Genomic DNA, 57,671 nt, shown 5'->3' with positions numbered 1-57,671 from the left:
GCAATTATTTTAGTAGGTTGCAAAAGTAGTTCCTCTACAATTTCAAAAAAAGACTGGAAATTGATATGGGAAGATAATTTTGATAAAGAAGAAATTGATACTGCAAAGTGGACGAAGATTCCTAAAAATAATGCAGATTGGGGAAATTATATGACAAGCGATTCAGAATGTTATGAAATTTCTGATGGTAAACTATATTTAAAAGGAATTGTAAATACAGATACCATAGCAGATTCTAGGCCTTTTTTAACAGGAGGCATTTACACAAAAGGTAAGTTTGCTTTTCAGTATGGTAAAGTTGAAATCCACGCTAAATTAGAAAGTGCTCAAGGTGCTTGGCCAGCAATTTGGATGTTAGCGGAAGAAAAAAAATACGGAAACTATCCAAAAAATGGAGAAATTGATATTATGGAACATTTAAATTATGATGATATCATTTATCAAACTACACATTCGTATTATACTTTAGAATTAAAACAAAAAACGAATCCACCGTATTCCAGCACAGCAAAATTTAATAAAGAAGTTTTTAATATATTTGGTTTAGAATGGTTTCCAGATAAATTGGTTTTTACACTAAATGGAGAAGAAACGTTTACATACCCAAGGTTAAAAGATGTTGATCCATCTCAATGGCCTTACGATCAGCCGTTTTATTTGTTAATAGATCAGCAATTAGAAGGCGCTTGGGTTGGAAAAGCAGATCCGGAAGATTTACCAGTACAAATGATTATAGATTGGGTAAAAGTTTACCAGTAACGCCTATGAAAATTGATAGCCATCAACATTTTTGGAAATTTAATCCTATTAGAGATAGTTGGATTGATGATGCGATGGCTATTATTAGAAAAGATTTTTTACCAAAAGATTTAAAGCCAATTTTAAAATTTAATAATATTGATGGTTGTATTGCAGTACAAGCAGATCAATCGGAAGAAGAAACACTTTTTTTACTAAATTTAGCTTCCGAAAATTCATTTATTAAAGGAGTAGTAGGTTGGGTAGATTTAGCTTCCGATTTGGTTGAAACTAGGCTGAACTATTTTTCTGAGTTTCAAAAATTTTGTGGAGTTCGACATATTATACAAGCTGAACCAAAAGGTTTTTTGTTGAATGAAAATTTTCAAAACGGAATTAAATTATTAGAAAAATACAATTTAACGTACGATGTTTTGGTGTATCATAACCAACTTGAGGAAGTGATTGAGTTTGTACAAAAATTTCCAAATCAGAAATTTGTATTAGATCATATTGGAAAACCTGCAATAAAAACAAAAGAGATTCAAGATTGGAAAGTAAAAATTCAGAAATTAGCATTATTTCCAAATGTATATTGTAAAGTTTCTGGATTGGTAACCGAAACGGATTTTAATAAATGGAATTATTCAGATTTTGTTCCGTATTTGGAGGTGATTTTTAATTCATTTGGAGTTGAAAAGGTTATGTTTGGTTCAGATTGGCCTGTGTGTTTAGTAGCAGGAAATTACGAAAAAGTACTAGCCATTGTTGAACGTTATATTGCTGATTTTTCAGAAGATGAAAAAGCTTTAATTATGGGTAAGAACGCGCTAAATTTTTATAATTTATAAATTAAAATAGTATCAAATGGATCTAAAACTAAAAAATAAATTAATTATAGTTACTGGTGGTTCAAAAGGAATTGGTTTAGGAATTACACAAGCTTTACTAAATGAAAATGCTATTCCAGTAATTATTAGCAGAAATGAAGAGAGTGTTTTAGAGGTTTTAGCTGAAATTGAGAAAATGGGAGGAACTGCATATTATGAAATTGCTGAACTTTCAGATCCAAAACAATGTGAAAATGCTGTAAAAAACATTATAAATAAATATGGTCGCATAGATGGTTTAGTTAATAATGCTGGTGTTAATGATAATGTTGGTCTAGAAAACGGAAGCTATAAAAATTTTATAGCATCCATTAATAAAAATCTTACACATTATTATTTAATGGCTCATTATGCACTTCCTGAACTTAAAAAAAGCAAAGGTTCAATAGTAAATATTGGTTCTAAAACTGCAACTACTGGACAAGGGGGAACTTCTGGTTACGCTGCTGCAAATGGAGGTAGAAATGCATTAACTAGAGAGTGGGCTGTGGAATTATTGCCATATAGTATTCGAGTAAATGCTGTAATAGTTGCAGAATGTTACACTCCTTTGTACAAAAAATGGATTCAAACATTACATAATCCTGAGGAAAAATTAAATCAAATAACAGCGAAAATACCTTTAGAGAATAGAATGACAACAGTTGAAGAAATTGCAAATACAGTTGTTTTTTTATTGTCTGATAAATCTAGTCATACCACAGGACAATTAATCTATGTTGATGGTGGTTATGTACATTTAGATCGTTCTTTATAGTATTTGGTCGAAAAAAATTAATTAAATGCGTTAAAAATAGTAAGTTCAATAAATTTTTCAATCTTATGGCTAACACTGCTAATACTTCAGAAGAAACAAGTAATGTAAATTTAAAAAGGAAGGTTCCAATTGTTTCAAAAAAAGTAGTGATTCCATTTATATTGGTAACTTCATTATTTGCGCTTTGGGGTTTTGCAAACGCGGTAACAGATCCAATGGTTCAGGCTTTTAAAAAAGTATTAGAACTTTCAAACTCTCAAGCAGCTTGGGTACAAATGGCGTTTTATGGCGGTTATTTTTGTATGGCTTTACCAGCAGCTTTATTTGTTAGAAAATATTCATATAAAGTTGGAATATTAATAGGATTGGCATTATACGCTATTGGAGCTCTATTATTTTATCCTGCTGCAATTGCAGAACAATTTTGGTTTTTTTGTTTAGGATTGTACATTTTAACTTTTGGATTGGCTTTTTTAGAAACGACTGCAAATCCCTATATTTTAGCTATGGGAGATCCGAAAACTGCTACGCGACGTTTAAATTTGGCACAAGCTTTTAATCCTGTTGGATTGATTGCGGGGTTATTGGTTGCACAATTTTTTGTATTGAAAAAATTACAATCAGATGACATTGTAAATTTTGCAACGCTAGATGAAGCAAAAAAAATATTGATAAAAACTTCTGATTTAATGGTAATTCGAGATCCTTATGTAATTTTAGGATTGGTAATTATTGGAGTGTTTATTTTAATTGCCATAAGCAAAATGCCTCAAGGAAAAGATGAAGGTGGTATTCCGAGTTTAAGAGAGACTTTTTGTAAATTATTTAAGAATAAAAAATACGTTTTAGGTGTTGTTGCACAAGTATTATATGTTGGTGCACAAATTATGTGTTGGACCTATATTTATCAATATGCAGAAGCTATTGGAATTAGTAGTGAAGAAGCTGCAAACTATCAGTTTATGGCTTTTATTGTGTTTTTAATTGGTAGAGCAATAGGAACGTATATGTTACGTTTTTTAAGTTCAGGAAAATTATTAATGTATTTTGCTTTATTGGCAATGGTTTTCTCGGCAGGAACAATTTGGTTAGAAGGTTTTTTTGGCTTGTATAGTTTGGTAGCAATATCATTTTTTATGTCGTTAATGTTTCCAACAATTTATGGAATCTCCTTAGACGGATTAAACGAAGAAGAATCAAAAATTGGAGCAGCAGGTTTGGTAATGGCTATAGTTGGAGGAGCTTTAATGCCTAAATTACAGGGAGTAATAATAGATGTTGGTGGTAACGGAGTAAATGATTCATTAATTGTAGGAGTTTCAGAAGTGAATTTCTCCTTTATATTACCATTTTTTTGTTTTTTGTATATTGCCTGGTATGGACTTAGAGTATTTAAAAGACACGAAACCTCTGACGTTGAATTTTCAAAATTAGATACATGAAAAAATACTGCTTAGCACTTGATTTATTAGACGATCTAGAATTGATTGAAGCTTACAAAAAGCATCATAAAAATGTATGGCCTGAAATTATAAAAAGTATTAAAGATTCAAGAATTCTAAATCTAGAAATTTATAATATTTCCAACCGATTATTTATGATAATGGAAGTACATGATACTTTTTCTTTTGCAAAAAAATCAATTAAGGATGCTGATAACCCAAAAGTACAAGAATGGGAAACTTTAATGTGGAAGTATCAAAAAGCCCTACCAACTTCAAAAAATGGAGAAAAATGGGTATTGATGGATCAAATATTCAAATTACAATAAATATAAAACAAGTATTAATTTTTAATAATAAAATAATGAGAATAGCTTTTTTAATGATTGTTAGTTTTTTAACAATTTCGTGCTCAAATAAGTATAAAGATACTGTAAATACAGCGCAAGAATATCCAATTATACCAAAACCTTTGGCGATGGAAATTTCTACAGGTAAGTTTTTAGTAGATGCTAAAACTAAAATTTCTGGTGAAGAATCATTAGAGAAAGAAGGGACTTTTTTAGCCGAATTACTAGGAGCAGTTTCTGGAGAAACAATACAATTTTCTTCTGAAGAATCTAATGGAGATATACTTCTTAAATTAGATGAAACAATTGAAAATGAAGAGGGATACGAATTATTAGTAACGTATAATAAAATTGTTATTTCAGGTAAAACGCCTAAAGGGATTTTTTATGGAATTCAAACTTTAAGACAATTAATTAATTCAGATTTAGAAGATTTAACAATTCCAGCAGTAACTATTAAAGACAATCCTAGGTTTGTTTACAGAGGAATGCATCTAGATGTGGCGCGTCACTTTTTTCCAGTTGAATTTATAAAAAAATACATAGATTTAATTGCAATGCATAAAATGAACACGTTTCATTGGCATTTGACAGAAGATCAAGGTTGGAGAATTGAAATAAAGAAATATCCTAAATTAACTGAAATAGGAGCTTGGAGAAACGGAACTATTATTGGGCATCATCCTGGAACAGGGAATACAGAGACAAAATATGGTGGTTTTTATACCCAAGAAGAAGTTAAAGAAGTTGTAAAATATGCTACAGAAAACCACGTAACTGTAATTCCAGAAATAGAATTACCAGGTCACGGAAGTGCAGCAATTGCAGCCTACCCTTTTTTAAGTTGTTTTCCAAATGAACCTACAAAAGTAACTAAAGATATGGGTTCAAAAGCAGGAAAAGAAATACAAGCAAATGGAACACCAAAAATTGTACAAGAAACTTGGGGTGTTTTTGACGATGTTTTTTGTGGTGGAAACGAAGAGACATTTCACTTTTTAGAAAATGTTTTAGCAGAGGTTATGCCATTATTTCCATCAGAATATATTCATATTGGAGGAGATGAATGTCCAAAAGGTAACTGGAAAAAATGTCCAGATTGTCAAAAAAGAATAAAAGATAATAACTTAAAAGACGAACACGAATTGCAAAGTTATTTTATTCAACGCATAGAGAAATTTGTAAACGCAAACGGCAAAAAAATAATTGGTTGGGATGAGATTCTAGAAGGAGGTTTAGCGCCAAATGCAACGGTTATGTCTTGGAGAGGAACAGAAGGAGGAATTGTTGCTGCAAAACAAAAGCACGATGTTATTATGACACCAAACCACTCTTTATATTTTGACCATTATCAGCATAAAGATAAAGATAATGAACCAATGGCAATAGGAGGTTTAACAACTGTTGAAGATGTATATAATTATGAGCCAATGCCTACAGAACTTAGGGCAGAAGAACAAAAATATGTATTAGGAACACAAGCAAACGTATGGACGGAGTATATTCCAACAACAACACAAGTAGAATATATGATTTTACCAAGAATGACAGCCTTATCTGAAATAGCATGGTCTCAACCAGCTTCAAAAGATTGGGAAGATTTTAGTGAACGATTAAAACATTTTTCTGAAGTTTATGAAGAAATGGGTTTAAACTATGCAAAACATACTTTTGAAAGAAAACAGTAATATTTTAAAATCATTCTAAATAAGGAAAGTGGACAAATTTGTGTTTTTTAACAAAAAAGTAAATAGTATCTTTGCTTTTTAAAAAAATTAAATAAAAATGAGCGGATTTATATCTTCATCAATTGCAAGAAAAGTAGCTATGGCGTTGTCAGCACTTTTTCTAATTATTTTTCTAATTATTCATTTAGCGGTAAATTTAACTTCATTATTTAGCGAAGATTTATTTAATGAGCTTTCTCATTTTATGGGAACCAATCCATTAATTCAGTTTGCGATGCAACCTGTATTAATATTTGGAGTTGTATTTCATTTTGTTATGGGATTTGTTTTGGAGCTAAGGAATAAAAGAGCAAGAAATGTTAAGTATGCTAAGTTTAATGGTGCTGCAAGTGCTTCTTGGATGTCAAGAAACATGGTTTTTAGTGGTGCGGCTATTTTAGCATTTATTGTTTTACATTTTATCGATTTTTGGATTCCAGAAATTAACACTAAATATGTTTTAGGAGATATGAGCGGTGTTTTACCTGGGCAAGAAGGTTATCGTTATTTCGAAGAGTTGCAGCATAAATTTTTTCCAATTTGGAGAGTAGCGGCCTACGTAGTTGCATTTATATTCTTAGGCTTGCATTTAGCCCACGGTTTTCAATCTGCTTTTCAATCAATTGGCTTTAATAATAAATACACAAAATGCGTTAAGAATTTAGGTGTTATTTATTCAATTGTAATTCCTTTAGGATTTATTATAATTGCTTTATACCACCATTTTAACCATTAATCTTAAGAGAATATGACTACTTTAAACTCAAGAGTACCAGAAGGTCCAATTAAAGATAAATGGACAACCTATAAAGAAAATGTAAATCTTGTTAACCCAGCAAACAAACGTAATATTGATATTATTGTAGTTGGAACTGGTTTAGCAGGAGGTTCTGCAGCGGCATCGTTAGCAGAATTAGGATATAATGTAAAAGCTTTTGCATATCAAGATTCTCCGCGTAGAGCGCATTCAATTGCAGCCCAAGGAGGAATTAATGCAGCAAAAAATTATCAAAATGATGGTGATTCTAACTATCGTTTATTTTATGACACCGTAAAAGGTGGAGATTATCGTTCACGTGAAGCAAACGTGTTCCGTTTAGCTGAAGTTTCAGGAGCAATTATAGACCAATGTGTTGCTCAAGGTGTTCCTTTTGCACGTGATTATGGTGGATTGTTAGACAACCGTTCATTTGGAGGTGTATTAGTGTCTCGTACTTTTTATGCTAAAGGACAAACAGGACAGCAATTATTATTAGGTTGTTATGCTGCAATGAACCGTCAAATTGCTCGTGGAAAGATTGAAATGTTCAATCGTCACGAAATGTTAGACGTTGTAAAAGTTGATGGAAAAGCAAGAGGAATTATTGCACGTGATTTAGTTACTGGAGAAATAGAGCGCCATTCTGCGCATGCAGTAGTTATTGCAACAGGAGGTTATGGAAATGTATATTTCTTATCAACTAATGCAATGGGATCTAATGCAACTGCAGCTTGGAAAGTTCATAAAAAAGGAGCGTTTTTCGCAAATCCTTGTATGACACAAATTCATCCAACTTGTATTCCTCGTTCAGGAGATTACCAATCTAAATTAACGTTAATGTCAGAATCATTACGTAACGATGGTAGAATTTGGGTTCCTGCAAAAATAGAAGACGCAAAGGCAATTCAAGAAGGAAGATTAAAGCCTACAGAATTAGCTGAAGAAGATAGAGATTATTATTTAGAAAGAAGATATCCTGCATATGGAAACTTAGTACCACGTGATGTTGCATCGAGAGCTGCAAAAGAACGTTGCGATGCTGGTTTTGGTGTAAATGCAACTGGTGAAGCTGTGTATTTAGATTTTGCTTCTGCAATTTATCGTTATGGTTCAGAGCAGGCTAAAATCAAAGGAATGGATAACGCTTCTAAAGAAGAAATTATTAAATTAGGTGAAGGAGTTATTGAAGCTAAATATGGTAACTTATTCCAAATGTATGAGAAAATTATTGATGAAAATCCATACAAAACACCAATGATGATTTATCCTGCAACACATTACACAATGGGTGGTGTTTGGGTTGATTATAATTTAATGACAACCGTTCCTGGATTGTATTGTATCGGTGAAGCGAATTTCTCTGATCACGGGGCGAACCGTTTAGGAGCTTCAGCATTAATGCAAGGTTTGGCTGATGGATATTTTGTATTACCATATACAATTGGTGATTATTTAGCAGATGATATTAGAACTGGTAAAATTTCAACAGATTCTAAAGAATTTGATGCTGCTGAAAAAGAAATTAAAGATAAGTTAGAATTCTTTATCAACAATAAAGGAACACATTCTGTAGATTATTACCATAAAAAACTAGGTTTAGTTATGTGGAATAAAGTAGGAATGGCACGTAATGAAAAGCACTTAAAAGAAGCTATTAAAGAAATTAAAGAAATTCGCGAAGATTTCTGGAAGAACGTTAAGGTTCCTGGAGATTTAAATGAATTAAACCCTGAATTAGAAAAGGCAGGTAGAGTAGCTGATTTCTTAGAATTAGGAGAATTATTTGCTAAAGATGCTTTAGAAAGAAACGAATCTTGTGGAGGTCATTTCCGCGAAGAATACGTTACTGAAGATGGTGAAGCATTGCGTGATGATAAAAACTTTGCATATGTTGCAGCTTGGGAATATACAGGAAAACCTAGTGAAGCTATTTTGCATAAAGAACAATTAGAATTTAAAGATATCGAATTAAAAACTCGTTCATACAAATAAGATAGACATTATGAATTTAACGTTAAAAATTTGGAGACAAAAAGGGCCACAAGAAAAAGGTCAAATGGTCGAATATAAAGTTACCGATATTTCAGAACATATGTCGTTTTTAGAAATGATGGATGTATTGAACGAAAGTTTGGTTGAAAAAAATGAAATTCCAATTGCCTTTGATCACGATTGTAGAGAAGGAATTTGTGGAATGTGTTCATTACATATTAATGGAGAACCTCACGGACCAGATAGAGGAATTACTACATGTCAGTTACACATGCGTACTTTTAAAGATGGAGATACCATTTATATTGAACCTTGGAGAGCAAAAGCATTTCCAGTAATAAAAGATTTAATTGTAGATAGAATGGCGTTTGAGCGTATTCAACAAGCAGGTGGTTATATTTCTGTAAATACGTCAGGAAACACACAAGATGCAAATGCAATTCCAATTCCAAAATTAGATGCAGATTTATCTATGGATGCTGCAGCTTGTATTGGTTGTGGAGCTTGTGTTGCAAGTTGTAAAAACTCAAGTGCAATGTTATTCGTTTCTGCAAAAGTATCTCAGTTTGCATTATTACCACAGGGTAAAATTGAAGCTGCCGATCGTGTTAGAAATATGGTAAAACAAATGGATGATGAAGGATTTGGAAACTGTACTAACACTGGAGCTTGCGAAGTAGAATGTCCAAAAGGAATTTCATTAGAAAATATTGCACGTATGAACCGTGAATATTTAAAGGCTAGTATTATTTAATACTTTTAAAAATATATTTTAAAAACCTGTTTTAGAAATAAAACAGGTTTTTTTATCGAATAAAAACAAATCATTATTGTTATTCGATAATTATATGTACTTTTAGAAATATTAAATTATTATATAATGAGAAAACTTAATATTCTAAAAGCGCTTGTTGATCTACTTTGGTTTTTTTCAATGATTTCTGTAGTTGCCATGTTGGTAATTATGGTAATTGTTTTTTTTGATATAGGATTGGGAGACTTTGACTTCAATATTAACGGAGTTCAAATTGAAATTTTGGATTACGGAACTAAATTTTTATCATTAATTTTAGTGGTATCATATTTAATTGTAATTTATTGTCTATATCTTTTTAGAGTGGTATTAAAATATTTTTATCGACTAAAAGTTTTTGATGAAGTTGTATTAAAAAACTTTAACAAAATTGGATATTTATTAATTACTGCTGCTTTTTTAACTGGAGTTACGTCAACTATTTATAAGGTTTATTACATGAGTAAAGTTACTGTTGCTTTTAACTTTACCTTTAGTCCGTTTGTTTTATTAGTTTGTTTAGGATTATTCTTTATGGTTTTAAGCGAAATTTTTGGAATATCAAAAAAGTTAAAAGAAGAAAACGAACTAACTATTTAATTATGCCAATAATTGTAAATCTTGATGTAATGCTTGCTACTCGAAAAATGAGGAGTAAAGATTTGGCAGAAAAGATTGGAATAACAACAGCAAACTTATCCATTCTAAAATCGGGTAAGGCTAAAGCGATTCGATTTTCTACTTTAGAAGCAATTTGTAAAGAGTTAGATTGTCAGCCATCAGATATTTTAGAATATTCTTCAGATAAATCTAAGGATATTTAGTAAATTTAGATTTTAAATCTAATTACAATGCTAATATACAGACATTCTTTTCAATCTAAATTACCAGAAGTACCAACTTCAATATTTTCTGTAATGAGTGCTTTAGCTCACAAAGAAAATGCCCTTAATTTGTCACAAGGATTTCCAGATTTTGAAAGCGATAAGAACCTTATTAACATGGTTCATAAAGCTATGGTTAATGGTAAAAATCAATATGCGCCAATGCCTGGTATTTTTAGTTTGAGACAGGCAATTTCTAATAAAATGGAGCATTTATATGGTGTTTCTTATAACCCTGAAACTGAAATAACTATAACAGCTGGAGCAACACAGGCAATTTTTACAGCAATTGCCACAACAGTTAAAAAAGATGATGAGGTGTTAATTTTTAAACCAGCGTACGATTGTTATGAGCCAACTATTCAACTTTTTGGAGGAAAGGCAATTGCAGTTCAGTTAGATCCTGAAAGTTTTATTATAGATTGGAAATTGGTAAAAAGTTTAATTACTGATAAAACTAGAATGATAATTGTGAATACACCTCACAATCCTTCTGGAAGAATTTTAACCGCAATAGATATGTTGCAATTGGAAAACATTTTAAAGGATACCAATATTTTATTATTAAGCGATGAAGTTTACGAGCATATAATTTTTGATGGAGAGCTTCACCAAACAGCGGCTTTATATCCAGTTTTGGCTGAAAGAGCTTTTATAACTGCATCTTTTGGGAAAACATTTCATAATACAGGCTGGAAAATAGGCTATTGTTTGGCACCAAAAGAATTAATGGCTGAATTTAGAAAAGTGCATCAGTTTAATGTGTTTAGTGTAAATCATCCAACCCAAGTTGCATTGGCCGAATATTTAAAGACCCCTTCTAATTATTTAAATCTAAATAATTTTTATCAGCAAAAAAGAGACTTGTTTTTAAGTTTAATAAAAGATACTCGTTTTGAGTTTATACCATCAAAAGGAACGTATTTTCAATTGTTGAATTTTAAAAATATTACAGATGAAAGTGATTATGATTTTGCAATTCGATTAACAAAAGAACAAAAAATTGCAAGTGTTCCAATTTCAGTTTTTAATGAAAATGGATTAGATACTAAAGTTTTACGTTTTTGTTTTGCAAAAACAGACGAGACTATAAAAAAAGCAGCAGAAATACTATGCAACATTTAAAAATTGCCCTCATACAAGCAGATTTAGTTTGGCAAAATGCTGAACAAAATCGAATTCATTTTTCTGAAAAAATAAAAGAAATAAATAAGGATGTTGACTTAATTGTACTCCCTGAAATGTTTACTACAGGATTTAGCATGCAACCTCAAAATATTGCGGAGTACATGGTTGGTGATACTGTTAAATGGATGCAACAAATAGCTTTAGAAAAAAACACAGCTATTTGTGGAAGTATTATTATTTCAGAAAATAAAAATTTTTACAATCGGTTTATTTTTGTACATCCTGAAGGAAAAATTGAATATTATAACAAGCGGCATTTATTTACATTGGCAGGTGAACATACAGTATATAATAGAGGGAAAGAAAGAATGATTATTAATTATAAGGGATGGAAAATTTGTCCGTTAGTATGTTACGATTTACGCTTTCCTGTGTGGTCTAGAAATGTCGAAGATTATGATGTTTTAATTTATGTTGCAAATTGGCCAAAGCCTAGAGTTTCAGCCTGGGATACTTTATTAAAAGCACGAGCAATTGAAAACTTGTGTTACACTATTGGTGTGAATAGAGTAGGAATTGATGCCAATAATTTGGAATACAATGGCCATACGGCCGCTTATAATTGTTTGGGAGAACAAGTTGTAAAAACTCAAGAAGATACGGAAATTGTTGTAATTGTAATTTTAGAAAAAAAGCATATTTCTGAAATTAGAACTAAATTAAACTTTCTAAATGATAAAGATGCTTTTGAGATAAAGGAATAAAAAAAGCTAACAAATATTTAAAAGATACCTCTTAGCTTTTTTAATATTGTCATCCCTGCATAAGCAGGAATGACAATTTAGATAACTTTTAAATTTTAAGTTAAAGGATGCATCCATTTAAACTCGTATTTTGTACTTGGAATTACAATTCTTTCGGTAATTCTATACATACGATCTGGTAGTTTCATTAAATAATCTCTTGCCTTTTCAGCTTCGGCGGTTAAACCAGTAATTTTATCAATTTCCCAAGTAGCATTTAATTTTCTAATAATATCTACATAATCAAAACCGGTATACACACCAGTGCGCTGCGCTACAATAGAAAATTGATCGAATAAAGTTCCTTTTTCTTCAAAAGAATGTCTTAAATTCATTGCAGGCATTACAATTTTATGTTTCATCATATATTGAAAAGCTAACATCATTTCACTTGGATCGTGTTGAAAGATTTGTCGCACAAATTCTGTATATGCCAAGTGATGACGCATTTCGTCACCAGCAATAATTTTTGACATTTTAGCTAATAATTTATGTCCGTTTTTACGTGCGATTTTAGCAACATTATTATGAGAAACAAATGTTGCCAATTCTTGAAAACTGGTATAAACAAAGTTTTTATAAGGATCGCGTGCAGTACCAATATCAAAACCATCAGAAATTAAATGTTGGGTTGTTATTTCAACTTCACGCATATTTACGCGTCCGGATAAGTATAAATATTTATTTAATACATCTCCGTGTCTATTTTCTTCACCAGTCCAAGCTCTAATCCATTTTGCCCAACCATTATCGCCTCCGTTTGCGCTGTGCTGAGAAATTCCTTCTACATCTAGTAGCCAAGACTCGTATGTAGGCAAAGCTTCTTCTGTAATAGTATCACCAACTAAAACCACCCAAAAATCATCGTCCATTTCTTTAGATAATTCTCGAATTTCGTTTACTTCATCAATAAATTTTTCGCTTTGAGAGTTCGGTAAAAAATCTGTTGGTTGCCAAATTTTTTCGGGAGTAATTAAGAACTTTTCTACAAAAGTATCTATATTTTTTTCTAGGGTTAGCATTACCTCTAACCGGATATTGTGTAACGACATGTCTTATTTTTTTAGTAGTAGGCTGCTAAATTACGGAATTTTTTATCGAGCTTTCTACTTTTTTAAATAAGTCTTCAAATTTTAAGGAATTTGCTTCTATTGGTTCGTGAAACTCAAAAGTAACTTTTACACCTATCTCTAAAGGGAACATCCCAAATTTATTAAGTTTCCAGCAGTTGTTAATCGTAACAGGAATTACATATGCAGAAGGTGCAAATTTGGTAAGCATTTTCAACCCATTTTCTGAAAAACGTTTTGGAACACCATCTTTACTTCTAGTACCTTCAGGAAAAATTACTGCAGCATAGTTGTTCTTTTCAATATATTTTCCAAAATCTCTAATTGCAGTTAAAGACTGTCTTGGATCTTTTCTATCTATTAATACAGAGCCTCCATGTCTTAAATTATAAGATACACTTGGAATTCCTTTTCCTAATTCAATTTTTGAAACAAATTTCGGGTGTTGTTTTTTTAGATAGCAAGAAATAGGACAAATATCATGCATACTTTGGTGGTTGGAGACAATTATTAACGGAACGTCTTTTGGAATTGGATACTTATTTATAAATTTTATACGCGTTCCTAAAATGTACAAAAGGGATGTAAGTGCGCAATTCATTAAATCAACTGCAATCTTGTGCCCTTTGTAGTTTCCAACATTAAAACCAATCCATTGTAATGCGTGAAAAATTAGCAATAAAATTCCATAAAAAAGATAGAAAATTGGAGAAAGTATGTACGATAGTATTTTTTTCATGTTTAAAAATATAGTAGGTTGTTTTAAAAGTGAATTTTAAAACAACCTACATTTTAATTAGTTAGAAAACCATAAATCCCAAGGGATTCTACTTAATATTAAAATTAATGCAATTGTGTAAAATACTGCAATTGTTTTAAACTTTGCAGCATCTGTAGTTTTCTTTTTATGTTTAGAAAAACCAATTGTTATTAAGGTAATTCCAATGATACCTACTAATGGGTGTTCTACTAAAACTTTTCTTAATTCACTATTTTTCATTACTTCGCCCATCCCTACATTACGCATAATATCGTAAAAAGATGATAAGTAGTAAGCTACAAAGCCTAGAATTAATTGAATATGCGATGCAATTAGCGCAAACAATGCAATTCGTAAATCTTTAGCTTCAAATTTTTTGTTGGCCTTTAAACCTAAAAAGGCATTAATAACAGCAAAAATTAATACAATAAGAACTATATAAGCCCAGTAAGAGTGAATCATTTTAATCATAATAGTTAGTTTTAAATTGGTGCAAAAATAGTTAAATAAAATTTAATTAATATTTAAAAATTAAGAGAGGTTTTTTTTGAAAAGAATTAAGATAAATACATTTTTAATTAATCAATAATGTTACATGGATTTTTATAATTTTATGGCAATACTTTAAAGTGATAAATATCACATTCGCAATAAAATGCGCCTTATATTTAAAGATATTCATTTTTTTATTGGTTGTTTTAATGTTAATTGGAAAAAATTTGTATTTTGCGACCCGTTAATCAATACTCTATTATATATTATGAAAAAATTATTAAGTGTTTTTTTTGTACTTTTTATTAGCGTTTCGATGTTGGCTCAAACATCAATTACAGGATCGGTAATCGAAGCAAAAACAGGCCAGCCTATTCCGGGTGCCAATATTAAGGTTGTGGGAAAGTCTATAGGGACAACAACCGATTTTGATGGAAATTTTTCATTAAAAATTGCCCAAAATCCTCCATTTTCAATTGAGGTTTCATTAATTGGTTATTCTTCAACCGAAGTTGAAATTACTAAAGATGATCAAAAAATAACCATTTCATTAGAAGAGTCTGCTACTGCGTTAGACGAGGTGGTTGTATCTGCTTCTAGAACTCCAGAGCGCATTCTAGAATCTCCAGTGACTATTGAAAGAATGGATGTTAGAGAAATAAAAAACACTTCTTCACCTACGTTTTATGATGGTTTAGAAAACTTAAAAGGAGTAGATGTAAATACCAATAGTTTAACATTTAAATCTGTTAACACTAGAGGTTTTGCAACTTTTGCAAATACACGTTTTATGCAATTGGTAGATGGCATGGATAATTCGTCACCGGCTCTTAATTTTAATTTAGGAAACCTTTTAGGAATGTCTGAATTAGATGTAAATACTGTTGAATTATTGCCAGGAGCTTCTTCCGCTTTATATGGTGCAAATGCTTTTAATGGTATTTTGTTTATGACAAGTAAAAATCCATTTAACTCTGAAGGAGTAAGTGTATATGGTAAAACAGGATTAACATCATCTAAAGATGCGGGAGATAATAATTTTGTAGATGCAGGGATAAGAATGGCACATAAATTTAGTGATAAATTTGCTGCAAAAGCTTCATTTTCTTTTTTAAAAGGAACAGAATGGTATGCTACAGATTACAAAGATTATGACCATCTTAATAGCGTTCCAGGAGAATCTTCTATAATAGTACCTGAAACAGGGCAAACAGCATTTGATAGATTAAATGTATATGGAGATGAAGTAAAGTTATCAGAGACTCCATTTGGAGATTTGCAAGGTGTAGCTGGTTATTTGGCTTCGACTACTAACCCTGAATTAGGGCCGTTAGTTGCTTTGATTCCAAAAGACAACGTCTCTCGTACAGGATATAGAGAAAGAGATTTAACCGATTATCAAGCAGAAAGTGCTAAAGTAGATATTGCCTTACATTACAAGCCTTTTGAAGACGATTTAGAATTTATTTATAATGCCAAATTTGGTAAGGGAAATACCATTTATCAAGGAGCAAATAGATATAGTATTAAAAACTTCTTTATGCAACAACATAAAATTGAAGTTAGAAATGATGACTTTTTTGTAAGAGCTTATATGACAGATGAAGATGCGGGAGATTCTTATGATATGCGTTTTGCAGGTATTAATATGAATAAAGCAGATGCATCTCAATGGTTTGGTACGTATGCCGGTGCATATGCTTCAGGAGCAGGTCAAATTCTTCAAGGTGGAGGTTCTCCAGCTGATGTTGCAGCAGCTTCTGCTCAACTGCACGCTGGTGCAAGACAATTTGCAGATGCAACTGTTACTTTACAACCTGGAACACCAGAATTTAAGGCAGCTTTAGATGCTACTGCCTCAGATCCAGATTTGGCAACAGGAGCTAAGTTTCAAGATAATACAAGAATATACCATGCTGATGCAAACTATAACTTTCATAAATTAGTGGATTTTGCAGATATTCAATTAGGAGGTTCTTGGAGACAATATTCTTTAAATTCTAGCGGAACCATTTTTACAGATTATGATGGTGCAATTGATTATAACGAATATGGTGCTTATACTCAAATTCAGAAGAAATATTTAGACGATCGCTTAAAGTTTACAGGTTCTATTCGTTATGATAAAGCAAAGAATTTTGACGGAAATGTATCTCCAAGAATTTCGTTATCATATTCATTAGGACAAGGGAAAACTAGAAATGTAAGAGCGTCTTTCCAAACAGGATTTAGAAATCCAACAACACAAGATCAATACATTGGTTTAGATGCTTCACAAGCTATTTTAGTTGGATCTGCACCAGACAACTTAGATCGCTATACATCCAATCCAAAACCTAATAGTGCAACAGCCCAACAATTAGGGTTTCCAGCTTCAGTTCAACTAACTGGAAGATCTGCCTATGAAAACGCTTATACATTAGCCTCTTTACGTGCTTTTGGTGCAAGTGCTGCTGCTGGTTCTCCAAATCCTAGTTTGTTAAAAGTTGGTAATTTTGATTATGTAAAACCAGAGAAAGTTACAGCTTATGAAATTGGTTATAGGGCAGTGTTTGGTATGTTTTCTTTAGATGCGAGTGCTTACTATAATAATTATGAAGATTTTATTGGAAACAAAACGGTTGTAGTACCACACTATGGTCAGGTTGATTTTTCTGACATTATTCCTCTTCCAGCTCAATTAGGAGGTCCAACACCAGCTGCATTAATTGCAATTGGAAATGGTGATTGGCAACCATTTCAAGTTTATACAAATTCAAAAGCAGATATTTCATCTTATGGAGGTAGTATTGGAGTTTCCTCTAAGGTTGCGGGTAATTATAGTGTAGGTTTAAGTTATACATATGCTAAATTTGATTTTGATCAAGAAAGTGATCCAGATTATGAAGCAGGATTTAATACTCCAGAAAATAAAGTGAAATTTTCTATTGGAAATACTGATGTAATTGAAAATTTAGGATTTAATATAAATGTTCGTTGGAGTGATGAATACTTCTGGCAATCTTCATTTGTAGATGCTGTAATAGATGCAAGAACTGTGGTTGATGCTCAAATTAATTATACGGTACCAAAATGGAAATCTACTTTTAAAATTGGTGGAGCTAACCTAGGAGGTAAGGAATACTTAAGTGCACCAGGTAATGGAAAAATTGGTTCACAGTACTTTGCTTCTTGGACTATTAATCCATAATTTAAGTTAAAAAAAAGTTTAAAATAAAAGCCCTAAATTTTCAGGGCTTTTGTTTTTATTAAAAAACTCTAATTATTTTTTTTAAAATAAAATCAAAGAACTATCTTTGCACTTCGAAAAAATAGGTTAGACTAAAAAGATTAATTATCTAAAATATAAACAGTTAAAGTAATGACAAAGGTTACAGGTAAAGTTGCACAAATTATTGGTCCAGTTATAGACGTTGAGTTTGAATCTGGCGCAGAACTTCCAAGAATATATGATTCATTAGAAATTAAAAGAGAAGATGGATCCCTTTTAGTATTAGAAGTACAGTCTCATATTGGTGAAGATACTGTTAGAACAATTTCAATGGATTCCTCAGATGGATTAAGTAGAGGGACAACTGTTTTTACTACAGGAAATGCAATTCAGATGCCTGTTGGAGATGCTGTTTATGGTCGCTTATTTAATGTAATTGGAGATGCTATTGATGGATTAGGGAATTTACCTAAAGAAGGTGAAAGCGGACTTCCAATTCACAGACAAGCACCAAAATTTGAAGATTTGTCAACTTCAACAGAAGTTTTATTTACAGGAATTAAAGTAATTGACTTAATTGAGCCATACGCAAAAGGTGGTAAAATTGGATTATTTGGTGGAGCCGGAGTTGGTAAAACTGTATTAATTCAAGAGTTGATTAATAATATAGCAAAAGGTCACGGTGGTTTATCAGTATTTGCTGGTGTAGGTGAAAGAACGCGTGAAGGAAATGACCTTTTAAGAGAAATGTTAGAGTCAGGTATTATTAAATATGGTGATGATTTTATGCATTCTATGGAAGATGGAGGATGGGATTTAGCGAAAGTAGATATGGAAGGAATGAAAGAATCGAAAGCTACATTTGTTTTTGGTCAAATGAACGAGCCACCGGGAGCACGTGCACGTGTTGCCTTATCTGGTTTAACTATTGCTGAATATTTTAGAGATGGAGCAGGTGAAGGTCAAGGGAAAGATGTATTATTCTTTGTTGATAATATTTTCCGTTTTACACAAGCTGGTTCCGAGGTGTCTGCACTTTTAGGTCGTATGCCATCTGCTGTTGGTTACCAACCAACGTTAGCAACTGAAATGGGAGCAATGCAAGAACGTATTACTTCAACTAAAAATGGTTCTATTACATCTGTACAAGCGGTATATGTACCTGCGGATGATTTGACAGATCCTGCGCCAGCGACTACGTTTGCCCATTTAGATGCAACAACAGTATTATCACGTAAAATTGCTGAGTTAGGTATTTACCCTGCGGTAGATCCATTAGATTCTACTTCAAGAATTTTAACAGCCGATATTTTAGGTGATGAACATTATAATTGTGCACAACGTGTAAAAGAGTTGTTACAGCGATATAAAGAATTACAAGATATTATTGCTATTTTAGGTATGGAAGAATTATCTGAAGAAGATAAATTAATTGTACATAGAGCACGTAGAGCTCAACGTTTTTTATCTCAACCATTCCACGTAGCTGAACAATTTACAGGTATTCCTGGTGTTCTAGTTGATATTAAAGATACTATTAAAGGTTTTAATATGATTATGGACGGTGAGTTAGATAAGTATCCAGAAGCGGCATTTAACCTTAGAGGTTCTATTCAGGATGCAATTGATGCTGGTGAAAAAATGTTAGTAGAAGCGTAAAACTAACAACAAAAACTAAAAAAATGATTTTAGAAATAGTATCACCAGAAGCAACATTATTACATTCAGAAGTTGATTTAATTGCTGTTCCGGGTATTAATGGTGACTTTCAGATGTTAAACAATCACGCACCAATTGTCTCTTTACTTGTGGAAGGAACTGTAAGATTTCAAGGAGCAAATGTAAAAATTGATGAACAATTTGAAGCTAATTTTACAATTACCAAAGGAGAATATGCATTGCAAATAAAAAGCGGAACTGTTGAAATGAAAGAAAACAAGGTTATTATTCTTGCGGACTAATTTTTAAATTTATATATAAAAAAAGCCGAGCAAATTTGTTCGGCTTTTTTTATAAAAGTATTTTTCTTATTGGAATCTATACCCAATGGAAACGCCACCTCTTCCAACAACCTCTATATCACTATTATTAAGCATATCTCTACTAATTCCTGCATATATTTCGGCCACAAAACCTCTTCTTGTTACCCATTTTCCGCCAACTGAAATCCCTACAGCTAAATCTGTATATTTATGATCTGTTATATGAGAATTATAATCATCATAGTAATAATCGTCAAATTTACCAGAATGTATCATTGTAAAAGCTTCTACAAAAAAACCTTGAGCATATTTGCTTGAGAAAAAATGCCTGTAATAAGGAGTTAAAGAAAATGTTCTGTACTCATCTAAACCATCTACATCATTATCTAAACTTATAAGTGTTCCAAAACCTATAGAAGATTATTCATTTAAAATACGTTCGTAACCTACATCTAACCACTTAAAACCAATTAAATTAGACATATTTAATTTTAATTCATTATTCATTTCAGAATAATCATTATTTTGTTGTGCAAATAGTACAACACTGCTAATTAATAATAGGGCAGCAATTGTGATTTTTTTCATCTGTATTTTGTTCTTTTAAATTAAAGGTTAAATATAATTAATAGTTTATACTAAAAAATAAAAAAGATGCCTCATATTTATAAACTATAAAAACAGGCAATAAAGTAAATAGTTATTCTAAGCAAAATAAGGTAATAAGAGCTTGTTCTAATTGACCTTCGTCTAATAATTTTTTCACAATTGAATGTAGCTGATTTTCTTTTTCAGTTTTATTTTGGATAGCCAATATAGTAGCTATAATTGCAGTTTTTTTAATTTTTTCTATTTCTTTTGATGATGGAATTGTTGGTAAATTCCCCAAACGACCTAAATTATTACCAGTTAAAATGGTACTGTTCAAAGCGTGTTTTGGAAGACTATCTACTCCAATACCTTTATTAAAAATAGGTTTTGGAATTTCAAATAAAGATTCTTTAATAAGTCTAGCGTACCAACTGCCGCCCATACGTGCCACTAAGTCTAATTTTTTAGTGTCTAAATTCCCGTTAGCATCTGTATATTTATTATTAATATGAATACAAACGACTCTTGAAATTATTAAATTTCCAGCGCCTCCTTCTTTTCCTAATTCAATAATATTATCAACTTCACACTCAAATGAAACAGGTGATTCCCCAACTCTAGGCGGTGTAACTTTTACTGAAGGAACAGGTGTTAACCCAGATTTAATAAATTCGTTAATGCCAGTATCATATTCTGTACTAGAAAGTGACATTTGTTCTACAATGGGAAAATTAACAATATTTATAACTACTTCCTTTGTGTTTTTTACATTTTCAAAAGTATGTTTAATGGTGTTGTTTTTTACTCTTCTGGCAGGAGAAAAAATTAAAATTGGTGGGTTTGCACTAAACACGTTAAAAAAACTAAACGGACTTAAATTTACGTTGCCATTTGTATCTACAGTACTTGCAAAAGCAATAGGTCTTGGTGCTACAGCAGTTAATAAAATGCTATGCAATTCGGCAATAGTTATTGAAGCTGGATCTATTGATGTAATTTCTGATTTCATCTTCTTTTTATAAAGTTCCTCTATTTTCTTGTTCTCTTTCTATAGCTTCAAAAAGTGCTTTAAAGTTACCAACACCAAAAGATTGCGCTCCTTTTCTTTGAATTATTTCAAAAAACATTGTTGGTCTATCAACAACTGGTTTTGTAAATAACTGGAGTAAATATCCTTCATCATCTCTGTCAATTAAAATTCCATGCTCTTTTAAAACTTCAACATTTTCATCTATATCTCCAACCCGTTCTAACAAATCATCGTAATACGTTTCTGGAACATATAAAAATTCAACACCTCTTTTTCTCATTTCAGAAACAGTTTCAACAATATTGTTTGTTGCTAAAGCAATATGTTGCACTCCTGAACCATTGTAGAAATCAAGGTATTCTTCAATTTGAGATTTCTTTTTACCTTTTGCAGGTTCGTTTATTGGAAATTTAATTCTTCCATTTCCATTGGACATTACTTTACTCATTAATGCAGTATAATCTGTAGAAATATCGTCATCAGTAAAAGAAATAATTTGAGCAAACCCCATCGTTTTTGCATAAAATTCGCACCATTTTTTCATTTCTCCCCAACCAACATTACCAACCATGTGATCAACATAATTTAAACCAACTGGTGTTGGATTGTAATGCGATTCCCATTTTTTATAGCCAGGTAAAAAAACACCGTTGTAATTTTTACGTTCTACAAAAATGTGTACAGTTTCGCCATATGTATAAATTCCTGAACGAACTACTTCTCCAAATTCATCTTTTTCAACAGTAGGTTTTAGATACGATTTTGCGCCTCTGGAAGTAGTTTCTTCATAAGCCTTTTTTGCATCTTCAACCCACAGCGCAACAATTTTAACACCGTCTCCATGGATATTAATATGTTGGTTGATTTCTCCATCTTTTTGAAGTGGAGAAGTTAGTACTAAACGTATTTTATCTTGTTTCAATACATAGGAAACTCGGTCTTTTAACCCAGTTTCTAATCCTGCATAGGCTTCAGATTGAAATCCGAATGCAGTTTTATAAAAATGTGCAGATTGTTTTGCGTTTCCAACATATAATTCTATATAATCTGTTCCTAATAATGGTAAAAAATCTTCTGCTTCATCAAAGAGTTTTTCTAAACTATAGGTGGTATTTTGTATATTTTTTAAGTTTTTGATTTTTGCTGCCATTTTTTTTGATTTTTATTAAATAGTAAATTTGTTGTTCCAAATTTTAATCTAACCACGATTTATAATAATCTTCATCTGCAATTTTTAACGCTTCTTCCGTAACCATAAGTGGTTTAAAAGTGTCAACCATTACTGCCAGTTCATTTGTAGATTTTTCACCAATGCTGCGTTCCATTGCTCCAGGGTGAGGGCCATGTGGAATTCCAGCTGGATGGAGTGAAATATGTCCGGCATCAATATCATTTCTGCTCATAAAATCTCCATCAACATAGTATAAAACTTCATCAGAATCTATATTGCTGTGGTTGTAAGGAGCTGGAATTGCATCTGGATGATAATCGTATAAGCGAGGGACAAAACTGCAAACTACAAAAGCGTCGGTTTCAAAAGTTTGGTGTACAGGTGGAGGTTGATGAATTCTTCCGGTAATTGGTTCAAAATCGTGGATTGAGAAAGCATACGGATAATTATGTCCGTCATAACCAACTACATCAAACGGATGCGTGGCATATACCATATTAAATAGCTGATTTTGTTTTTTAATTTTAATTAGAAAGTCTCCTTTTTCGTTATACGTTTCTATTTCCTGAGGCTTTCTGATGTCACGTTCGCAAAATGGGGAGTGTTCTAGTAATTGACCAAACCAATTTCTGTAGCGTTTTGGAGTATAAATTGGTTTATAACTCTCTACAATAAATAATCGATTATCGGAAGTTTCAAAATCTATTTTATAAATAGTTCCTCTTGGAATTAGCAAATAATCGCCATATTTAAAGTCTAAATTACCTAAATGTGTACGGAGTTTTCCAGTGCCTTTATGAACAAAAATAAGTTCATCGGCATCTGTATTTTTATAAAAATAATTGTTGGTTAACTCTTTAGGTGCTGCTAAAATAATATTACAATCGCTATTTGTAAGTATAATTTTTCTACTCTCTAAATAATCATTTTCAGGTTTTACTTGAAAACCTTTAAGCCTGTAAGATTGAATATTAACCGCTTTTGCAATTTTTGGAGCTACACTATAAGGTTCTGCTATTTTTTTAACCTGTGTAGGTCGGTTTTCGTGATATAAATTACTATACATTCCATCAAAACCAATAGTTCCAAAAAGTTGTTCATAATAAAAATCACCGTTTGGCTTTTTAAATATTGTATGTCTTTTTGGAGGAATATTTCCAAGTTTATGATAGATTGGCATCTTATTTTTATTTAAAAATAGTTATTACTTTCTGTTTTGCAATTCTTTTATAGCAATATCTAAAGATTTTTCTGTTAAGTTAATACCTTTTGGGCAAACTTCATAGGTTTTTTGTAAGGCATCTTTTATTACGTTAGAAGTGTCTTTAAATAAAATTTCATCGGTTATTTCACCTTCGTTTTCCATTAGAAAAGCAAAAACTCTTGCCATTCCGCAATTGGCAATAAAATCTGGAAGAATGGCTATTTTTTTATCCATTTCAGATAAAATGTTTCCCATAAAAATTTCAGCATCATTAAAAGGAACATTTGCTCCACAACTTATTACTTCTAAACCATTTGCAATCATGGTATCTAATTGACTTTTCTCGACCATTCTTGAGCCCGCTGCTGGAATAAATATTTCAGCCCCAACGCTCCAAATTTGTCGCATGATAGTTTCAAAATCTATAAATGTAGTTTGTTCTTTTAAACTTTTTTTACTTGCTAATAAGGCTTCAATTTCTTGAATATTAAATCCTTCAGTATTTATTAAGCCGCCATTATAATCAACAATTCCAACAATTTTAACACCGTAATTTGCTAAATAAAACCCTGCTGCCGCGCCAACATTTCCCCAACCTTGAACTATCGCTCTTTTTTCTTCAATTTTACCACCCCAAATATTGTAATAATGTTTTATAGCTTCACTTACACCATAACCCGTAATTAAATCTGCAATTTTATAATTATTAGTGGTAGTTGGAATGTATTTTTTATCTGTAACTTGTTTGGAAACACCGTATTGTAAACGTTCAATCTTATCTTTATGCTTACTTATTTCCATACTAAAAAAACCATTTACAACACCTTCTTGAGGGTGTGATAAACCATAACTTTCGGTAATTGGAATTACTTCAACCAATTCATCAATATTTAAATCGCCACCTGTTCCGTAATAATTTTTTAATAACGGCATTATTACTTTATACCACCTTTTTAAAACTTCTGCTTTTTTTGGATTTTTTGGGTCGAAATTTATACCAGATTTAGCACCTCCAATTTTAGGCCCAGAAACAGTAAATTTTATTTCCATAGTTTTGGCTAAAGACTCTACTTCGTTTCTGTTTAGTCCTTTACGCATTCTGGTTCCACCTCCTGCAGCACCCCCTTTTAGAGAGTTGATAACTACCCAACCTTCGGCACCCAATTCTTTATCTTTCCACTCAAAAACAATTTCTGGTGGTGTTTGTTCAAATTCTTTTATTAAGCTAGACATATTTTTTATTTAGAAAATTGTAAAATCAAAAATATGGTTTAGACGAGGTTAATATTTTTAAACTGCTTATTAAATTTAAATACAGTATAAAATAACATAAATGCACTAAAAAATAGAATAAAAATCTACAAATGCATATATTTGATGTGTTAAAATATGATTTTTCTAAAATGAGTTTAAAATTAGATACTATTGATTTAAAGATTCTTGATTTAATTCAAGAAAATGGGAGGATAACCATAAAAAGTATGTCTGAAACTTTAAACCTTTCAACTACGCCTGTTTTTGAAAGAATAAAGAAGTTAGAAAAAGAAGGATTTATAAAACAATATACGGCTTTGTTAAATGAACGAAAATTAGGTTTAAAGCAAACTGTTTTTATTAGTTTAACATTAAAAGAGCATAACAGAAGTTATTTGACAAAGTTTGAAAAAGACATTAAAACTTTTCCTGAGGTTATGGAATGTTATCGTATCACAGGAAATTTTGATTTTTTAGTGAAAGTAATTGTTAGAGATATTGAAGATTATGAAAATTTTATTTTAACGAAACTTTCTTTACTTAAAAATTTAGGAAATGTACAAACGCACATTGCACTTTCTGAAGCTAAAAATTCTACTAAAATTAGTAGTGAAATATTAAAAAAGCTTGTTTAAGATTGAATTATAAATATTAGTATAATCTGAATTAAAAGGAAGAATAATTCTATGTTTCTTCTAAAAAAATGCCTTTAATTGAACTGTACCAGTATGAATTGTTTTTGAAGTTTCGCTTTTTCTACCTAAATAATTTAAGTTTAAATTTAAGAACGAATTAATTTTTCTATAAAATAACAAATTCCAAGTGTAGTTTTTACCTGGTTGTAAACCTTCAAGCATTTGATATGCAATTGGAGAGTTGTTATTTCCTTGAAATTTATTATTGAATAAATTAATTGCTGCTTTTAATAAATTTTTAGAATTGTTTGCATAATTAATTTCCAACCCAAATTTGTTTGTGGCTAAGGTTTCAAGATTTCCGATTTGATTTTCTTTCTTTTTTGCTTCAAAAAATAGCGATAAATAAGTGTTGGTATTGTAATAATAGGAAATTTTAGGAAATAGACTAGCGTTATTTAATTCGTAATTTCTATTGGCATAATTTAGCGATACTGTTTTGTTTACAGAATTACTAACATCAAAATTAAATTGCCAAAAACTACCTAATTTATGTTCAAATTGTAGTTTGTGCTGTTGAATTGAGTTTTCTAAATTATCTATTGTAGTAGTATTCTTATTTTTAGAATTTATAAAATTATAAGTGGTTGAATATTTTTTTAACCCTTTATTGAAGTAAAAACTATTGTTTAAATTGAAATTTAAACCCAATAAATTTGAGTTATTAGTATCAAAAGGATTTAAGTTAAATTTGCGATCTTCTTTCTTTTGTTTTCTGTCAATTAAAATATAAGTCTGATTGTAAAAATGAGAAAGAAACTTTTTTACTCCAGTTTTTGTATTCCATTGTTGCGGATTTATTGCCACTATTTGCGAAAACTTATTTTGATGGGTAGCAATATAATTTATGGTTGGTAAAATTACGCGTAAATACGTTGCTTGATCTGTAAATTGTGCAATTTCAAACTCGTTTGACTCTTTGATTTCGTTGTTATTGTAATCAATCCAAGTATAAAATCCTTGTCCTGGTTCTGTTTTTATGTACGTATAATCTTGTTGAGGAAGTGTTCCGGAAAGTGATTGGTAATTGGTATTAAAATTTAAAAATTGATTAAATAACTCCTGATTGTAAACAATTTTAGAGTTTAAAGAAGTTTCATCTTTAAAGTTGAAATTTTCAACAGTTCTGTAATTAACATACGCTTTTAAGTTGGCGGTATTTGTATTTATTAAAGTTGATTTTACATAAAAAGTTTTAGCATTATTTACCTGCTCAAAATTGATGTTTTGAATACTATCTGTAGTTCTAAAATTTGCACCAAATTGAGTATATACATTTGTGGAATCTCCAACACCAAAAAACCCTTCAATTTCGTTAAATTTATGACTTATAGCTAAGGGTAAATCTGTTGAATTTTCGGTACGTTTGTTATTTTCTCCCTGTAAAGCTAAACCGTACCAACTTTTTGAAAGATTGTACTTAGAGCTGATGTAATATCTTAAAAATGTTCCTTTTTCAAAAGAGGTTTTATTGTTTAAAATGCTGTTATTAAAATTTATTGAAATATTTTTAAACTTTAAATTTCCAAATAAATGGTGTTTATTTCCAGTAAAGGAATCGCTAAATTCTAAGTTTTCAAACAAATAATTAATTGTATTGTTTTTTTTGTTTGAAAATTCCAAAGCACTACTTATTAATGTCTGATTTCCACTAATTGTTTCAATATTCCAATCTCTATTAAATTCTATATTTTGAATACGTTCAATGCTTTTGAATTTTTCATTAATAAAACCAAATTTTAAATTGCTTTTTAATTGCCATTTTTTATCAAGAAGTACTTGCTCCCAATTTATTTTTGTGGCTAAACCATTATTTTCTAAATCGTCGATGCTTGAAAATAAATTTTCATCATTACTACTAAAAGCAGTTTCAACATTTAGGGTTGTTTTTGACGTTGGATTGTAGGTTGCTTTAACAACAGCGATTTGTAATTTATTTGGTGCAATTAGTTGAATTACGGGATTGTAATTACCTAAATTCTCGCCAATATATTCGTAAATCTTCCCAATCGCTATTATCTCTTTTAATACATAATTTCCTACATTTTCTCCAACATAGGTAAAAGTAACATTGTATAACTCATCGTTTTCATTTGTTGAATATTCAAAAATTTCTGCAGTGCCAATAACATTTTTTTTATACAGAATTTTATCTTCAGAAAAAGTAGCTGAATAAGCAGAAGGCGTAACCATTAAGTTTGGATTATTTCCAGCTTCAGAAAGTAATTGTTTTTGTTCGTTAGATAAATCTTGTTCTAAGGGCTGATTTTTCAAGTCGTTTTCATTATAAAAATAACCACTTACAGCTAATTTTTCGCTTTTATATTGTATATTATTATAGGTTATAAAACGTGTATAAATTCTATCGGTAAATTGATATTCAGCAGTAATACGCATATTTCCAGTAATAGGAAATGTGGTTGTAAACGTAATTTCTGCGGTGTTATAATCAATAGTATAATCGTTTTCTTCTCCGCGTTTTAGTTGTATTCCGTTTACATAAATTTGTTCAGTTCCAGATAAAATTAAGATATAGCTGTTATTAAAATCGGACAATTTATAAGGACCTTGATTTCCTTCTAAACCTTTAAATGCTACTTTTTTATATTTTCCTTTTACAATAGCTCCAGAGGTTTCAATATTAATTTCAGAATTATCATTATTAATCTTAACTTTTACACCTAAACCTGATACTTTTTTATTGAATTTTAAAAAAGAAGTTTGGTTATTTTTTAAATAAATATCACCTGCATTTATACTCCAGTTATCGCTAAATAATTCGATAAAAACACGGTCAAATTCATTTAATTTATACGTATTTCCATTTTCTTGAATTGGTAAATTTGTATCTAAAATTGCTGCTTTTAAAGTCACTTTATCAGATAGTTTACCGGCAATTTGTAAATCTAATGAAGAATTTACAACGCCATTTTGATTGTTTCCGGTTGTAAGTCCTCTTGTTATATTTCCTGCTGTATTTAGTCCCTCGAAAGGTTTAAAAGGAATCTTTTGTTGGTTGGTAGTTAAACTATAAAGCTGCGTTTGGTTTGAAGCATTAGGGACAATTAATTTTGAATCGAAAATGGTATATTCTTTAGTTAAAAAATCAGGATATGAAGTATATTCAATAATAACATCGGTAAATTTTGTATGATTTTTTGAGTTGAAAATCAACAATGCTTTTGAAAAATCAATAGTATATTTTGAGCTGTCAATTAGTAATTCATTTTTAGAATAAACCTTAAAATTAAAAGGAGTAATGCTAACAGAATCTATTTTTAAGGTATCGTTTTTTACTATAAAAGACTTTTTATGAAGATTTTTAGATTGAATTTGAGCATTAGAAATTACACTAACTAAAAGAAATAATAAGAGTAAACCTTTTTTCATTTTCAACCTAACGTTATTTCAACAAAAATAGTTTAAAATAATGATTGTTGGGTTGTAGGATTTTCATGTTCTAACAACCATTTTTTTCGCCACAAACCTCCGGCATAACCAATTAAAGAGCCGTCAGTTCCAATAATTCTATGACACGGAATTACAATCCAAATCGGATTTTTACCATTGGCAGAGGCAACCGCTCTAATTGCTTTTACGTTGCCAATAACTTTAGATTGCTCTAAATATGTTCTGGTTTTCCCATAGGGCACATTTTGTAAGGCTTCCCATACTTTTTTTTGGAATTCAGTTCCTTTTGGATTTAGTTTTAAGTTGAAATTTTTGCGATTTCCTTTAAAAAACTCATCTAACTGTAAAACACAATCTTGTAAATCTGTTGGAATATTTTTAGAAGTTTCAATTACTTCATCTATAACTGTAATTGAGGTAATTCCATCTATATTTCCTTCAATTTTTGCTGTTCCAATAGGTGATTTATAGTAGGTTGTTTTAAGTTTCATCAACGTATTTGAGTATCATTTATTAATTTTAAAGATACATTTATTTATAATAGCGTAACAATCATTAGAAAAACAAGCTATTTATTAATCAATATACTTTTAAAAGTTTTTTTACATTATCTTTGTTGTGTTATGAAAAAAAGTAAGTTTCTTTTAATTATTTTGGTTTTTACTTTAACATTATCTTGTAAGAGTGATGATGAGATAAATTATTCTGAAAAATTGGTTGGCGAATGGTTGCGTAGTGATTTTAGTGATGAGCTTGAATTTAAACTGAATTTTAACGCTAATAATGTTGGGTTTAGAACCTTTAAAACTGGCACTGATAAAACAGGAATTATTTCTTCACTTGTTCCGTTTAATTGGAGCGCTGATGAAAATAGCCTTACAATTGATGGATTAGATGCGGTAATTATAACAGAATACACTATTAATTCAGAAGGAGAGCTTCTGTTACATGATTACTCAGACTTGCCATTTATAAAAATTGAATAGAGTTAAATTCCAAAAACATCTTTTGAGTTTTGAGTAGTTATTGCAGCAATTTCTTGCGGAGTTAAACCATAGATATCAACTAATTTATCTAAAACTTTAATAATATAACTGCTTTCATTTCTTTTTCCTCTAAAAGGAGTTGGAGCTAAATAGGGCGCATCAGTTTCTAACACAATATGTTCAATTGGAATTTCATTTAAAAATTGGTCTATTTTTCCATTTTTAAACGTTACTACACCACCAATTCCTAATTTCATGTTATATGAAATTGCTTGTTTAGCCTGTTCTAAATTTCCAGTAAAACAATGAAAAATTCCAAAAAGATTATCGTCTTTAACTTCCTGTAATACTTCAAAAATTTCATCAAAGGCATCTCTACAATGTATTATAATTGGTAGGTTTTTTTCTTTCGCCCATTCAATTTGTTGCTTAAAAGCATATTGTTGTTCTTTTAAAAATGTTTTATCCCAATATAAATCAATTCCAATTTCTCCAACCGCATAAAAATTACGTTTATCTAACCATTCCTTAACAAAAGCCAATTCTTCTTCAACATTTTCTTTTACGTGGGTTGGATGTAAACCCATCATTAAAAAAGTATTTTTTGGAAACGATTTTTCCAAATCTAACATTGCATCCAAATAGGTTGAATCTATAGCTGGAATAAAAAAACGAGAAACACCAACATCAATTGCTCGTTGCATCATTTCGTTTCTATCTTCATCAAATTGTTCGCTATATAAATGCGTGTGTGTATCAGTTATTATCATGGTGTAAAAGTAGTTAAAAACTTAGAAATCTATTTGTTGAATTTTACCTTTTTTAAGAGTGTTAATTGCTATATTATTGCCGTGTAGCTTAAAAATTATTCAATAGTTTAAATCACTCTTATTCAGTTTTTTTTACTACATTTAGCTACAACTAACTAAAAAAATCAATTATGAAAATAGAAACTGCTTTTCTAAAACGGCTATTTAACACCTGATAATTTTAAGAAATAGATTGTTAAATAATCCCTTTCTTCATCAATTAAATATTAGATTTCAAAACAGTACTATTGAAACGTTTGAAAACACCGTGAATATATAGTTAATCCCAATAGATTTAGAAAATTAGACACAAAAGAACTGTATAACATAAAAATTATTTTAAATCAACTTTAAATTATATGAAAGTGGAGTCTAGAGTCACTATAAAAACAGGGCGTAATCAGAAAAGCCATACGAGTATGAAAATTAAATAATTTTAAATGAAAAAAGGAATGACTAAAGTAAGTGTTTTATATCCAAATGGAGAGAACAAAACATTTAATATGGATTATTATTGCAATACACATTTAAAAATGGTGAGTAAACTATTAGGTAACCACCTTAAAGGTGCTACAGTTGAAAAAGGATTAGGGGGAGCAACACCTGGATCAATTGCTCCTTTTGCTGGAATGGGAAATATGTATTTTGATTCTATAGAAGATTTTGGAAAGGCTTTTGGACCAAATGCTGAAAAAATCATGGGAGATTTACCTAATTTCACAAATATAGAACCTATAATTCAGATTAGTGAAGTGATGTAATATTAAAAATTTTAGCAACAACATAATATTTGAAAGATACTAAAAAGTCTTTTAAATTTTATTTTAGGCTTTAAAATTAAAATATATTAAGTATATAACTTTGCCTGTTTTTTTAATATAAAAAACAATTATAATTTTTGCAACAATTTTTTAGCCAATTTATATTCTTCAGCACTTTCTGGTATTGTTTTAAGCGTATTTTTACAAGCTTCAAATTGTTCTTGTTTTAAATAACTTAAAGCTTTATACCAAGTTGATTTGTTTGAGAAAGCTGAGTTCCCTTTGCTAATTTTATCAAAAATAGTTTCAGCTTGTGAAAATTTATCCATTTCTAACAAACAGATTCCTTTGTATAATTGTATTTCTATATCGTTAGGGGAATCAGTTTCTAAGATGGTAAGTTGAGCAAAAGCAGTTTTATAATTTTTAGCATTAAAAGCTTCTTGAGCTTTTAATAATATTTCATTAGAATCTCCTCTAACTACTAATTCTAAATTGCTGTGATTAGCAAAATCGCTATAAACAGGATTTCCATTTTTGAAGATAAAAAATCCAATTAACAATGCAATACTTGCAGCAACCATCAGTTTTTTGTAATTAAAAAGTGAGATTACTTTAGATTTCTTTTTAGTGCCTTTTTCTTCATTAATATATTGATTTCCTAAATTAGTTAAGGTTTTTCTAAGTTCTTTTTCGCCTTCTTCATTTTTAAATTTTGAGGACAAAGAAGTTTCCAACGCTTTATAAATTTCAAATTCTTGTTTAAAATCGGCATCAGATTGTAGCTTATTTTCAAAAGCTTTTTTTTCTATTTCTGTGAGTTCGTTTTTTAAGTAGTTTTCAAACTCAATATATTTTAATTCTTCCATTTTAAAAGTCTTTTAAGGATTGAAATTCATTCGAATTTTTCACTAATTGGGTTAATTTACCCATACATTGCGATTTCTTTTTACGGGCATAACCATATGTTACTCCTAAAAATTCAGCAACTTCTTCCATCGACTTTATTTTGAATGTAGCTTTTAATAATTCTTGGCATTTTACCCCTAATTCTTTAAATTTTGATTCAAAAAGTAAGCTTTGTTGTTCAAATAGTTCAGTTTCTTCAACTTCTTGTTTGTGCTCGTCTTTAATAGATGCTTCATCTTCTATAATTGTTACCCTGTTAGTCCCTCTTTTTTTTAGCTCATTTAACCACCTTCTTTTACACAATAAATAAAAGTAAGCATCAAACGGACAGGTAAGTATAAAGTTTTTCTCTTTTGCTTGATGGTAAATAGTAACTAATGTTTCTTGAATAATATCCTGAGCATCATCTGCATTTCCGTTATTTTTTCTAACATAAGCAACTATTTTATGCGAAAATTTCTCATATAATTTAGAAAGTACCCTACTATCGTTTTTTAGTAAAGCCTCTATATATATATGGTCTGCGTGTAGTTTTTTATTCATTTAGAAGGATTAGAGATAGCTAATTTAATTTTTTTTTATCAGAAAGGGGTAACAAAATATAATTGTGTTGATATGTAAGTGTAAAACAAATTTAAAAAGAATATAAAATTTAATAATTATGAAAAATCAAAAACAAAATTTCACAAACTTAAAAAACAGTAAAGTAGTGAGTAACATTTTTAAAAGTGTATTAGGTTTATCTTTAATAGCAACCTTTACCAGTTGTATTTCAGATCCGGATATTGAAGACACAAAACCACAACCAGATGGAATTGCATTAGACAACAGATTTTTAGATAATAGAATTGATGGTTTAGAAGAGTTCACACTAGACGCAACAACTGGCGGTATAGTAACAGGATCACAAGGAACAAATGTTAGTTTTCCTGCCAATGCTTTTGGAATAAATGGAACACCAGTAACAGGAAATGTAACGGTGCAATTATTAGAAATTTACGATAAAGCTTCAATGGTTCTTAAAAACCGTTCAACTTTGGGGCAAAAAGCAAATGGTGATAAAGAAGCCTTAAAATCGGCGGGTCAGTTTTTTATAGATGCTAAACAAGGAGCAAATGAACTAGAATTGTTAAAAAAGACATCAGTTCAAAGTCGTCCTGTAGATTTTGCAGACTTAGATGGTGGAATGAAGATATTTAGAACTGGAATAGATAATGATTGTGATGGAATTGATGATGATTGTGATTGGGTTGAAGCCGATGAAGATAAGAATGGAGAGCAAGATGATGCAAAAATAAGAGATGGTCAAGGGGCTGCGGGTGAATTTGCAACATACAACTATGATATTGGATCTTTTGGGTGGACAAATCTTGACAGATGGTACAGCTTTGCAGGCGCAAAAACTGAAATTTTTATCGACGTTCCAGCTGATTTTAATAAAGATAATTGTGCGGTGTATTTATCGTATGACGGAGAACCAACAGCTTTGGCAAGAATGGATGTTTATAATACAGATTTAGAGATGTTTACCGAGCATTACGGATTAATTCCAATAGGATTAGAAGTTCATATTATAATGGTTGCTGAAATTGATGGTGTATTACATTATGCAATCCAAGGAACAACAATTGTAGATAATCATATAGAAGTAATTTCAAGTTTAAGTCCAATAACACAACCTGCTCTAGAAAGTTTAATTAACGGATTACCTTAAAATATTACAATTGCGAACAGTTAGAAAAATAGGTTAATAACTGGGGAAAGGCTATCAAATAATGATAGTCTTTTTTTTGTTTGATTCATTTAAAAGGATAATTTTTAATTAAGAAGCCGTTCAAAATGAACGGCTTCTCTTTTTTGGTATGTTTTTTGCTTTAACATAATTTTAACATTTATCCAGCTATTTGTTGTACTAAAATGAATCTTCTCAATTCCACTCAATCGGATTCGTTCAAAATACAAACAACTAAAAGGATATAATAAAACCAATAAATTATGATTAAAAAACATCCAAAAGCAAATTTAGAGAATTACAGTAAATTATTTGCACAATTAGGCTTGGTATTATCGCTATTTATCGCGTATTTACTTATTCAAAACAAAACATTCGACAACCAAATTGCAATGTTATCAAATCAAGACAGGAAATTAATTGACGAAACTGAACAACTAATTGATTTCAAAATTGAACAACCAAAATTACAATCGCAACCTCCAAAAAAAGTAATTATAGATGTTATTGATCAAGTAAAAGATAATGTAGATATTGATGAAACAGTAATAGATGTTGTAGATATTGATACTCCTGTTGATATTTCTACAATATCAGATGTAAAACTAGATGAAGAATCTAATCCAGAAGACGAGGTTGATTATATAATGTTGGAAGAAGCACCATTGTTTCCTGGATGTAAAGGTACAAACGAAGAACGTAAAGCTTGTTTTTCAAAACAAATTAGCAAGTACATTAATAGAAAATTTAATGCAGGTTTGGCAGAAGAATTAGGATTAGCCCCAGGAGTTCAAAGAATTTTCACTCTATTTAAAATTGATATAAACGGAAATATTGTAGATATTCAAGCCAGAGCACCACATAAAAAGTTAAAAGAAGAAGCGATAAGGGTTATTAATTTATTACCTAAAATGGAACCTGGAAAGCAACAAGGTAAGGCTGTTAAAGTCAGATATTCAATGCCAATTATTTTTAAAGTGGAATAAAAAGGGAGGCTTTTAAAAGTAAAAATTCCGTTATTTTGAACTTGATTACTCATCCATCTCCAATTCACTAAAAAGGACGGCGTGGATCTTTAATTTTAGCTGCTAATAGTAATTGATTTTTAGTTTGATGAAATTATGGGTCAAGTTTAGAATGACGGTTTTTCAATACTTTTTAAGTATCTTTTTTTAGCCTAAAAAAATTTTTTGTAAAACAAATTTTTTGTAAATTTAATATGATAAATAATCTTGTAAGAGACTTCAAGTTTACAGATTTTATAGTTGCAGTTTCTTGCATTATAAATACTACTGTTTTAAACAGTTAAATTTTCTTTTTTTGTATCAATTTTAAAAAAGGTGGTTATGGAAATTAAAAAATATCCTGATGCCGTTCTCGAAAACTATTCTCGAATTTTAGTTCAATTAGGTCTTGTTTTAGCACTCTTTATAGTGTATGAATTTATTAAAATGAAATCGTATCCACGTCCAATAGAAGCTTTATCTGCAAGCATATTAAGTGAAGATGATGACGATGAAGTATTGGTAGAAATTAAGCCAATTGAGGAGCAAAAGGCACCAGCACCAAAAACTGTTATACCTGAAAAAATAATTAAAGTTGAAGATGAAATCGATATTCAAGAAACTATAATTGAAAGTACTGAAACAGACGAGTATGAAGCTATTATTATAGATTTAAATAAAGATATTGTTGATGTTGAGGAAGAAGAAACAGTTGAAGAAGATGTTGCGTTTGTTGTAATTGAAAATGTTCCAATATATCCAGGTTGTGCAGGAACAAAAGAAGAACTTAGAAGTTGTTTTTCAGAAAAAATTTCAAAATTTGTATTGAAGAATTTTGATCCAGGAATTGCTTCAGATTTAGGATTACAGTCGGGAAGTATACAAAGGATATTTGTAGTATTTAAAATTGATGCAAATGGTAAAATTACAAATATAAAAGCCAGAGCCCCTCATAAAAAATTACAAGAAGAAGCTATAAAAGTTGTTAGGGCATTACCAGTAATGATTCCAGGAAAACAACGAGGTAGACCTGTAACTGTAAGTTACGGATTGCCTATAGTTTTTAAAATTGAATAAGTATAACTTGTTTTTTTATTTAAATCCTGCAATAGCAGGATTTTTTTATAGCCTTATGCTTCATAAAAAACTATATTTGTTATTCAAACAAGTGAAATAGTATAAATTATAATACAATGAATATCAATCAATACTTAGATTCTACATATTTAAAAACGGCCACACAAGCTAATATTACAGAGGAAGCAACTCAACAAAATGTAATAAATTTGGTAAATGAAGCTATTGAAAACAACTTTAAATTAGCTATGATTAGACCAGAATTTGTATCAATGGCAAAGGAAATGGTAGTAGCAGCTAATTCAGACGTATTAATTGGAACTGTGATCGGATTTCATGAAGGAACTTATAGTACCAATGACAAACTATCTGAAGGACAAAAAGCAATAAATGATAATGCTGATGAGTTAGATTATGTAGTTAATTACAATGCATTTAAAGAAGGAAAAGTAAATTTAGTAAAAGCAGAGGTTTTTAAAGGTACAAAGTTAGCACTTGATAATAATAAAGTTGCAAAATGGATTATAGAAATTGCTGCGTTAACCAATGAAGAAATAATAGCGTTAACCCAATTAATTAGAGATGTAGTTTTAGAAAATTTTGGAGAAGAAAATGCTGCAAATGTATTTGTAAAATCTTCCACAGGATTCTTTAAAACGGAAGAAGGAAAACCAAACGGAGCTACTTTTGAAGCCATGGAATTAATTGTTGAAAACGCAAAGCCATTACCAGCAAAAGCAGCGGGTGGCGTTCGAAATTATGAAGACGCAGTTAAAATGGTTATAATGGGAGTAACCCGCATAGGAACATCTTCTGCAAAAGTGATAGCCCAAGGTAATACAGCAACAGAAGAATATTAATATGGACAATTATTTTGCACATGAAACCGCTATAATTGATGACGGTTGTGAAATAGGAGCAGGCACAAAAATTTGGCATTTTAGTCATATTATGCCAAACTGTAAAATTGGAAACAATTGTAATTTAGGTCAGAATGTTGTGGTTTCTCCAAATGTTGTTTTGGGTAAAAATGTAAAAGTTCAAAATAATGTTTCTATTTATTCAGGTGTAATTTGCGAAGATGATGTTTTTTTAGGTCCTTCAATGGTTTTTACCAATGTTATAAATCCAAGAAGTGCTATTGTAAGACGTGGTGAATATCAAAAAACATTGGTGAAAAAAGGAGCGAGTATAGGTGCTAATGCAACTATTGTTTGTGGTAATAATATTGGAGAGTATGCTTTTATTGGAGCAGGAGCGGTTGTTACAAAAGAAATAAAACCGTACGCCTTAGTTGTTGGTAATCCTTCAAAACAAATTGGCTGGATAAGCGAGTACGGACACAGATTGGAATTTGACAAACAGGGTTTTGCAACATGTAAAGAAAGTGGCGAGAAATATCAATTAAGAAATAATAAAGTAGAAAAAATAACATAACTTGGATACAATAAGAAACATATTTTTAAGTGTACTTTTTTTATTAATTTCAGTGGTAGCATTTTCACAGGCAGAAAAATACCCTGTTTTTCCAGCATGTGAATCTGAGCAAATAGCAAATCTTCCAACGTGTTTTAAAAATGAGGTTAAAAATGCGATTATTTCAGAATTTAAAATTCCTGAAAATGTACTTCAACAAAATTTTAATGGTTTAATTAATATTGTTTTTATAGTTGATTCAACTGGTAATTTTAAAGTGTTGTATGTAAATTCACCTTATAAAGAATTAAAAACTGAAGTAGAGCGTGTTTTTAAAACGCTTCCTAAAATAACTCCTGCAAAATTTAATAATCATGCTATAGAAATGCAATTTGTGTTTCCGTTGTCAATTCCGTTAGAAAATAATAATCAACCTAAAGAAGTTGTTCAGCAAGAAGTAAAAAAGGTTGAAATTCTTGAAAAACCAATTTTTGAAATAGCTTCAACTGAAAAAAGTTTATTTCCAGAACATAAAAGTGCTCTAAATATTCCTTTAACACATTCAGAATATAATAATTATAGTAATTATTTGAATCAAGCTGAAAATTCGCATACCTCGATAAAACCATATGTTTATAGTGAAGTAAATAGTATTATTGATTTAGATGCTCAAAAAAATAAACTTATAAAACCTAAAACTACATGGTTTGGAAGAAAGTTGCTAAATGAACACATGGCTAATGTAAGAGGCGACAATTTTTGGTTTACCGTAGACCCAATTGTTGATTTGCAGGTTGGTAGCGATAGTGAAGATATTAATACATTTAACAATACAAGAGGTGTTCAAATAAATGGTGGACTTGGAAAGAATCTTAATTTTTCAACAAGTTTTTACGAAAGTCAGGGACGTTTTGCACACTATGTTAACACATACGCAGAGTCTTTAAAGCCAGATGGTGGAAATCCAGCAATTATTCCAGGAAGAGGAATTGCAAAAGAATTTAAAACAGATGCTTATGATTATCCTGTAGCAGAAGCTTATGTTTCTTATACTCCAAGTACATATTTTAATTTTCAGTTTGGAACTGGGAAAAATTTTATAGGAGATGGGTATCGTTCTTTATTTTTATCAGATGGTGCTTCACCGTACCCTTATTTTAAAATAAACACTAGTTTTTGGAAAATTAAATACACAAACCTGTGGATGTCTATGCAAGATGTTAGACCAGAATTAACAGTTGATGGTGCTTATAAGAAGAAGTTTATGGCAATTCATTATTTAAGTTGGAATGTTTCCAAAAAAATAAACTTAGGGCTTTTTGAAACTGTTATTTGGGATACAACAAACGATAGAGGATTTGATATGAATTATTTAAATCCATTAATTTTTTATACAGCAGCAGAGTTTAGTGCAGGATCTAGAGCTGGAAACACCTTGTTAGGGTTAAGTTTAAAGTACAAACATAAAAATATATCGTTATATTCTCAATTTCTAATTGATGAATTTAGAATTTCTGAAGTTACAAGTTCAAATGGTTGGTGGGGAAATAAAAATGGTTTTCAAATTGGAGCTAAATTCTACAATGCTTTTAAAGTTGAAAATTTATTTTTACAAATTGAACATAATGCAGTAAAACCTTATACCTATTCTCATGATGAGTTAAATTATAATTTTGGACATAACAATCAACCTTTAGCACATTTATGGGGTTCAAATTTTAACGAAACTATTTTTATAGCCAGGTATTCAAAAAATAGGTGGTTTGCAAATTCTAAAATTGTAATTGGTAAAAAAGGTTTCGATTTTAATACTGCGGCTGATAACTTTAGTTATGGAGGAGATATTTACAAAGATAACGATGATAGAGTTTCAGATTATGGCAACAAAATAGGGCAAGGTAATGAAGCTTCTGTTGCAATTGCCGATTTACAAGTTGGGTATTTAGTAAACCCAGCAACTAATTTAAAATTATTCGCAGGCATAACTTTTAGAAATTTTGAGCCAGTGACACCTTCAATAAATTTTGAAAGCACTAATACTACTTGGATTTCATTTGGTTTAAAAACAGATGTTTTTAATTGGTATTTTGATTTTTAAGAACTTGACAAAAATATAAAACAAAAAATAGCGGATTTTTAAGGTCCGCTATTCTTCAAGCTAGTTTTAAGTGTTTTTCTTAAAATTGTATGTTAATCAATTACTAACTTGTAGTTTCATAATATTCTCGCTCCATGCTTTCTCTAAAGTCTGGATGTGAAATTTTAACCAATTCAGCAACGCGCTGGTCTATGGTTTTGCCATATAAATTTGCAACTCCATATTCTGTAACTATATAATGTACATGCGATCTTGTTGTAACAACTCCGGCTCCTTTATTTAAAAAAGGAACAATTCTACTAATTCCTTTATTGGTTATTGAAGGTAATGCAATAATTGCCTTTCCGCCTTCACTTAAGGAAGCGCCTCTAATAAAATCCATTTGTCCACCAACACCAGAAAACATATTTGCTCCAATTGAATCAGCACAAACTTGTCCAGTTAAATCTACCTGAATAGCAGAATTAATGGCTACCATTCTAGGATTTTGACGAATATTAGAAACGCTATTTGTATAATCACACGAACGCATTTCAATAAATGGATTGTCATCTACATAATCATACAAGCGTTTAGAGCCGCCTAAAAATGTAGTTAAAGCTCTTCCTGCATTTATTCCTTTGTAGTTTCCGTTTATTACATCTTTTAAAATTAAATCAATTACCCCATCAGAAAACATTTCAGTATGCAGTCCTAAATCTTTATGATTTCCTAAACGCGATAATACAGCATTTGGAATAGAACCAATTCCCATTTGTAAAGTACTTCTATCTTCAATTAATTCCGCAATATAATCACCTATTGTACATTCTATTTTTGATGGATTTGGCATATGAAACTCATGAATAGGAGCACTTTCTTCTACAAAAGTATTTAATTCTGAAATATGAATTAGACCCTCTCCATGTACTCTTGGCATTTGATCATTTATATGAGCAATTACATGTTTTGCATTTGCAATTACAGCTAAAATTGCTTCAACAGAAACACCTAAAGAACAATATCCATGTTTGTCTGGAGTGGAAACTTGTATTAATGCAACGTCAACTGGTAATACATTTTTTTTAAATAAATTCGGTACTTCACTCAAAAATACGGGCGTATAAGATCCATTCCCTGCTTTTAAAGTGTGACGTACATTTTTTCCTATAAAAAGTGAATTTACATGAAAACTATCTTTGTATTTTGGATCTGCATAAGGGGCATCGCCTTCAATGTGCAAATGACAAACTTCTACACCTCTTAATTCTTCATGTCTCGCAGACATTGCATTAATTAATATTTGAGATGCTGAGGCTGCTGCCTGAATATATACTCTATCGTTAGATTTTATAACTTTTACTGCTTCTTCAGCAGATACTGCTTTATACATAATATAATATTAAAAGTGATGCCGTAAATTTACTAAGGATATAATAAAAAATAGCTGTCGAAAGTCACTCTTTTTGCATTTAATTCATTTTTTTTATATTTTTAACTCTGTCCGCATATTTTATTTTTTTGATTTACCTTTGCAAAAATTAATATAAAATTGAAATGATACTTATTAAAACACGAGAAGAAATAGAGTTAATGCGACAAAGTGCGTTAATCGTGTCTAAAACTTTAGGATTATTAGCAAAAGAGGTGAAGCCTGGAGTTACAACGTTGTTTTTAGATAAATTAGCGGAAGAGTTTATAAGAGATAATGGTGCTATACCTGGATTTTTAGGTTTGTACGATTTTCCAAACACGCTTTGTATGAGTCCAAATGCTCAAGTTGTACACGGAATACCAAATGATAAACCCTTAAAAGAAGGCGATATTATTTCAATAGATTGTGGTGCTTTAAAAAATGGATTTTACGGAGATCACGCTTATACTTTTGAAGTAGGTGAAGTAGCTCCTGAAACTAAAAAATTATTAGAAGTTACAAAAGAAAGTTTGTACCAAGGTATTAGAGAGTTTAAAGCTGGAAATAGAGTGGGAGATGTAGGCTTTGCAATTCAAAATTATTGCGAAAAAAGAGGGTATGGTGTTGTACGAGAATTGGTTGGTCATGGATTGGGAAAATCTATGCACGAAGATCCAGAAATGCCAAATTATGGAAAAAGAGGAAGAGGTAAAAAGTTTGTTGAAGGTATGGTTGTGGCTATAGAACCAATGATAAATTTAGGAACACATAGAATAAATCAATTAAACGACGGTTGGACTATTTTAACAAAAGACAATAAACCTAGTGCACATTTTGAACATGATGTTGCTATTGTAAATGGAAAACCAGAATTGCTTTCTACATTTAAATATATTTACCAAGCTTTAGGGATTGAAAGTAAAGAAGAGGATGAATTTAGAGAAGTACCACTGGTTTTATAATTAATTTAAATTCTACTAATAATAGCTTGTTTTAAAGGTAAACCAACTACATGTTAACTAAAATTTTTAAATTTTTTCTAAATACGGTCCCAAGACCAGTATTAATTAAGGTTAGTTTTTGGGTTGCCCCTCTAGTTGCATTTTATCTTAAAGGAAAAACGTTTACAGATCCTATTGATGGTAAAAGTTTTCGAAAAATGTTGCCTTATGGTTATGGAGAACAGCGTACAAATGTACTTTCTCCAAGCACACTTTCTTTAGAACGACACAGATTGTTATGGTTGTATTTAAAAAATGAAACAAATTTTTTTGCGAAACCCCAAAAAGTCCTTCACATTGCACCAGAACAATGTTTTTTAAACCGTTTTAAAGAACAAACAAACTTAGATTATATAACTGCAGATTTATATTCTCCAATTGCCGATGTAAAAGCAGATATTTGTAATTTACCTTTTGAAGATAATTTGTTTGATGTGGTTTTTTGCAATCATGTATTAGAGCATATTGTAGATGATGCAAAAGCAATGAGTGAACTTTATCGGGTTTTAAAACCTAAAGGATTAGGTATTTTTCAAATTCCGCAGGATTTGAGTTTGAACGAAACATATGAAGATTTTTCTATCACTTCAGAAGAAGAAAGAAAAAAACACTTTGGGCAATATGATCACGTTCGGGTATATGGTAAAGATTATTTTGATAGATTAAGAGCTGTTGGTTTTACTGTAAATGAAATAGATTATTCCAAAACTCTTTCTCCTGAATTAATTACAAAATACTGTTTGGTAAAAGGCGAAATTTTACCAGTTTGTACAAAATAGAATTTAATTGTCAAAATTAGCAGAAGCAAACGTTTTAATTTCACCATTTTCATTAGCATAAATTAAAAACACCTTTAGTTCGGTATGTTGTTTTATAAATGCGATAGATTTATCTAAGCCCATTGCCATAAATGCTGTTGCGTAACCATCAACATCTGCACAATCGCCTTTAGATATTACAGAGGCACTTAATAAGTTACTTTCGGTCGCATAACCTGTTTTTGCATTAATTGTGTGTACATATTTTTTACCGTCTTCAGTGGTGCGGTATTTTCTGTAATTACCAGAAGTCGCCATAGCTTCATCTTTTAATTGAATCACAGTAGCAAAAGAACGTGTTCCATCTTCATTTGGATTTTCAATAGCTATTTTCCAAAATTCACCATGTTCATTTTTACCTCTTACTCTAATTTCACCACCAATTTCTACCATATAATTTTCAATATTAGCAGCTTCAAATTGTCTTGCAACAATATCTACCAAATATCCTTTTCCAATTGCGTTAAAATCAAAATAAATTTCTGGATATAACTTTGATACTTTGTTGTTTAAAAGATTTACTTTATTAAAACCTACAAAAGTTAATAACGAATCTATTTTAAGCGAGTCTAAATTGTTAATTTTGGCACCTGGACCAAAACCCCAAGCGTTTACTAAAATTCCTACTGTTGGATCAAAATCACCAGCTGTTTCACGGTATATTTTTTCAGATTTTTTAAAAACTTCTTCAAAAATAGCATCAACAACAACTGTAGTGTCTCCTCGATTTATTTTTGAAATATCTGAATTTTGAATATAGGTGGAAGTTGAGGTGTTTACTGCCTTAATAATACTGTCGATTTTTAATTCGAAATTAGTGCCTGTTGAATCCAAGTATTTAATAGTGTAAGTGGTTCCAATAGCATTACCTTGTAAAACTTTTAAATTAGACTGTTGCTCTGTACAAGCTATAATAAATATAAAATAGATAAAAAACAGATAATTTTTCATACAAAAGAAACTAAAATTAGAGATTACAAATATAGTATATAAAAAACTCTTAAATTCATCTTAAAATAAGCGATTTTATGCTTTAAAGAATTTTATTTTTTTTAACTTTGTTCACTTAAAATCGTTTTAATTATGAAAAAAAGTTTTGTATTGATATTAGTGATATCAGTAGTGTTAAGTTCTTGTGTATCTAAAAAGAAGTACACGGAATTAGAGGGTAATTTTAATTCTAAAAATCAGGAATTGGTTGATACAAAGGCTGATTTAATGAAATGTAGAATTGAAAGTGAAAGTAAAGTTGCTTCTTTAGAACAACAAGTTCAAGATTTAAGAAGTGACAAAGAAAAAACATTAGAGTATGTTGACAATTTAACGGTATTATCTAAATCTGCTTCCGATAATATTAAGGAAACATTGGCTCAAATGGGTAAAAAAGATGAATATATTCAACATGTTCAAAAAGCAATGACTCGTAAAGACTCTATTAATTTGGCATTAGGTTTCCAATTAAAGAGTGTGTTAAAAGATGGATTTAATGATGAAGACATTCAAGTTGATGTTGAAAAAACAGTTGTTTATATTTCAATAGCTGATAAGTTATTATTCAAGAGTGGAAGTGCAACAATTTCTTCTGATGCAAAAAGAGTATTAGGTAAAGTTGCTGATGTAATTTCTGCACAAAAAGACTTAGAAGTTATGGTTGAAGGTTACACAGATAACAAGCCAATTAGTACTGCAGGTATAAAAGATAACTGGGACTTAAGTGTAAAACGTGCAACTTCTGTAATTAGAGTGCTTCAAAACGACTTTAACATTGTTCCTGAACGTTTAATTGCTGCAGGTAGAAGTGAATACAAGCCTTTAGAAACTAACGATACTGTTGAAGGTAGAGCTAGAAATAGAAGAACTCGTATTGTTTTAATGCCACAATTAGAACAATTTTTTGATCTTTTAGAGCAAAAAGTAAATTAAGAAGGTAATTAAATACTTTAAAAGCACGCCATTGGCGTGCTTTTTTTATGGAGTATAGCGTACGTTTTAAACAAAATTAGTTTAGTACATTGCTTCAAGAAGGTTATAGCATTAATTCAAAGCAACATCTAAATATTGCAAGCCATCATATTGTATAGCATATTCTTTATGTAACAACGGTGGAGTATTAATGTTGTTTTTAGCGCCTAAACCAACGCCGGCAAATATAACTTTAGCATTATTTTTTTTGGCGTGTAATTTAAAGGTTTCCATCCAAATTACATCGTAGGTAATACCCAATTTATTAATAGGTCCTATTTTAACAATTATAAAGTAACGTTGGTTATTTTTATCGATACATACAAATTGAGGGTTTCTTTTTAATTGGCTGTTTACTGCTAAAAATTCATAACCTTTAGCTTCTAAATCTTTTCCAACAATATTCATTGCTAAGTTGTGTTGTTCTTGAGTTGTAAGTGGTCTGCTCATTAGTATTTCGTATAAAAAAATCCGATACAAATGTACCGGATTTTTTAAAATTATTATGTTTTTAATCATTACAAAGAAGTCATTTCGACTCCGCTCAATGACCGGTATTACCCCCCAAAATCATCAAATCTGATGTTCTCATCAGCTAAACCGAAATCTTCACCCATTTTTTGAACTGCTTTATTCATTAAAGGAGGACCACAGAAATATAATTCTAAGTCTTCTGGAGATTCGTGTTTAGATAAATATTCATCTATTACGGATTGATGTACAAATCCAGTAAATCCATCTCCGTTTGGATCATCTGCATCTTTTTTATTCACCCAGTTGTCTTCAGGAGCAGGCTCAGATAATACTAAGTAGAATTTAAAGTTAGGAAACTCTCTTTCTAATTCGTAAAAATGGTCTAGGTAGAATAATTCACGTTTAGAACGTCCACCATACCAATATGTTACTTTTCTCCCAGTTTTTAGGGTTTTGAATAAATGGTATAAATGAGAGCGCATTGGAGCCATACCAGCACCACCACCAACATATAACATTTCTGCATCAGATTCATTAATGAAGAATTCTCCATAAGGTCCAGAAATTGTTACTTTATCTCCTTTTTTACAGTTGAAAATGTATGATGAAGCAATACCTGGATTTACATTCATCCAAGCATTTTTAGTTCTATCCCAAGGTGGTGTAGCGATACGTACATTTAACATAATTTCGCGCCCTTCAGCAGGGTAAGAAGCCATTGAATATGCACGTTCTACCAATTCGGTGTTTTTCATTTTTAAATCCCATAAACCGAATTTATCCCACTCTACTTGGAACTTATCTGGAGTATCGTGTTCTTCAGGATGCGCTGTAATGTCCATATCTTTAAAATCAACTTCACATTCTGGAATTTCAATTTGAATATATCCACCAGCTTTGTAGCCCATGTCTTCAGGAATTTCAACAACAAATTCTTTAATAAAAGATGCTACATTGTAATTTCTTACAACAGTTGCTTCCCATTTTTTAATTCCGAAAACTTCTTCAGGAATTGAGATATCCATATCCTGTTTCACCTTAACTTGACACGATAAACGAGCACCTTCTTTTAATTGTTTTCGAGTAAAGTGAGGCGTTTCTGTCGGCAAAGCTTCTCCACCACCAGAATGCACGTGACATTCGCATTGGATACATGTTCCACCACCACCACATGCAGAAGGTAAAAATATTTTTTCGCTACTTAAAGTAGTAAGTAGTGTACTTCCTGAAGCTACTTCAATTTCTTTTTCACCATTAATTCTGATTTTTACAGGACCAGAAGGTGATAATTTTTGTTTTACATATAGTAACAGAGCAACCAATAATAGTATTAACACTAAAAATGCGATTACAGTTGCTACAATTGTACCTATGGTATTTGTTGCTAATATCATCATTACTCTATAATTTCTTTTTCGTTATTGGCTAATTTACTAGCTTCTTCTTTACTAACTTCAATGGTATTATTTTTAGAAGGAATTACTCTAGAAGTTTCTTCTTTAGTTTCTGGTTCGTCACCACCAGTTAACATTCCACCAAAACTCATAAATCCAATAGCCATTAAACCTGTTATTATAAATGTAATTCCCAAACCTCTAAGTGGTGCAGGAATATTTGAATATCTAATTTTCTCACGAATAGCAGCAATTGTTAAGATTGCTAAAAAGAATCCTATACCAGAACTAACACCATAGTTAAATGCCAAATCTAAAGAAGCAATTTCTCGTGATTGCATAAATAATGATCCACCTAAAATAGCACAGTTTACTGCAATTAGAGGTAAAAATATACCTAAAGAGTTGTACAATTCTGGAGCAAATTTTTCTACAATAATTTCAACCAATTGCACCATTGTTGCAATGGTTGCAATAAACATTATAAATGAAAGAAAACTTAAATCGTAGGCTGCATATTCTTCGCCTAACCAACTAAGTGCACCTTCTTGTAAAATATATTGATCTAACAACCAGTTTAATGGAACGGTAATTGCCATTACAAATATAACGGCCGCTCCTAAACCAACTGCAGTAGAAACTTTTTTAGATACAGCAAGGTATGAACACATTCCTAAGAATGTTGCAAATACCATATTATCTATAAATATTGACTTAAAAAATAATTCTATATGTTCCATATTCTAGTTATCTTCTATTAATGATGTATTTCTTGAGCGTTGTACCCAAATAATAATTCCAACAGTTATTAATGCCATTGGTGCTAGCAACATAAATCCGTTGTTTTCATAACCAAAAGCGTACACACCTGTTTTTTCAATAGGATCACCTAAAACTTTAAATCCTAATAAGGTTCCAGATCCTAACAATTCTCTAAAAAATCCTACAATAATAAGTATTACTGCATAACCTAATGCGTTTCCAACACCATCTATAAATGATCTTATTGGTCCATTAGCTAAAGCAAAAGCTTCAAAACGTCCCATAATAATACAGTTGGTAATAATCAATCCCACAAACACAGATAATGTCTTACTTAGTTCATAAGCAAAGGCTTTCAACACTAAATCCACAATAATTACCAAAGTAGCAACTACAATAAGTTGTACAATAATTCTAATTTTTGGTGGAATTATATTCCGCATTAATGAAATAGTTAAATTACCCAGTCCCATTACAAAAAGTACTGCAATAGACATTACAATTGATGCTTTTAATTCAGCTGTAATTGCCAATGCAGAACAAATACCTAATACTTGTATAGTAATAGGATTATTATCTGCTAAAGGATCTGTTATTAATTTTAAATCTTTTTTTGATAAAAGTCCCATAAATTATTGGTTTAATGTTTTTAAATAAGGTAAATACATTTTCAAGTCTTTTTTAAGCATTGCAGCTAAACCATCACCTGTTATTGTAGAACCAGAAATTGCATCTACTTCATTATCGGTTTTGTCTAGATTTTTTGGATCTGCATTACTTTTTGAAACTGCTACACCTTTAAATGTATCACCATCCATAATATGTTCACCTATAAAATCATCCATAAAAAAGCGTTCTTTTATGTTAGACCCTAAACCTGGTGTTTCTCCTGCGTGATCAAAATATACTCCTTGAATTACTAATTGTTTGTCTAAAGCAATATACCCCCAAATGGCATCCCATAAACCTTTTCCTCTTACCGGAACAATGTATGAATCTTTACCATCTTTATTTCCAACAAATAAAGGTAATCTTCTTTGGTAGTTGTTGTTTTTTGCTAAAGCAGCTTCTTTTTTTAAATCTATTAAATATGCTTCGTTATTTTCAACAGCATTAGCTCCAGTAATTACTAATTGTTTGGTTATATATTTGTTAAACTCTTCTCCAACAATATCTTTAGATACAAACTCAACGCTACTTTCGTCATTTTCGTTAATACCCATTGCATATAAAATATTTTGTTGTTTTTCAATTCTTTTGTTTTCAGCTATTTTATCTTTTAACGAAGACGCTAAAAACGCTAATAATGTACCAACAACAAGAACCATTCCTGTTGCGAACAAAACTGTATAAACGTTACTTTCAGTATTCTTTGCCATTGTTATGCTGTTTTTGATTTTAAACGTTTCAATCTTCTTTTTACATTTCCTTGAACAACGTAATGATCAATAGTTGGTGCAAATACATTCATTAATAGAATTGCTAACATTACACCTTCTGGATAAGCAGGATTAAATACACGTATCATTACAGAGATAAATCCAATAAAGAAACCGTAATACCATTTTCCTTTGTTTGTTTGAGAACCTGTTACAGGATCGGTTGCCATAAATACAATACCAAAAGCTAAACCACCAATTAATAAATGATGCCAGAATTCAGTACTCATTAATGAATAAAACTTACTGCTTTCTGTAATCCATCCAGCATTTACTACCCCATTAAAAATAAGCCCCATAACTAAAGCCCCAATAACAGATGATACCATAATTCTCCAACTAGCAACTTTGGTATAAAGTAAATATAAACCTCCAAGTAAAATTAATAAGGTAGATGTTTCACCAACAGAACCCGGTATAAAACCTAAGAACATATCTGAAACGGAATAAGCAAAATCTTGTCCTTGCGCTAAAGCACCTAATACAGTTTCACCAGAAATGGCATCTAATTCGGCTCCAGACATTATTTCATTAGCTCTTTCTTTTGCACCAGCTACCCAAACTTTATCTCCACTCATCCAAGTTGGATAGGCAAAGAATAAAAAGGCTCTAATTGTTAAAGCTGGGTTTAGAATATTCATTCCGGTACCTCCAAAAATTTCTTTACCAATTACTACTCCAAAAATAATAGCAACTGCAAGCATCCATAAAGGAGTATCAATAGGTATAATAAGTGGTACTAACATACCAGTTACAAAATAACCTTCTTCTACTTCGTGTTTATTAATAGTTGCAAAAATTATTTCAATACCTAAACCAACAACATAAGAAACTATTAATAATGGTAATAATTTTATGGCACCAAAAGATAAATTTTCTAAATTCCAAAATTCAGAACTAAAAAAGCCCATTCCCTCTGGAAAACCATTAATTGCTGCATTATGTTGAAAACCAACATTAAACATTCCAAAAATAAAAAGAGGAATTAAAGGCAGTACAACATTCATCATTGTACGCTTTAAATCATCGGCTCCTCTTAAATGTCCACCTGAATGTGTAGTTTCATTTGGAGTGTAAAAAAGTGTGTGAATTGCACCAAACATGGTTTGCCAATTTGTGCCTTCAACTTTTCCTTTTATATTATGTAATTTTTCTTTTAATCCCATAATTATCCTATTTCTTTTAACATTAAGTCTAAACCTTTTCTTATAATTTCTTGGTGTGGTTGTTTAGAGACACATACAAATTCAGTTAAGGCAAAATCTTCAGGCGCAACTTCGTACATTCCTAAAGCTTCCATTTCATCTAGATCTTGATACATACAAGCTTTTAAAATTTGCATTGGATAAATATCTAAAGGAAAAACTTTTTCATAATTACCGGTTACAACAAAGGCTCTATGTTCACCATTGGTATTGGTATTTAAATCGTATTTTTTATTTGGGAATAACCAAGAAAAAGTAATAGCTCTTGAAATTGATAACTTATTAAATACTGGCATTGTCCAGCCAAAAAATTCGTAATCGTTTCCTTCAGTAATTACAGTAACAATATTGTTGTAATAGCCTAAACTACCCTTTAAATTGGTAGTTTTACCAGTTAACACATTACCGCTAATAATTCTATTATTATCACCTTTAAGTTTCTTGTCTACAATAGAAGTTATTGCAGCTCCAATTTTTGTTTTGTAATATTTAGGAGCTTCAACAGATGAACCAGCCAACGCAATAATACGTTCAGCATTAAATTTACCTGTAAGTAATAACTCACCAATAATTACTAAATCTTGTGGAGAAACTGTCCAAACGGTTTCACCTTTATTAACAGGATCAATTTTTGCAATTTGAGTACCTACATTTCCAGAAGGATGTGGTCCTGAAACTTTATGCAACGTGCAATGGTTTAAACCTGCCAAAGGAGAGTTTGTATTTTTACCAACTGAAACGTGAACTACACCAGGTGTTAATTTACTTAAAGCGGTAATTGCAGCTTGCAACTCCTTTTCTTTACCAGCCAAAACATAATCGTAATCGGCAGCTAAAGGAGCAGTTGCAAATGCAGAAACAAAAATGGCTTTAGGTGTTTTTGCAGGATTTGCAATAACATCATAAGGTCTTTGTTTAATAAATGGCCAACATCCTGCGCTTAACAAAAGACTTTTAATCTCGTCAGCTTTCATAGATTTTGGGTCATTTACTCCAAAATTAACATATTGTTGTTCTGTATCAGCTTGAATTTTTACAGCTAATATCTTTCTTTTTTCACCACGTATAATATCAATCAGTTCACCGCTTACTGGCGAAGGAAATTTCATTTCTTCATTGGCTTTATTGTAAAAAACCGCTTCACCAGCTTTTACTTTTTCACCAACTTTAATGGATAATTTTGGAATGATACTGTGGAAATCTTCAGGTTTTAGTGTGTATACACTACAAGAATTAGCTTTTTCGGTTACCTTTTCAGCAGCACCTACTAGCTTAATGTCCAAACCTTTTTTAATTCGAATGTCCTGTGACATATTTTAAGTTTATTTAATAGTCTTTAAAAACGGTGCAAAAATAAGAATTTAAAATTTTAGTTTAATGATTTTAATCAATTTTTTATAGCCTAGAATCAACTTTTAGGATGTAAACTGTAATAATTACAATTACAATTCTATATTTGGTATAAAATTTGAAGACAAAAAACCTTAATACCATTTAATTTTGAAGTCATTTTATACTTTTTTTATTGCTATTTTAATGTTTCACCTAAGTTCTTCTCAGCAAAAAACTGAGGATGCAGCATATATTAAAACTATTATTTTAAAACCGAATTCCGTTAATAGCTATGCGCCAATTTTAAGACTTGGTGAAAGTTTTCAATTGATTTTCGACGATTTAAATGCAGACGAACACGATTATACCTATAAAATTGAACATTGCGATTATAATTGGAACTCTTCTGGTTTATCAGATTCAGAATTTGTAGATGGCTACGCCGAAGATAGAATTAGAGATTATGAAAACTCTTTTAATACATTACAGCCTTACACTAATTATAGGTTAACAATACCTAACGACGATACACGGCTAAAAATTTCTGGAAATTACAAAATATATATATTAAATGAAGAACAAGAAATTGTTTTTGTACGTAAATTTGTTGTGTACGAATCTGTTGTAACAGTTGGTGTAACAGTTTATAAAAGCAGGGACATTTCAATCATAAACACACACCAATCTGTAGAATTTATTATAAACCATCCAAATTTAAGAATTAACAACCCTAAAGAAGAGATTTTGCCAGTTGTTTTGCAGAATAATAATTGGCAAACTGCAATTAAAGGTTTAAAACCACAATTTTATAGAGGTACGCAATTGCTATACAAATATAATAAAGAAACTAGTTTTTTGGCAGGAAATGAATTCTTGTATTTAGATACCAAATTTATTAGAAACACCACCTTAAACATTGCAAAAGTAGAAAAAGGCACCGATTTATACCACGCGTATTTATATACCAATGAAGAAAGAATAGACCAGCCATACACGCTTTTAGAAGATATAAACGGAAACTTTGTAGTGAGAACTTTAGATGGCGATAATAACAATACCGATGCCGATTATGGTTGGGTACATTTTAGTTTAAGTTGTTTAGAAAATTTAGATGGAAAAGATGTTTTTGTTAGTGGAAATTTTAACAATTGGCAATTAAATAATACCAACAAACTAAACTACAATTTAGATACAGGCTTGTACGAAGCCAAATTACTTCTAAAACAAGGTTTTTACAATTACCAATATGTAACAAAAAACCAAGAAGGAGTAATTAGCAATAGCGATATAGACGGCTCTTTTTACCAAACGGAAAATGATTATACCGTGTTGGTTTATTATAAAAAATTTGGAAGCCGTTACACCAAAGTAATTGGTGTTGGCTACGGAAATTCTAAAAAATTGAATAATTAAGTAGCATTACGTCAGTTCGCATTCTGGAGTGCAACGTAGGTGTATTGAGAACAATGCTCTTAAATTATATCATTTTCATCTAGAACCTATTTTTATCTGAAAACAACTTTCATTCCCTTGGAAACGGGAATCTAAACACAACTTTTAATAGGTCACTGCCTTTCTAAAAATATAGCTATTTAAAAAATTATGATTAACAGCCGATTATAGCGGAAATGAAATTAAAGAGTGGATCTAAAAATTTTAATAACACATTCTAAAATAGTTCAACGCTTGCAGAAGAAATTGATACTGGTTGATGTTAAATAACTGAACCAGCATTAAAACAAAATCATATTTTTCTCGGTTATGATTTTAATCATATTTATTTATAAATAAATTACTTAATTTTTTAAATTTAATAATATAGTTATGGATTCAAACAAGAAAAAAGTGAATTTATTAGCTTCTAAGTTTGTAATTCTACTTGACAAACAAGAGGCTTTAAGCAAGGAGATTAGTTCATTAAAAAATGAAATTGACAATTTAAAAAATATCAGTTCTGATATTGAAGAAAAACCTATTCCTCTAGAAAAACCGAACCCAATTCAAAAGAAAACTTTTAAAGCTGTAGAAGAATTTCCAGAACAAAAAACTGATAATTTAAGTATCAAATCTACAAAAGTTAAACCTCAAAAATTTATTTTAAAAAAACCAACAATTAAAAGTGATATTGAAAAATTTATTGGTGAAAATCTAATAAACAAAATAGGAATTATTGTCATAATTATTGGAGTTTCCATAGGGGCTAAATATGCAATTGATAATAATTTAATAAGCCCAACAGTTAGAATTATACTAGGGTATTTAGTTGGTTTAGGGCTATTTGTATTTGCCTTAAAATTAAAAGAAAATTACCTACAATTTAGTGCTGCTTTATACAGTGGAGCAATGGCTATAATCTATTTTATAACGTACGCTGCTTTTTCTTACTATTCACTTTTTCCTGCTGCAGTTGCTTATTCAATTATGGTAATTACAACTGTTTTAACCGTATTTGGGGCCCTGAAATACGATAAACAAGTTATAGCCCATATTGGACTTGTAGGGGCTTATGCTGTTCCGTTTTTGCTAAGTAAGGAAACCCGTGAATTCGATATTTTATATATTTATGTTGCAATTATTAACGTTGCAATTCTATTTATTTCTTTTAAAAAACCTTGGAAATTCATTTATTATACGGCTTTCATTTTAACTTGGAGCATTGTATTATTAGGATACTATTCATCAGTTAATTCTGAAATTGAGACTACCTCAAATTTAATATTCGCAACACTATTTTTCGCCATTTTTTATGCAATATTGTTGACTTATAAATTAATAAATAAAGAACTATTTAAAGCTGAAGATGTATTTTTAATTCTTTTAAACGCATTTATTTTTTATGGTATTGGATACTCAATTATTCTAAATCAATACCAAACTGAAGCGTATTTAGGGTTATTCACTTTAAGCAATGCTATTTTTCATTTAGGTGTATGCTCCATAATTTACTACAAGAATTTAGTTGATAAAAATTTGTATTATTTAGTTCTAGGTTTAGCAATTACATTTATAACTATTACAATTCCTGTAGAATTAAACGGTAACTGGGTAACCTTACTTTGGGGAGCAGAAGCGGTGCTATTATTTTGGGTAGGTAGAACAAAAAAAGTAAATTTTTATGAATATTTTTCTTACCCACTCATTATTTTAACCTTTTTAAGTTTAGCAAAAGATTGGAATAATTTATTTGTAGATGTTAACAGCCTTAATAACGAAGTTAACATTAATCCAATCCTCAATATTTATTTTTTAACTGGATTGTTTTCATCTGTGTTCTTTGGTGTAATTACATATTTAAATAGAAAAACAACAATTTCTACATCAATTTCAAATAATAAAAATCTATACCAAATAGTTAGTTATGGAATCCCAATTATTTTTATAATAACACTTTATGTAACTTTTAGAAATGAAATTGCAGCTTATTGGGAACAATTGTACCATAATTCTATAACCTCTATAGAAAATCCGAATGGTTACGAATCAAAAATATTCAACTATGATTTAATAAAATTTGAATCAATCTATCTATTTATCTATACTTTCTTGTTTATAGGTTTATTATCAATTTTTAATTTAACTAAAATAAAAAACAAAAAATTAGGAGTAATAATTTTCATAATTTCTAAAATAATTATTTTTTTCTTTCTAATAAGTGGTTTATATACGTTAGGTGAGTTAAGAGAGAGTTATTTATCGACAAACATAAATTCTGAATATTCTGTTGGAATCTTTCATATATTAATTAGATACATTTCTTTTGGTTTTCTTGCTGGTTTACTAGTAATTAGCTTTAAATCAATGAAACAGCTTCCTGTAATTCAACATTTAAAACTCTATTATCAACTGTTTCTAACTATTACAATTCTTTGGGTATTAAGTAGTGAGCTAATTCATTGGATGGATATTGGAAATTCGTCAGAATCGTATAAGTTAGGTTTAAGTATTTTTTGGGGAATTTATTCTTTAATTTTGATAGCTTTAGGAATTTGGAAAAATCTAAAACATTTAAGGATATTAGCTTTTGTAGTTTTTGGATTAACACTTATAAAACTGTTTTTTTATGATATCTCTCATCTAGATACTATATCAAGAACCATAGTTTTTGTTTCTTTAGGAATATTACTTCTTATCATTTCATTTTTATATAATAAATACCACAAAAAAATTAATTCATAAAAAATTCTTTAAAATTAATACACTTTTACTAACTATAAAATACATTAATATCAAATGTATAATTATTGTTTATTAGGGTGTTTTTGTAAACTTTTTTAATTCCACTCTATATATATTTTAGCACATTTTCATCTTTCAAAGGAAGATAAAAATAAAAGAGTAACATTTATAAATAACTATGAGATTGCCTCCTTCCATTAAGATTTTAGAATAGAAAAAATTGCTTAAGTATTAATAGGTTAGATTTTTATGCCAATATGTAATTTGAACATTGTCTGTTAAATAATTAAAGCAAAAAAGCTAATTTATGCAAGACCGTATAAAATTTATCCTTAAATTTAAACAAAAATTCAATAGATAAATATTTTAACAAACAGATATACATGGTTTACAAATCTTATAAAAACCAGTTATAAGCAATAAAAAAAACGAATAGTCAATACTGAATTATTATAAAGAATTAGACATGAAAATAGAAGATCATTTTCTTCGTGATGACAACAGGTTTAAACAACTGATTAAGAATTCGTTTGATATGATTGTACTGATGGATTGCAGTGGAATTCAGCATTATGTTAGTGAATCATGTGAGAAGATACTCGGATATAAACAAGAAGAACTAATTGGCATCCCTGTAATTGAAAAGATGATTCATTCAGAAGATCAAGAATTAACAAAAAAAGGCTTTATTGACATTATTGAAAATAAAGCAAATGGAGGAACACAATACCGACATCTTCACAAAAATGGAAGTTGGGTTTACTTGGAAGCATATGGCACTAATCAACTAGATAATCCTGTAATTAAATCAGTTGTTCTTAACGTTCGTGATGTTACAGAACGAAAAAATGTAGAACAAATTATTAAAAAAAATGAACTCCGCCTGAAGGAGCTTAACGCAGCAAAAGATAAACTATTTTCAATAATAGCACATGATTTAAGAAGTCCATTTAACGGAATTTTAGGCTTTTCGGAACTGTTAATTAAAAGCACAAAGGATTTTGAAGTTTCTGAATCTGAAAAGTATTTAGGAATTATAAATTCCTCAGCCAAAAACACACTTATTTTACTTGATAACTTGTTAAATTGGGCAAAAACACAAACTGGACAAATCATCTATAAACCAGAAAAAATAAATTTAGCTTCTATTGTCAAGGAAGTATTAGAAATATCTAGTTCAATTGCAAAAATTAAAAACATAACTTTAAATTATATTCAACCAGATGCTATTGAAGTCTATACGGATTTGAATATGTTAAAAATAGTATTGCGAAATCTTATTTCAAATGCTATAAAATTTACGAATCTAAATGGTACAATAGAAGTGTCGACAATTCAAAATCAAAACAATATTGAAATTACTGTTTCTGACAATGGCATTGGAATGGATGAAGAAACTTTAAATAAATTATTTAAAATTAATACGACTTTAAAAACTGCTGGAACGGCATCTGAAAAAGGTTCAGGTTTAGGTTTAATACTTTGTAAAGAATTTGTAGAAAAACAAAATGGAAAAATTTCTGTAGAAAGTAAATTAGGAATAGGTAGTGATTTCAGATTTACTTTACCTTTAAATTGATTTGGAAGAATGAAAACTATAAAGAAAGAAGTTTTGTAACATCTCATAAAATTTATGCTCACATTTAAACAAAATAACGAACCGACAAACATTCTAACAAACGATTTGCTACAGCCAAAAAAACTCCGACTTTTCAGTTGTACAAATTATAACTCTAAACAGTTAGTAGTAATAAAAAATAATAAGGAGCTTAGATGAGTAATATAGAC

At 30.3% G+C, this 57,671-nt stretch carries 54 protein-coding genes (1 of these 54 only partly in view); 31 read left to right on the top strand and 23 right to left on the bottom strand.

What is annotated here, in order from left to right:
* From IEW75_RS00400 to IEW75_RS00340, 13 genes are all read left to right on the top strand, one after another.
* Positions 1 to 759, top strand: partial view of a glycoside hydrolase family 16 protein gene (locus IEW75_RS00400; protein WP_134248066.1) — the 3' portion only. Its footprint begins 27 nt before the window's first position; only the last 759 of its 786 coding nucleotides appear in the window; its start codon lies beyond the left edge, outside the window; its stop codon occupies positions 757 to 759.
* Between the two features lie 5 nt (positions 760 to 764).
* Positions 765 to 1,589, top strand: a complete 825-nt coding sequence (locus tag IEW75_RS00395) for an amidohydrolase family protein (protein WP_134248065.1) — start codon at positions 765 to 767, stop codon at positions 1,587 to 1,589.
* Between the two features lie 16 nt (positions 1,590 to 1,605).
* Positions 1,606 to 2,385 (top strand): L-fucose dehydrogenase, encoded by a 780-nt coding sequence (locus IEW75_RS00390; RefSeq protein ID WP_134248064.1) that lies wholly within the window; start codon positions 1,606 to 1,608, stop codon positions 2,383 to 2,385.
* Positions 2,386 to 2,450: 65 nt separating this feature from the next.
* Positions 2,451 to 3,827 (top strand): L-fucose:H+ symporter permease, encoded by a 1,377-nt coding sequence (gene fucP, locus IEW75_RS00385; RefSeq protein ID WP_134248063.1) that lies wholly within the window; start codon positions 2,451 to 2,453, stop codon positions 3,825 to 3,827.
* Positions 3,824 to 4,156, top strand: a complete 333-nt coding sequence (locus tag IEW75_RS00380) for an L-rhamnose mutarotase (RefSeq protein ID WP_134248062.1) — start codon at positions 3,824 to 3,826, stop codon at positions 4,154 to 4,156. Before fucP ends, IEW75_RS00380 begins: the two co-directional genes overlap by 4 nt.
* Positions 4,120 to 5,865, top strand: a complete 1,746-nt coding sequence (locus tag IEW75_RS00375) for a beta-N-acetylhexosaminidase (RefSeq protein ID WP_229714362.1) — start codon at positions 4,120 to 4,122, stop codon at positions 5,863 to 5,865. Before IEW75_RS00380 ends, IEW75_RS00375 begins: the two co-directional genes overlap by 37 nt.
* A 97-nt stretch (positions 5,866 to 5,962) precedes the next feature.
* Positions 5,963 to 6,640, top strand: a complete 678-nt coding sequence (locus IEW75_RS00370) for a succinate dehydrogenase cytochrome b subunit (RefSeq protein WP_134248060.1) — start codon at positions 5,963 to 5,965, stop codon at positions 6,638 to 6,640.
* A gap of 12 nt (positions 6,641 to 6,652) precedes the next feature.
* A complete protein-coding gene (locus tag IEW75_RS00365; protein WP_134248059.1) occupies positions 6,653 to 8,656 on the top strand; it encodes a fumarate reductase/succinate dehydrogenase flavoprotein subunit in 2,004 nt (667 codons plus the stop codon).
* Positions 8,657 to 8,666: 10 nt separating this feature from the next.
* The gene (locus tag IEW75_RS00360; protein ID WP_373286313.1) at positions 8,667 to 9,410 is read left to right on the top strand and encodes a succinate dehydrogenase/fumarate reductase iron-sulfur subunit; all 744 of its coding nucleotides are present in this window, start codon (positions 8,667 to 8,669) and stop codon (positions 9,408 to 9,410) included.
* A 126-nt stretch (positions 9,411 to 9,536) separates the two neighbouring features.
* Positions 9,537 to 10,049 carry a DUF2975 domain-containing protein gene (locus IEW75_RS00355; protein ID WP_134248057.1) on the top strand — a complete coding sequence of 171 codons (513 nt, stop codon included), beginning with the start codon at positions 9,537 to 9,539 and terminating at the stop codon, positions 10,047 to 10,049.
* A 2-nt stretch (positions 10,050 to 10,051) separates the two neighbouring features.
* Entirely contained in the window at positions 10,052 to 10,273 is a 222-nt protein-coding gene (locus tag IEW75_RS00350) for a helix-turn-helix domain-containing protein (protein ID WP_134248056.1), read from the top strand.
* Positions 10,274 to 10,300: 27 nt separating this feature from the next.
* Positions 10,301 to 11,458 carry a methionine aminotransferase gene (locus tag IEW75_RS00345; RefSeq protein ID WP_134248055.1) on the top strand — a complete coding sequence of 386 codons (1,158 nt, stop codon included), beginning with the start codon at positions 10,301 to 10,303 and terminating at the stop codon, positions 11,456 to 11,458.
* Positions 11,446 to 12,225 carry an amidohydrolase gene (locus IEW75_RS00340; RefSeq protein WP_134248054.1) on the top strand — a complete coding sequence of 260 codons (780 nt, stop codon included), beginning with the start codon at positions 11,446 to 11,448 and terminating at the stop codon, positions 12,223 to 12,225. The genes IEW75_RS00345 and IEW75_RS00340 overlap by 13 nt, the downstream gene beginning before the upstream one ends.
* 95 nt (positions 12,226 to 12,320) lie before the next feature.
* Here IEW75_RS00340 and IEW75_RS00335 read toward each other — a convergent pair whose 3' ends face one another.
* The 3 genes from IEW75_RS00335 to IEW75_RS00325 are packed head-to-tail and all read right to left on the bottom strand — an operon-like array spanning position 12,321 to position 14,565.
* Entirely contained in the window at positions 12,321 to 13,316 is a 996-nt protein-coding gene (locus IEW75_RS00335; RefSeq protein WP_134248053.1) for an acyl-ACP desaturase, read from the bottom strand.
* Positions 13,317 to 13,341: 25 nt separating this feature from the next.
* Positions 13,342 to 14,073, bottom strand: a complete 732-nt coding sequence (locus tag IEW75_RS00330; RefSeq protein ID WP_134248052.1) for a lysophospholipid acyltransferase family protein — start codon at positions 14,071 to 14,073, stop codon at positions 13,342 to 13,344.
* 57 nt (positions 14,074 to 14,130) lie between these two features.
* Entirely contained in the window at positions 14,131 to 14,565 is a 435-nt protein-coding gene (locus tag IEW75_RS00325) for a hypothetical protein (protein ID WP_229714361.1), read from the bottom strand.
* A 289-nt stretch (positions 14,566 to 14,854) separates the two neighbouring features.
* Between IEW75_RS00325 and IEW75_RS00320 the strand changes: the two genes are divergently transcribed.
* From IEW75_RS00320 to IEW75_RS00310, 3 genes are all read left to right on the top strand, one after another.
* Positions 14,855 to 17,776 carry a TonB-dependent receptor gene (locus IEW75_RS00320; RefSeq protein ID WP_188703932.1) on the top strand — a complete coding sequence of 974 codons (2,922 nt, stop codon included), beginning with the start codon at positions 14,855 to 14,857 and terminating at the stop codon, positions 17,774 to 17,776.
* Positions 17,777 to 17,947: 171 nt separating this feature from the next.
* Positions 17,948 to 19,456: a F0F1 ATP synthase subunit beta gene (gene atpD / locus IEW75_RS00315; protein ID WP_134248051.1), complete on the top strand. Its 1,509-nt coding sequence runs from the start codon at positions 17,948 to 17,950 to the stop codon at positions 19,454 to 19,456.
* A gap of 23 nt (positions 19,457 to 19,479) precedes the next feature.
* Positions 19,480 to 19,758: a F0F1 ATP synthase subunit delta/epsilon gene (locus tag IEW75_RS00310; protein WP_134248050.1), complete on the top strand. Its 279-nt coding sequence runs from the start codon at positions 19,480 to 19,482 to the stop codon at positions 19,756 to 19,758.
* Between the two features lie 66 nt (positions 19,759 to 19,824).
* Here the strand turns inward: IEW75_RS00310 and IEW75_RS15715 are convergent, their stop codons facing one another.
* The 6 genes from IEW75_RS15715 to IEW75_RS00285 form a co-directional block, all read right to left on the bottom strand.
* The gene (locus IEW75_RS15715; protein WP_229714360.1) at positions 19,825 to 20,055 is read right to left on the bottom strand and encodes a hypothetical protein; all 231 of its coding nucleotides are present in this window, start codon (positions 20,053 to 20,055) and stop codon (positions 19,825 to 19,827) included.
* Between the two features lie 144 nt (positions 20,056 to 20,199).
* Entirely contained in the window at positions 20,200 to 20,367 is a 168-nt protein-coding gene (locus IEW75_RS15710) for a hypothetical protein (RefSeq protein WP_229714359.1), read from the bottom strand.
* 112 nt (positions 20,368 to 20,479) lie between these two features.
* Positions 20,480 to 21,379, bottom strand: coding sequence for a flavin reductase family protein (locus tag IEW75_RS00300; RefSeq protein ID WP_134248049.1), 900 nt, complete (start codon positions 21,377 to 21,379; stop codon positions 20,480 to 20,482).
* A 7-nt stretch (positions 21,380 to 21,386) separates the two neighbouring features.
* On the bottom strand, positions 21,387 to 22,550 hold the full coding sequence (hppD, locus tag IEW75_RS00295; protein WP_134248048.1) for a 4-hydroxyphenylpyruvate dioxygenase: 1,164 nt from the start codon (positions 22,548 to 22,550) through the stop codon (positions 21,387 to 21,389).
* 43 nt (positions 22,551 to 22,593) lie between these two features.
* On the bottom strand, positions 22,594 to 23,751 hold the full coding sequence (locus tag IEW75_RS00290) for a homogentisate 1,2-dioxygenase (protein ID WP_134248047.1): 1,158 nt from the start codon (positions 23,749 to 23,751) through the stop codon (positions 22,594 to 22,596).
* Between the two features lie 24 nt (positions 23,752 to 23,775).
* Positions 23,776 to 25,008, bottom strand: coding sequence for a Glu/Leu/Phe/Val dehydrogenase dimerization domain-containing protein (locus IEW75_RS00285; protein ID WP_134248046.1), 1,233 nt, complete (start codon positions 25,006 to 25,008; stop codon positions 23,776 to 23,778).
* 131 nt (positions 25,009 to 25,139) lie between these two features.
* Between IEW75_RS00285 and IEW75_RS00280 the strand changes: the two genes are divergently transcribed.
* Positions 25,140 to 25,664, top strand: a complete 525-nt coding sequence (locus tag IEW75_RS00280; RefSeq protein ID WP_229714358.1) for an Lrp/AsnC family transcriptional regulator — start codon at positions 25,140 to 25,142, stop codon at positions 25,662 to 25,664.
* A gap of 60 nt (positions 25,665 to 25,724) precedes the next feature.
* On the opposite strand, the gene IEW75_RS00275 is transcribed toward IEW75_RS00280, so the two are convergent.
* Complete coding sequence (locus IEW75_RS00275) at positions 25,725 to 29,114, bottom strand: DUF8818 domain-containing protein (RefSeq protein WP_229714357.1); 3,390 nt, start codon at positions 29,112 to 29,114, stop codon at positions 25,725 to 25,727.
* Between the two features lie 32 nt (positions 29,115 to 29,146).
* On the bottom strand, positions 29,147 to 29,626 hold the full coding sequence (locus tag IEW75_RS00270) for a methylated-DNA--[protein]-cysteine S-methyltransferase (protein WP_134248045.1): 480 nt from the start codon (positions 29,624 to 29,626) through the stop codon (positions 29,147 to 29,149).
* Between the two features lie 132 nt (positions 29,627 to 29,758).
* Here IEW75_RS00270 and IEW75_RS00265 point away from each other — a divergent pair, with 132 nt between their 5' ends.
* Positions 29,759 to 30,121, top strand: coding sequence for a hypothetical protein (locus tag IEW75_RS00265; protein WP_134248044.1), 363 nt, complete (start codon positions 29,759 to 29,761; stop codon positions 30,119 to 30,121).
* 2 nt (positions 30,122 to 30,123) lie between these two features.
* Here IEW75_RS00265 and IEW75_RS00260 read toward each other — a convergent pair whose 3' ends face one another.
* On the bottom strand, positions 30,124 to 30,891 hold the full coding sequence (locus tag IEW75_RS00260; protein ID WP_134248043.1) for a TatD family hydrolase: 768 nt from the start codon (positions 30,889 to 30,891) through the stop codon (positions 30,124 to 30,126).
* A gap of 479 nt (positions 30,892 to 31,370) precedes the next feature.
* Between IEW75_RS00260 and IEW75_RS00255 the strand changes: the two genes are divergently transcribed.
* A complete protein-coding gene (locus IEW75_RS00255; RefSeq protein WP_204744202.1) occupies positions 31,371 to 31,691 on the top strand; it encodes an EthD family reductase in 321 nt (106 codons plus the stop codon).
* A gap of 128 nt (positions 31,692 to 31,819) precedes the next feature.
* Here the strand turns inward: IEW75_RS00255 and IEW75_RS00250 are convergent, their stop codons facing one another.
* Both IEW75_RS00250 and IEW75_RS00245 read right to left on the bottom strand, forming a co-directional pair.
* Positions 31,820 to 32,560 carry a tetratricopeptide repeat protein gene (locus IEW75_RS00250; RefSeq protein WP_134248042.1) on the bottom strand — a complete coding sequence of 247 codons (741 nt, stop codon included), beginning with the start codon at positions 32,558 to 32,560 and terminating at the stop codon, positions 31,820 to 31,822.
* A 1-nt stretch (position 32,561) separates the two neighbouring features.
* The gene (locus IEW75_RS00245) at positions 32,562 to 33,143 is read right to left on the bottom strand and encodes an RNA polymerase sigma factor (protein WP_134248041.1); all 582 of its coding nucleotides are present in this window, start codon (positions 33,141 to 33,143) and stop codon (positions 32,562 to 32,564) included.
* 118 nt (positions 33,144 to 33,261) lie between these two features.
* On the opposite strand from IEW75_RS00245, the gene IEW75_RS00240 reads away from it, so the two are divergent.
* From IEW75_RS00240 to remB, 6 genes are all read left to right on the top strand, one after another.
* Positions 33,262 to 34,314: a hypothetical protein gene (locus IEW75_RS00240; RefSeq protein WP_134248040.1), complete on the top strand. Its 1,053-nt coding sequence runs from the start codon at positions 33,262 to 33,264 to the stop codon at positions 34,312 to 34,314.
* Positions 34,315 to 34,595: 281 nt separating this feature from the next.
* A complete protein-coding gene (locus tag IEW75_RS00235) occupies positions 34,596 to 35,318 on the top strand; it encodes an energy transducer TonB (RefSeq protein WP_134248039.1) in 723 nt (240 codons plus the stop codon).
* Between the two features lie 360 nt (positions 35,319 to 35,678).
* Positions 35,679 to 36,413 carry an energy transducer TonB gene (locus tag IEW75_RS00230; RefSeq protein WP_134248038.1) on the top strand — a complete coding sequence of 245 codons (735 nt, stop codon included), beginning with the start codon at positions 35,679 to 35,681 and terminating at the stop codon, positions 36,411 to 36,413.
* 116 nt (positions 36,414 to 36,529) lie between these two features.
* Positions 36,530 to 37,273 (top strand): deoxyribose-phosphate aldolase, encoded by a 744-nt coding sequence (gene deoC / locus IEW75_RS00225; protein WP_134248037.1) that lies wholly within the window; start codon positions 36,530 to 36,532, stop codon positions 37,271 to 37,273.
* A 1-nt stretch (position 37,274) separates the two neighbouring features.
* The gene (locus IEW75_RS00220) at positions 37,275 to 37,850 is read left to right on the top strand and encodes an acyltransferase (protein WP_134248036.1); all 576 of its coding nucleotides are present in this window, start codon (positions 37,275 to 37,277) and stop codon (positions 37,848 to 37,850) included.
* Position 37,851: 1 nt separating this feature from the next.
* Entirely contained in the window at positions 37,852 to 39,927 is a 2,076-nt protein-coding gene (gene remB / locus IEW75_RS00215) for a gliding motility outer membrane protein RemB (protein ID WP_308423289.1), read from the top strand.
* A gap of 103 nt (positions 39,928 to 40,030) precedes the next feature.
* On the opposite strand, the gene IEW75_RS00210 is transcribed toward remB, so the two are convergent.
* Positions 40,031 to 41,299 (bottom strand): acetyl-CoA hydrolase/transferase family protein, encoded by a 1,269-nt coding sequence (locus tag IEW75_RS00210; protein ID WP_134248035.1) that lies wholly within the window; start codon positions 41,297 to 41,299, stop codon positions 40,031 to 40,033.
* Positions 41,300 to 41,463: 164 nt separating this feature from the next.
* Between IEW75_RS00210 and map the strand changes: the two genes are divergently transcribed.
* On the top strand, positions 41,464 to 42,282 hold the full coding sequence (map, locus tag IEW75_RS00205) for a type I methionyl aminopeptidase (protein WP_134248034.1): 819 nt from the start codon (positions 41,464 to 41,466) through the stop codon (positions 42,280 to 42,282).
* Positions 42,283 to 42,332: 50 nt separating this feature from the next.
* Positions 42,333 to 43,100: a class I SAM-dependent methyltransferase gene (locus IEW75_RS00200; RefSeq protein WP_134248033.1), complete on the top strand. Its 768-nt coding sequence runs from the start codon at positions 42,333 to 42,335 to the stop codon at positions 43,098 to 43,100.
* A gap of 3 nt (positions 43,101 to 43,103) precedes the next feature.
* On the opposite strand, the gene IEW75_RS00195 is transcribed toward IEW75_RS00200, so the two are convergent.
* The gene (locus IEW75_RS00195) at positions 43,104 to 44,090 is read right to left on the bottom strand and encodes an FAD:protein FMN transferase (protein ID WP_134248032.1); all 987 of its coding nucleotides are present in this window, start codon (positions 44,088 to 44,090) and stop codon (positions 43,104 to 43,106) included.
* 132 nt (positions 44,091 to 44,222) lie between these two features.
* On the opposite strand from IEW75_RS00195, the gene IEW75_RS00190 reads away from it, so the two are divergent.
* Complete coding sequence (locus IEW75_RS00190) at positions 44,223 to 45,062, top strand: OmpA/MotB family protein (RefSeq protein WP_134248031.1); 840 nt, start codon at positions 44,223 to 44,225, stop codon at positions 45,060 to 45,062.
* Positions 45,063 to 45,173: 111 nt separating this feature from the next.
* Here IEW75_RS00190 and IEW75_RS00185 read toward each other — a convergent pair whose 3' ends face one another.
* The 7 genes from IEW75_RS00185 to IEW75_RS00155 all read right to left on the bottom strand — a co-directional run bounded on the left by IEW75_RS00185 (position 45,174) and on the right by IEW75_RS00155 (position 51,688).
* Positions 45,174 to 45,551 carry a DUF8840 domain-containing protein gene (locus IEW75_RS00185; RefSeq protein ID WP_134248030.1) on the bottom strand — a complete coding sequence of 126 codons (378 nt, stop codon included), beginning with the start codon at positions 45,549 to 45,551 and terminating at the stop codon, positions 45,174 to 45,176.
* Between the two features lie 107 nt (positions 45,552 to 45,658).
* Positions 45,659 to 46,969, bottom strand: a complete 1,311-nt coding sequence (gene nqrF / locus IEW75_RS00180; RefSeq protein WP_134248528.1) for an NADH:ubiquinone reductase (Na(+)-transporting) subunit F — start codon at positions 46,967 to 46,969, stop codon at positions 45,659 to 45,661.
* Between the two features lie 2 nt (positions 46,970 to 46,971).
* Complete coding sequence (gene nqrE, locus IEW75_RS00175) at positions 46,972 to 47,709, bottom strand: NADH:ubiquinone reductase (Na(+)-transporting) subunit E (RefSeq protein ID WP_134248029.1); 738 nt, start codon at positions 47,707 to 47,709, stop codon at positions 46,972 to 46,974.
* A gap of 3 nt (positions 47,710 to 47,712) precedes the next feature.
* Positions 47,713 to 48,360, bottom strand: a complete 648-nt coding sequence (locus tag IEW75_RS00170; RefSeq protein WP_134248028.1) for an NADH:ubiquinone reductase (Na(+)-transporting) subunit D — start codon at positions 48,358 to 48,360, stop codon at positions 47,713 to 47,715.
* A gap of 3 nt (positions 48,361 to 48,363) precedes the next feature.
* Positions 48,364 to 49,110, bottom strand: coding sequence for a Na(+)-translocating NADH-quinone reductase subunit C (locus IEW75_RS00165; protein ID WP_134248027.1), 747 nt, complete (start codon positions 49,108 to 49,110; stop codon positions 48,364 to 48,366).
* 2 nt (positions 49,111 to 49,112) lie between these two features.
* Positions 49,113 to 50,336, bottom strand: coding sequence for an NADH:ubiquinone reductase (Na(+)-transporting) subunit B (locus tag IEW75_RS00160; RefSeq protein WP_134248026.1), 1,224 nt, complete (start codon positions 50,334 to 50,336; stop codon positions 49,113 to 49,115).
* A gap of 2 nt (positions 50,337 to 50,338) precedes the next feature.
* Complete coding sequence (locus IEW75_RS00155; RefSeq protein WP_134248025.1) at positions 50,339 to 51,688, bottom strand: Na(+)-translocating NADH-quinone reductase subunit A; 1,350 nt, start codon at positions 51,686 to 51,688, stop codon at positions 50,339 to 50,341.
* 187 nt (positions 51,689 to 51,875) lie between these two features.
* Here IEW75_RS00155 and IEW75_RS00150 point away from each other — a divergent pair, with 187 nt between their 5' ends.
* The 3 genes from IEW75_RS00150 to IEW75_RS00140 all read left to right on the top strand — a co-directional run bounded on the left by IEW75_RS00150 (position 51,876) and on the right by IEW75_RS00140 (position 57,462).
* Entirely contained in the window at positions 51,876 to 53,120 is a 1,245-nt protein-coding gene (locus tag IEW75_RS00150; protein ID WP_229714356.1) for a type IX secretion system plug protein, read from the top strand.
* A 411-nt stretch (positions 53,121 to 53,531) separates the two neighbouring features.
* On the top strand, positions 53,532 to 55,883 hold the full coding sequence (locus IEW75_RS00145) for a DUF2339 domain-containing protein (protein WP_134248023.1): 2,352 nt from the start codon (positions 53,532 to 53,534) through the stop codon (positions 55,881 to 55,883).
* A 466-nt stretch (positions 55,884 to 56,349) separates the two neighbouring features.
* Positions 56,350 to 57,462 (top strand): PAS domain-containing sensor histidine kinase, encoded by a 1,113-nt coding sequence (locus IEW75_RS00140; protein WP_134248022.1) that lies wholly within the window; start codon positions 56,350 to 56,352, stop codon positions 57,460 to 57,462.
* Positions 57,463 to 57,671 lie beyond the last annotated feature (209 nt).

Origin of the sequence: Lutibacter litoralis (assembly GCF_014646675.1) — a bacterium.
GTDB classification, from domain to species: Bacteria; Bacteroidota; Bacteroidia; order Flavobacteriales; family Flavobacteriaceae; genus Lutibacter; species Lutibacter litoralis.
Note: the sequence above shows the minus strand (reverse complement) of the source record. Positions and strands in the feature narration are given on the sequence as shown.

Coding starts and splice junctions, on each gene's coding strand:
- IEW75_RS00190 (WP_134248031.1), top strand. CDS start 44,223: ATGAAAAAAAGTTTTGTATTGATATTAGTGATATCAGTAGTGTTAAGT.
- IEW75_RS00390 (WP_134248064.1), top strand. CDS start 1,606: ATGGATCTAAAACTAAAAAATAAATTAATTATAGTTACTGGTGGTTCA.
- map (WP_134248034.1), top strand. CDS start 41,464: ATGATACTTATTAAAACACGAGAAGAAATAGAGTTAATGCGACAAAGT.
- IEW75_RS00210 (WP_134248035.1), bottom strand. CDS start 41,299: ATGTATAAAGCAGTATCTGCTGAAGAAGCAGTAAAAGTTATAAAATCT.
- IEW75_RS00345 (WP_134248055.1), top strand. CDS start 10,301: ATGCTAATATACAGACATTCTTTTCAATCTAAATTACCAGAAGTACCA.
- IEW75_RS00340 (WP_134248054.1), top strand. CDS start 11,446: ATGCAACATTTAAAAATTGCCCTCATACAAGCAGATTTAGTTTGGCAA.
- IEW75_RS00255 (WP_204744202.1), top strand. CDS start 31,371: ATGAAAAAAGGAATGACTAAAGTAAGTGTTTTATATCCAAATGGAGAG.
- IEW75_RS00220 (WP_134248036.1), top strand. CDS start 37,275: ATGGACAATTATTTTGCACATGAAACCGCTATAATTGATGACGGTTGT.
- fucP (WP_134248063.1), top strand. CDS start 2,451: ATGGCTAACACTGCTAATACTTCAGAAGAAACAAGTAATGTAAATTTA.
- IEW75_RS00160 (WP_134248026.1), bottom strand. CDS start 50,336: ATGGGATTAAAAGAAAAATTACATAATATAAAAGGAAAAGTTGAAGGC.
- IEW75_RS00235 (WP_134248039.1), top strand. CDS start 34,596: ATGATTAAAAAACATCCAAAAGCAAATTTAGAGAATTACAGTAAATTA.
- IEW75_RS00140 (WP_134248022.1), top strand. CDS start 56,350: ATGAAAATAGAAGATCATTTTCTTCGTGATGACAACAGGTTTAAACAA.
- IEW75_RS00185 (WP_134248030.1), bottom strand. CDS start 45,551: ATGAGCAGACCACTTACAACTCAAGAACAACACAACTTAGCAATGAAT.
- nqrE (WP_134248029.1), bottom strand. CDS start 47,709: ATGGAACATATAGAATTATTTTTTAAGTCAATATTTATAGATAATATG.
- nqrF (WP_134248528.1), bottom strand. CDS start 46,969: ATGATATTAGCAACAAATACCATAGGTACAATTGTAGCAACTGTAATC.
- IEW75_RS00380 (WP_134248062.1), top strand. CDS start 3,824: ATGAAAAAATACTGCTTAGCACTTGATTTATTAGACGATCTAGAATTG.
- IEW75_RS00285 (WP_134248046.1), bottom strand. CDS start 25,008: ATGTCTAGCTTAATAAAAGAATTTGAACAAACACCACCAGAAATTGTT.
- IEW75_RS00320 (WP_188703932.1), top strand. CDS start 14,855: ATGAAAAAATTATTAAGTGTTTTTTTTGTACTTTTTATTAGCGTTTCG.
- IEW75_RS00365 (WP_134248059.1), top strand. CDS start 6,653: ATGACTACTTTAAACTCAAGAGTACCAGAAGGTCCAATTAAAGATAAA.
- IEW75_RS00240 (WP_134248040.1), top strand. CDS start 33,262: ATGAAAAATCAAAAACAAAATTTCACAAACTTAAAAAACAGTAAAGTA.
- IEW75_RS00290 (WP_134248047.1), bottom strand. CDS start 23,751: ATGCCAATCTATCATAAACTTGGAAATATTCCTCCAAAAAGACATACA.
- IEW75_RS00280 (WP_229714358.1), top strand. CDS start 25,140: ATGCATATATTTGATGTGTTAAAATATGATTTTTCTAAAATGAGTTTA.
- IEW75_RS00370 (WP_134248060.1), top strand. CDS start 5,963: ATGAGCGGATTTATATCTTCATCAATTGCAAGAAAAGTAGCTATGGCG.
- IEW75_RS00165 (WP_134248027.1), bottom strand. CDS start 49,110: ATGGCAAAGAATACTGAAAGTAACGTTTATACAGTTTTGTTCGCAACA.
- IEW75_RS00200 (WP_134248033.1), top strand. CDS start 42,333: ATGTTAACTAAAATTTTTAAATTTTTTCTAAATACGGTCCCAAGACCA.
- IEW75_RS00335 (WP_134248053.1), bottom strand. CDS start 13,316: ATGTCGTTACACAATATCCGGTTAGAGGTAATGCTAACCCTAGAAAAA.
- IEW75_RS15710 (WP_229714359.1), bottom strand. CDS start 20,367: ATGAAAAAAATCACAATTGCTGCCCTATTATTAATTAGCAGTGTTGTA.
- IEW75_RS00260 (WP_134248043.1), bottom strand. CDS start 30,891: ATGATAATAACTGATACACACACGCATTTATATAGCGAACAATTTGAT.
- IEW75_RS00155 (WP_134248025.1), bottom strand. CDS start 51,688: ATGTCACAGGACATTCGAATTAAAAAAGGTTTGGACATTAAGCTAGTA.
- IEW75_RS00325 (WP_229714361.1), bottom strand. CDS start 14,565: ATGATTAAAATGATTCACTCTTACTGGGCTTATATAGTTCTTATTGTA.
- IEW75_RS00270 (WP_134248045.1), bottom strand. CDS start 29,626: ATGAAACTTAAAACAACCTACTATAAATCACCTATTGGAACAGCAAAA.
- IEW75_RS00245 (WP_134248041.1), bottom strand. CDS start 33,143: ATGAATAAAAAACTACACGCAGACCATATATATATAGAGGCTTTACTA.
- IEW75_RS00265 (WP_134248044.1), top strand. CDS start 29,759: ATGAAAAAAAGTAAGTTTCTTTTAATTATTTTGGTTTTTACTTTAACA.
- IEW75_RS00145 (WP_134248023.1), top strand. CDS start 53,532: ATGGATTCAAACAAGAAAAAAGTGAATTTATTAGCTTCTAAGTTTGTA.
- IEW75_RS00355 (WP_134248057.1), top strand. CDS start 9,537: ATGAGAAAACTTAATATTCTAAAAGCGCTTGTTGATCTACTTTGGTTT.
- deoC (WP_134248037.1), top strand. CDS start 36,530: ATGAATATCAATCAATACTTAGATTCTACATATTTAAAAACGGCCACA.
- IEW75_RS00330 (WP_134248052.1), bottom strand. CDS start 14,073: ATGAAAAAAATACTATCGTACATACTTTCTCCAATTTTCTATCTTTTT.
- IEW75_RS00300 (WP_134248049.1), bottom strand. CDS start 21,379: ATGAAATCAGAAATTACATCAATAGATCCAGCTTCAATAACTATTGCC.
- IEW75_RS00360 (WP_373286313.1), top strand. CDS start 8,667: ATGAATTTAACGTTAAAAATTTGGAGACAAAAAGGGCCACAAGAAAAA.
- IEW75_RS00350 (WP_134248056.1), top strand. CDS start 10,052: ATGCCAATAATTGTAAATCTTGATGTAATGCTTGCTACTCGAAAAATG.
- hppD (WP_134248048.1), bottom strand. CDS start 22,550: ATGGCAGCAAAAATCAAAAACTTAAAAAATATACAAAATACCACCTAT.
- IEW75_RS00395 (WP_134248065.1), top strand. CDS start 765: ATGAAAATTGATAGCCATCAACATTTTTGGAAATTTAATCCTATTAGA.
- IEW75_RS00170 (WP_134248028.1), bottom strand. CDS start 48,360: ATGGGACTTTTATCAAAAAAAGATTTAAAATTAATAACAGATCCTTTA.
- atpD (WP_134248051.1), top strand. CDS start 17,948: ATGACAAAGGTTACAGGTAAAGTTGCACAAATTATTGGTCCAGTTATA.
- IEW75_RS00310 (WP_134248050.1), top strand. CDS start 19,480: ATGATTTTAGAAATAGTATCACCAGAAGCAACATTATTACATTCAGAA.
- IEW75_RS00195 (WP_134248032.1), bottom strand. CDS start 44,090: ATGAAAAATTATCTGTTTTTTATCTATTTTATATTTATTATAGCTTGT.
- IEW75_RS00230 (WP_134248038.1), top strand. CDS start 35,679: ATGGAAATTAAAAAATATCCTGATGCCGTTCTCGAAAACTATTCTCGA.
- IEW75_RS00275 (WP_229714357.1), bottom strand. CDS start 29,114: ATGAAAAAAGGTTTACTCTTATTATTTCTTTTAGTTAGTGTAATTTCT.
- IEW75_RS00375 (WP_229714362.1), top strand. CDS start 4,120: ATGGGTATTGATGGATCAAATATTCAAATTACAATAAATATAAAACAA.
- IEW75_RS00250 (WP_134248042.1), bottom strand. CDS start 32,560: ATGGAAGAATTAAAATATATTGAGTTTGAAAACTACTTAAAAAACGAA.
- IEW75_RS15715 (WP_229714360.1), bottom strand. CDS start 20,055: ATGATACATTCTGGTAAATTTGACGATTATTACTATGATGATTATAAT.